54 protein-coding genes, 1 pseudogene and 1 riboswitch (2 of these 56 running past the window's edge) are annotated in these 55,550 nt (G+C 73.6%); of the genes and pseudogenes, 25 read left to right on the forward strand and 30 right to left on the reverse strand.

Annotation, left to right across the window (positions count from 1 at the left end; genetic code table 11):
- Both ACIRB7_RS09330 and ACIRB7_RS09335 read left to right on the forward strand, forming a co-directional pair.
- A protein-coding gene (locus ACIRB7_RS09330) for a DNA alkylation repair protein (RefSeq protein ID WP_403594699.1) crosses the window boundary here: on the forward strand, positions 1-72 show its final stretch. Its footprint begins 654 nt before the window's first position; the window shows 72 of its 726 coding nt (coding positions 655-726); its start codon lies beyond the left edge, outside the window; the stop codon is at positions 70-72.
- 101 nt (positions 73-173) lie between these two features.
- Entirely contained in the window at positions 174-1,019 is an 846-nt protein-coding gene (locus ACIRB7_RS09335; RefSeq protein WP_403594702.1) for a spermidine synthase, read from the forward strand.
- Here the strand turns inward: ACIRB7_RS09335 and ACIRB7_RS09340 are convergent.
- On the reverse strand, positions 981-2,351 hold the full coding sequence (locus tag ACIRB7_RS09340) for an MFS transporter (RefSeq protein ID WP_403594705.1): 1,371 nt from the start codon (positions 2,349-2,351) through the stop codon (positions 981-983). The genes ACIRB7_RS09335 and ACIRB7_RS09340 overlap by 39 nt on opposite strands.
- A gap of 185 nt (positions 2,352-2,536) precedes the next feature.
- Entirely contained in the window at positions 2,537-3,655 is a 1,119-nt protein-coding gene (locus tag ACIRB7_RS09345; protein ID WP_403594707.1) for a hypothetical protein, read from the reverse strand.
- A 106-nt stretch (positions 3,656-3,761) separates the two neighbouring features.
- On the opposite strand from ACIRB7_RS09345, the gene ACIRB7_RS09350 reads away from it, so the two are divergent.
- Both ACIRB7_RS09350 and ACIRB7_RS09355 read left to right on the forward strand, forming a co-directional pair.
- Positions 3,762-4,214, forward strand: coding sequence for a DUF4442 domain-containing protein (locus tag ACIRB7_RS09350; protein ID WP_351217925.1), 453 nt, complete (start codon positions 3,762-3,764; stop codon positions 4,212-4,214).
- 193 nt (positions 4,215-4,407) lie between these two features.
- Entirely contained in the window at positions 4,408-5,067 is a 660-nt protein-coding gene (locus tag ACIRB7_RS09355; protein WP_403594710.1) for a DedA family protein, read from the forward strand.
- An 84-nt stretch (positions 5,068-5,151) separates the two neighbouring features.
- Here the strand turns inward: ACIRB7_RS09355 and ACIRB7_RS09360 are convergent, their stop codons facing one another.
- The gene (locus ACIRB7_RS09360) at positions 5,152-5,679 is read right to left on the reverse strand and encodes a gamma carbonic anhydrase family protein (protein ID WP_403594712.1); all 528 of its coding nucleotides are present in this window, start codon (positions 5,677-5,679) and stop codon (positions 5,152-5,154) included.
- A gap of 135 nt (positions 5,680-5,814) precedes the next feature.
- Between ACIRB7_RS09360 and ACIRB7_RS09365 the strand changes: the two genes are divergently transcribed.
- The gene (locus ACIRB7_RS09365) at positions 5,815-6,582 is read left to right on the forward strand and encodes an acyltransferase (protein WP_403594715.1); all 768 of its coding nucleotides are present in this window, start codon (positions 5,815-5,817) and stop codon (positions 6,580-6,582) included.
- Between the two features lie 27 nt (positions 6,583-6,609).
- Here the strand turns inward: ACIRB7_RS09365 and ACIRB7_RS09370 are convergent, their stop codons facing one another.
- Positions 6,610-7,473 carry an EamA family transporter gene (locus ACIRB7_RS09370; RefSeq protein WP_403594718.1) on the reverse strand — a complete coding sequence of 288 codons (864 nt, stop codon included), beginning with the start codon at positions 7,471-7,473 and terminating at the stop codon, positions 6,610-6,612.
- Positions 7,474-7,577: 104 nt separating this feature from the next.
- Here ACIRB7_RS09370 and ACIRB7_RS09375 point away from each other — a divergent pair, with 104 nt between their 5' ends.
- Together ACIRB7_RS09375 and ACIRB7_RS09380 are read left to right on the forward strand one after the other, a co-directional pair.
- Entirely contained in the window at positions 7,578-8,150 is a 573-nt protein-coding gene (locus tag ACIRB7_RS09375; protein WP_351217915.1) for an XRE family transcriptional regulator, read from the forward strand.
- Positions 8,151-8,194: 44 nt separating this feature from the next.
- Positions 8,195-8,758 carry a YbaK/EbsC family protein gene (locus ACIRB7_RS09380; protein WP_403594720.1) on the forward strand — a complete coding sequence of 188 codons (564 nt, stop codon included), beginning with the start codon at positions 8,195-8,197 and terminating at the stop codon, positions 8,756-8,758.
- Between the two features lie 53 nt (positions 8,759-8,811).
- On the opposite strand, the gene ACIRB7_RS09385 is transcribed toward ACIRB7_RS09380, so the two are convergent.
- Both ACIRB7_RS09385 and ACIRB7_RS09390 read right to left on the reverse strand, forming a co-directional pair.
- Positions 8,812-9,252 (reverse strand): CoA-binding protein, encoded by a 441-nt coding sequence (locus tag ACIRB7_RS09385; protein WP_403594723.1) that lies wholly within the window; start codon positions 9,250-9,252, stop codon positions 8,812-8,814.
- A 122-nt stretch (positions 9,253-9,374) separates the two neighbouring features.
- The gene (locus ACIRB7_RS09390; RefSeq protein WP_403594726.1) at positions 9,375-10,904 is read right to left on the reverse strand and encodes a long-chain fatty acid--CoA ligase; all 1,530 of its coding nucleotides are present in this window, start codon (positions 10,902-10,904) and stop codon (positions 9,375-9,377) included.
- A 186-nt stretch (positions 10,905-11,090) separates the two neighbouring features.
- On the opposite strand from ACIRB7_RS09390, the gene ACIRB7_RS09395 reads away from it, so the two are divergent.
- The 4 genes from ACIRB7_RS09395 to ACIRB7_RS09410 all read left to right on the forward strand — a co-directional run bounded on the left by ACIRB7_RS09395 (position 11,091) and on the right by ACIRB7_RS09410 (position 17,639).
- Positions 11,091-12,548 (forward strand): PucR family transcriptional regulator, encoded by a 1,458-nt coding sequence (locus ACIRB7_RS09395; protein WP_403594730.1) that lies wholly within the window; start codon positions 11,091-11,093, stop codon positions 12,546-12,548.
- Positions 12,549-12,603: 55 nt separating this feature from the next.
- A complete protein-coding gene (locus tag ACIRB7_RS09400; RefSeq protein ID WP_403594733.1) occupies positions 12,604-13,230 on the forward strand; it encodes a YigZ family protein in 627 nt (208 codons plus the stop codon).
- Between the two features lie 192 nt (positions 13,231-13,422).
- Positions 13,423-14,601 (forward strand): exonuclease SbcCD subunit D, encoded by a 1,179-nt coding sequence (locus ACIRB7_RS09405; RefSeq protein WP_403594736.1) that lies wholly within the window; start codon positions 13,423-13,425, stop codon positions 14,599-14,601.
- Positions 14,598-17,639, forward strand: coding sequence for an AAA family ATPase (locus ACIRB7_RS09410; protein ID WP_403594739.1), 3,042 nt, complete (start codon positions 14,598-14,600; stop codon positions 17,637-17,639). Before ACIRB7_RS09405 ends, ACIRB7_RS09410 begins: the two co-directional genes overlap by 4 nt.
- On the opposite strand, the gene ACIRB7_RS09415 is transcribed toward ACIRB7_RS09410, so the two are convergent.
- The 3 genes from ACIRB7_RS09415 to ACIRB7_RS09425 all read right to left on the reverse strand — a co-directional run bounded on the left by ACIRB7_RS09415 (position 17,629) and on the right by ACIRB7_RS09425 (position 20,396).
- A complete protein-coding gene (locus ACIRB7_RS09415; RefSeq protein WP_403594742.1) occupies positions 17,629-18,078 on the reverse strand; it encodes an Lrp/AsnC family transcriptional regulator in 450 nt (149 codons plus the stop codon). The genes ACIRB7_RS09410 and ACIRB7_RS09415 overlap by 11 nt on opposite strands.
- 68 nt (positions 18,079-18,146) lie before the next feature.
- Complete coding sequence (locus ACIRB7_RS09420) at positions 18,147-19,850, reverse strand: DUF885 domain-containing protein (protein WP_403594745.1); 1,704 nt, start codon at positions 19,848-19,850, stop codon at positions 18,147-18,149.
- A 48-nt stretch (positions 19,851-19,898) separates the two neighbouring features.
- A complete protein-coding gene (locus ACIRB7_RS09425; RefSeq protein ID WP_030209403.1) occupies positions 19,899-20,396 on the reverse strand; it encodes an Lrp/AsnC family transcriptional regulator in 498 nt (165 codons plus the stop codon).
- 59 nt (positions 20,397-20,455) lie between these two features.
- Here ACIRB7_RS09425 and ACIRB7_RS09430 point away from each other — a divergent pair, with 59 nt between their 5' ends.
- Positions 20,456-21,697: a trans-sulfuration enzyme family protein gene (locus ACIRB7_RS09430; protein WP_403594748.1), complete on the forward strand. Its 1,242-nt coding sequence runs from the start codon at positions 20,456-20,458 to the stop codon at positions 21,695-21,697.
- On the opposite strand, the gene ACIRB7_RS09435 is transcribed toward ACIRB7_RS09430, so the two are convergent.
- From ACIRB7_RS09435 to ACIRB7_RS09455, 5 genes are all read right to left on the reverse strand, one after another.
- Complete coding sequence (locus tag ACIRB7_RS09435) at positions 21,594-23,078, reverse strand: GNAT family N-acetyltransferase (RefSeq protein WP_403594751.1); 1,485 nt, start codon at positions 23,076-23,078, stop codon at positions 21,594-21,596. The genes ACIRB7_RS09430 and ACIRB7_RS09435 overlap by 104 nt on opposite strands.
- Positions 23,079-23,166: 88 nt before the next feature.
- A complete protein-coding gene (locus ACIRB7_RS09440) occupies positions 23,167-25,908 on the reverse strand; it encodes a DUF6493 family protein (protein ID WP_403594754.1) in 2,742 nt (913 codons plus the stop codon).
- A gap of 50 nt (positions 25,909-25,958) precedes the next feature.
- Complete coding sequence (locus ACIRB7_RS09445) at positions 25,959-27,335, reverse strand: SWIM zinc finger family protein (protein WP_403594757.1); 1,377 nt, start codon at positions 27,333-27,335, stop codon at positions 25,959-25,961.
- A 70-nt stretch (positions 27,336-27,405) separates the two neighbouring features.
- Entirely contained in the window at positions 27,406-28,998 is a 1,593-nt protein-coding gene (locus ACIRB7_RS09450; protein WP_403594760.1) for an alkaline phosphatase D family protein, read from the reverse strand.
- Positions 28,999-29,093: 95 nt separating this feature from the next.
- Positions 29,094-30,614 carry a PLP-dependent aminotransferase family protein gene (locus ACIRB7_RS09455; protein WP_403594763.1) on the reverse strand — a complete coding sequence of 507 codons (1,521 nt, stop codon included), beginning with the start codon at positions 30,612-30,614 and terminating at the stop codon, positions 29,094-29,096.
- Positions 30,615-30,718: 104 nt separating this feature from the next.
- On the opposite strand from ACIRB7_RS09455, the pseudogene ACIRB7_RS09460 reads away from it, so the two are divergent.
- Positions 30,719-31,507: pseudogene (locus ACIRB7_RS09460) on the forward strand (EamA family transporter); the annotation flags it as partial.
- A gap of 87 nt (positions 31,508-31,594) precedes the next feature.
- Here the strand turns inward: ACIRB7_RS09460 and ACIRB7_RS09465 are convergent.
- The gene (locus tag ACIRB7_RS09465; RefSeq protein WP_403594766.1) at positions 31,595-32,425 is read right to left on the reverse strand and encodes an alpha/beta fold hydrolase; all 831 of its coding nucleotides are present in this window, start codon (positions 32,423-32,425) and stop codon (positions 31,595-31,597) included.
- A 222-nt stretch (positions 32,426-32,647) separates the two neighbouring features.
- Between ACIRB7_RS09465 and ACIRB7_RS09470 the strand changes: the two genes are divergently transcribed.
- Entirely contained in the window at positions 32,648-33,526 is an 879-nt protein-coding gene (locus ACIRB7_RS09470; RefSeq protein WP_403596137.1) for an RNA polymerase sigma-70 factor, read from the forward strand.
- 246 nt (positions 33,527-33,772) lie between these two features.
- The gene (locus ACIRB7_RS09475) at positions 33,773-34,513 is read left to right on the forward strand and encodes a GntR family transcriptional regulator (RefSeq protein WP_403594769.1); all 741 of its coding nucleotides are present in this window, start codon (positions 33,773-33,775) and stop codon (positions 34,511-34,513) included.
- Positions 34,514-34,582: 69 nt separating this feature from the next.
- Here ACIRB7_RS09475 and ACIRB7_RS09480 read toward each other — a convergent pair whose 3' ends face one another.
- Complete coding sequence (locus ACIRB7_RS09480) at positions 34,583-35,740, reverse strand: ROK family transcriptional regulator (RefSeq protein WP_403594772.1); 1,158 nt, start codon at positions 35,738-35,740, stop codon at positions 34,583-34,585.
- Positions 35,741-35,892: 152 nt separating this feature from the next.
- Between ACIRB7_RS09480 and ACIRB7_RS09485 the strand changes: the two genes are divergently transcribed.
- On the forward strand, positions 35,893-36,330 hold the full coding sequence (locus ACIRB7_RS09485; protein WP_403594775.1) for a hypothetical protein: 438 nt from the start codon (positions 35,893-35,895) through the stop codon (positions 36,328-36,330).
- A 34-nt stretch (positions 36,331-36,364) separates the two neighbouring features.
- Here the strand turns inward: ACIRB7_RS09485 and mug are convergent, their stop codons facing one another.
- From mug to bioB, 11 genes are all read right to left on the reverse strand, one after another.
- On the reverse strand, positions 36,365-36,856 hold the full coding sequence (mug, locus tag ACIRB7_RS09490) for a G/U mismatch-specific DNA glycosylase (RefSeq protein ID WP_351217873.1): 492 nt from the start codon (positions 36,854-36,856) through the stop codon (positions 36,365-36,367).
- 53 nt (positions 36,857-36,909) lie between these two features.
- On the reverse strand, positions 36,910-38,352 hold the full coding sequence (gene purB, locus ACIRB7_RS09495) for an adenylosuccinate lyase (RefSeq protein WP_403594779.1): 1,443 nt from the start codon (positions 38,350-38,352) through the stop codon (positions 36,910-36,912).
- A 97-nt stretch (positions 38,353-38,449) separates the two neighbouring features.
- Complete coding sequence (locus ACIRB7_RS09500) at positions 38,450-39,232, reverse strand: SGNH/GDSL hydrolase family protein (RefSeq protein WP_403594782.1); 783 nt, start codon at positions 39,230-39,232, stop codon at positions 38,450-38,452.
- A gap of 101 nt (positions 39,233-39,333) precedes the next feature.
- Positions 39,334-40,353: a hemolysin family protein gene (locus ACIRB7_RS09505; RefSeq protein WP_403594785.1), complete on the reverse strand. Its 1,020-nt coding sequence runs from the start codon at positions 40,351-40,353 to the stop codon at positions 39,334-39,336.
- The gene (locus ACIRB7_RS09510; RefSeq protein ID WP_403594788.1) at positions 40,350-41,693 is read right to left on the reverse strand and encodes a hemolysin family protein; all 1,344 of its coding nucleotides are present in this window, start codon (positions 41,691-41,693) and stop codon (positions 40,350-40,352) included. The genes ACIRB7_RS09505 and ACIRB7_RS09510 overlap by 4 nt, the downstream gene beginning before the upstream one ends.
- Before the next feature lie 248 nt (positions 41,694-41,941).
- Entirely contained in the window at positions 41,942-42,367 is a 426-nt protein-coding gene (locus ACIRB7_RS09515) for a GNAT family N-acetyltransferase (protein ID WP_403594791.1), read from the reverse strand.
- Positions 42,368-42,441: 74 nt separating this feature from the next.
- Positions 42,442-43,113, reverse strand: coding sequence for a class I SAM-dependent methyltransferase (locus ACIRB7_RS09520; protein WP_403594794.1), 672 nt, complete (start codon positions 43,111-43,113; stop codon positions 42,442-42,444).
- 62 nt (positions 43,114-43,175) lie between these two features.
- Complete coding sequence (locus ACIRB7_RS09525) at positions 43,176-43,520, reverse strand: VOC family protein (RefSeq protein WP_403594796.1); 345 nt, start codon at positions 43,518-43,520, stop codon at positions 43,176-43,178.
- 17 nt (positions 43,521-43,537) lie between these two features.
- Positions 43,538-44,299 (reverse strand): dethiobiotin synthase, encoded by a 762-nt coding sequence (gene bioD / locus ACIRB7_RS09530; RefSeq protein WP_403594799.1) that lies wholly within the window; start codon positions 44,297-44,299, stop codon positions 43,538-43,540.
- Positions 44,300-44,344: 45 nt separating this feature from the next.
- Positions 44,345-45,565 carry an adenosylmethionine--8-amino-7-oxononanoate transaminase gene (locus tag ACIRB7_RS09535; RefSeq protein ID WP_403596139.1) on the reverse strand — a complete coding sequence of 407 codons (1,221 nt, stop codon included), beginning with the start codon at positions 45,563-45,565 and terminating at the stop codon, positions 44,345-44,347.
- A 65-nt stretch (positions 45,566-45,630) separates the two neighbouring features.
- Positions 45,631-46,899 (reverse strand): biotin synthase BioB, encoded by a 1,269-nt coding sequence (gene bioB / locus ACIRB7_RS09540; RefSeq protein ID WP_403594802.1) that lies wholly within the window; start codon positions 46,897-46,899, stop codon positions 45,631-45,633.
- Positions 46,900-47,042: 143 nt separating this feature from the next.
- Here bioB and ACIRB7_RS09545 point away from each other — a divergent pair, with 143 nt between their 5' ends.
- Complete coding sequence (locus tag ACIRB7_RS09545) at positions 47,043-48,230, forward strand: 8-amino-7-oxononanoate synthase (RefSeq protein ID WP_403594804.1); 1,188 nt, start codon at positions 47,043-47,045, stop codon at positions 48,228-48,230.
- Between the two features lie 162 nt (positions 48,231-48,392).
- A complete protein-coding gene (locus tag ACIRB7_RS09550) occupies positions 48,393-48,830 on the forward strand; it encodes an ATP-binding protein (RefSeq protein ID WP_403594807.1) in 438 nt (145 codons plus the stop codon).
- 15 nt (positions 48,831-48,845) lie between these two features.
- On the opposite strand, the gene ACIRB7_RS09555 is transcribed toward ACIRB7_RS09550, so the two are convergent.
- The 3 genes from ACIRB7_RS09555 to ACIRB7_RS09565 form a co-directional block, all read right to left on the reverse strand.
- A complete protein-coding gene (locus ACIRB7_RS09555; RefSeq protein WP_403594810.1) occupies positions 48,846-49,322 on the reverse strand; it encodes a C40 family peptidase in 477 nt (158 codons plus the stop codon).
- 2 nt (positions 49,323-49,324) lie between these two features.
- A riboswitch (cyclic di-AMP (ydaO/yuaA leader) is annotated at positions 49,325-49,456 on the reverse strand.
- Positions 49,457-49,846: 390 nt separating this feature from the next.
- Positions 49,847-50,152, reverse strand: a complete 306-nt coding sequence (locus ACIRB7_RS09560; protein ID WP_403594813.1) for a hypothetical protein — start codon at positions 50,150-50,152, stop codon at positions 49,847-49,849.
- A gap of 7 nt (positions 50,153-50,159) precedes the next feature.
- Positions 50,160-50,783: an ATP-dependent Clp protease proteolytic subunit gene (locus ACIRB7_RS09565; protein WP_403594816.1), complete on the reverse strand. Its 624-nt coding sequence runs from the start codon at positions 50,781-50,783 to the stop codon at positions 50,160-50,162.
- Positions 50,784-50,841: 58 nt separating this feature from the next.
- Between ACIRB7_RS09565 and ACIRB7_RS09570 the strand changes: the two genes are divergently transcribed.
- From ACIRB7_RS09570 to ACIRB7_RS09600, 7 genes are all read left to right on the forward strand, one after another.
- Complete coding sequence (locus ACIRB7_RS09570; protein ID WP_403594818.1) at positions 50,842-51,120, forward strand: type II toxin-antitoxin system Phd/YefM family antitoxin; 279 nt, start codon at positions 50,842-50,844, stop codon at positions 51,118-51,120.
- 168 nt (positions 51,121-51,288) lie between these two features.
- Positions 51,289-51,591, forward strand: a complete 303-nt coding sequence (locus tag ACIRB7_RS09575; RefSeq protein ID WP_351217842.1) for an urease subunit gamma — start codon at positions 51,289-51,291, stop codon at positions 51,589-51,591.
- Positions 51,592-51,604: 13 nt separating this feature from the next.
- A complete protein-coding gene (locus ACIRB7_RS09580; RefSeq protein ID WP_403594821.1) occupies positions 51,605-51,958 on the forward strand; it encodes an urease subunit beta in 354 nt (117 codons plus the stop codon).
- Positions 51,951-53,672, forward strand: coding sequence for an urease subunit alpha (locus ACIRB7_RS09585; protein WP_403594824.1), 1,722 nt, complete (start codon positions 51,951-51,953; stop codon positions 53,670-53,672). The genes ACIRB7_RS09580 and ACIRB7_RS09585 overlap by 8 nt, the downstream gene beginning before the upstream one ends.
- Positions 53,672-54,337, forward strand: coding sequence for an urease accessory protein UreF (locus ACIRB7_RS09590; protein WP_403594827.1), 666 nt, complete (start codon positions 53,672-53,674; stop codon positions 54,335-54,337). Before ACIRB7_RS09585 ends, ACIRB7_RS09590 begins: the two co-directional genes overlap by 1 nt.
- Before the next feature lie 18 nt (positions 54,338-54,355).
- Positions 54,356-55,033: an urease accessory protein UreG gene (gene ureG / locus ACIRB7_RS09595; RefSeq protein ID WP_403594830.1), complete on the forward strand. Its 678-nt coding sequence runs from the start codon at positions 54,356-54,358 to the stop codon at positions 55,031-55,033.
- Positions 55,030-55,550, forward strand: partial view of an urease accessory protein UreD gene (locus ACIRB7_RS09600; protein WP_403594832.1) — the 5' portion only. 223 nt of this gene lie beyond the right edge of the window; 521 of the gene's 744 nt are visible here — the first part of the coding sequence; the start codon lies at positions 55,030-55,032; the stop codon falls past the right edge of the window. The genes ureG and ACIRB7_RS09600 overlap by 4 nt, the downstream gene beginning before the upstream one ends.

Here is a 55,550-nt window from a genome sequence, read left to right on the forward strand (position 1 = left end):
CGCGCCTTCGTCACCACGCACACCGGCCGTCTCTCCCCCCTCTCCGTCCGCGAGGCCCTCAAGCACCTCTGAGGCCGCGACCTGCCGTCCCCCGGCTCTGGGGCCGTCGCCCGCCGCCCGGACCGGCTGACCCGCCGCCCCCGCCCCACCGGCGCCCCCGGCACAATGAGCGCGTGAACGAGCACATCCCCGTCATCCGCGAGGTCGACCAGGGCACCGCGCGCCTCATGCCCGACGTGGACCGGGAGCGGGCCTGGCTCCTGACGGTCGACGGCGCGCCCCAGTCGTACGTCGACCTCGACGACCCGGCGTACCTGGAGTTCGAGTACGCGCGCCGGCTCGCGCACGTCGTCGACGGCGCCGACGACGACGGCGCACCGCTCGACGTCCTGCACCTGGGCGGCGGGGCGCTCTCCCTGCCCCGGTACGTCGCCGCGACCCGGCCCGGCTCGCGCCAGGACGTGGTGGAGGCGGACCGGGGTCTGCTCGCCCTCGTCGCGGAACACCTGCCGCTGCCCGCGGACTCCGGGATCAGCGTGCACGCCGCGGACGCCAGGCGGTGGCTGGCAGCCGCCCCCGCAGCCTCGGCCGATCTGATCGTGGGGGATGTGTTCGGCGGCTCGCGTGTCCCCGCCCACATCACCTCCGTCGAGTACGCGCGCGAGGTGCGGCGCGTCCTGCGAGCCGGCGGGATCTACGCCGCCAACCTCGCCGACGGGGCGCCCTTCGCCTTCCTCCGCTCCCAGCTCGCCACCTTCGCCGCCGTCTTTTCCGAGCTCGCCCTGGTCGCCGAACCGGCCGTACTGCGCGGCCGCCGCTTCGGGAACGCGGTCCTGGTCGCCTCCGGCCGGGAGATCGACATCGCCCACCTCGCGCGACGGGCGGCGGCGGACGCGTTCCCCGCGCGCGTCGAGCACGGTGAGACGCTCGCCCGGTTCACCGGAGGCGCGGAACCGGTCCTCGACGCCGGGGCCGTACCCTCACCCGTCCCGCCGGACGGCGCCTTCGGCATCGGCTGAGACGGGAGGGGCAGTCGAAGCCGACACGGGGGCCGGCCCAGGCAGCGGCGCGGGAGTCGGAGCCGGGCCCGGGATGGCCTTCGTGTGCGGACGCCGGGTCAGGTTCCGCACGTCCGGCACCACCAGGACCAGGGCCGTGACGAGCACCATGAGCGCCGCCGCGCCCCACAGCGCCTCGCTCCGGCCGAACGCGCTCTCCGCCGGGCCCGCGAGCGCCGTCGTCAGCGGCAGCAGGGCCGTCGAGCCGAACCAGTCGTAGGCCGAGACCCGGGACAGCTTCTCCTCCGGGATCTCCTGGTGCAGGGCCGTCATCCACGAGACGCCGAAGACCTCGATGGCCACACCGCTCACGAACATCGCGGCCGTCAGACCCACCGCGTCGAGGGGTACGGCGAGCGCCGCCGACGGCAGGGCGATCGGGAACACGCACAGCGTCCCGACGAACAGCATCCGCCGTGGCTTCCACCGGGACATCAGGACGGCGCCCGCGAGCGTCCCCACGCCGTACGCGGCGAGCGCGATGCCCCAGGGCCGCGCACCGCCCAGTTCGGCCCGCGCGACCAGCGGCCCGTACACGGACTCGACCGCCCCGAGCAGCCCCACCACCACGGAGAACTGGGCGACGATCGACCACAGCCAGGGTCGGCCGACGAACTCGTGCCAGCCCTCCCGCAGATCGGCGAAGAGGCCGCCGCTCGGAGCACGCTCGGGGATGCCGCTCACGTCCAGGAAGGCGCGCAGCCCGGCCGCGACGGCGAAGGCGACCGCGTCGATCAGCAGCACCCAGCCGGGTCCGACGAAGGCGACGAGGGCGCCACCGAGCGCGGCGCCGCCGATGGTCGCGCTGTGCATGGCCATCCGGTAGACGGCGAAGGCACGGCTCGCCTGCTCGCCGCTGACGCTCGACAGCAGCATGCCCTCGGCCGCGGGGTTGAAGAAGGCCTGGCCGGTGCCGCAGAGCGCGGTGAGCACCATCATCTGCCAGATGCGGGCGTCGCCGGTGAGGACGAGGGCGGCGAAGACGGCCTGCGAGACGCAGTTGAGGGCGTTGGCGGCGACCATCACCCGGTGCCGGGGCACCCGGTCGGCGACGGCGCCGCCGATCAGCAGGAAGAGGACGAGCGGCAGGAAGCGCGCCATCGCCACGAGCCCCACGTCGCCCGCGTCGCCTCCGGACTCGAAGACCGCCCAGGTCGTGGCGATCAGGGCGCCGTGCGTGCCGAGGTTGGTCACGATCGTGGCGGCGGTGAGGAGGACGTAGTTGCGGCCGGCCCACTCGGGGCGGCGGGAGCCGAGCGGGGTACGGCGGGGGGAGGCGGCGGGTCTGTTCACCCCGGGACTATCCCTGCCGACCCGCCCCGAAGCCAAGCCGTTATCCGGACGGCGGACCGCCCCGTCAGCCGTTGTCCGGACGGCGGATCCGCTCGCGAGCCGTTGTCCGGTCGGTGGATCGGCCCGCCAACCGTTGTCCGGACGGCGGACCGGTCCCGCGACCGGTCCGCCGACCTGGCGGCGGGTCAGGAATCCGGTGCCAGGCGGACCGTCGAGAGGATCTGACGGATGGTGGCGTCCGGCAGCTCGCCGGTGACGCCGTCGGCCGCGTAGAGCACCCAGGTCGTGAAGTCGCCCACGGCGTTCTTGAAGGTGAACGCGATCGACTTGCCGTCCGTCTCGCACTTGTTGCGCTTCTTGACGCCCGGCGCCGTGGCGGTCGACATGCTGCCGGTGAGCCCGGACGTCGTCTTGTAGGGCACGGCCTTGGTGATCTTGATGGTGCCCTTGGGCATGTGCTGCGCGTAGCCGCCCCACACCCACGAGCCGGCCTCGCCGTACGCGGCGTCCCCGGTGTTCTTGGCGCCCTGGCCGCCCTTGGTACCGGCGGTGCTCAGACCCCAGGTCTCGTTGGTGCCGTTCTTGTCGACGTCGTACGTGCACCACTCGGCCTTGAGGCGCCCCGGCGACGTCATCGTCATCAGGGGGCTGCCGTCGTTCTTCTTCTCGTCCTCGAAGGCGGTGATCATCCCGGGCTTCAGGACCTCCCACTCCGGCGGTACGTCGAAGAGGGTGTTGTACTTCGGGTTGTAGACGACCTTCCAGCCGGGGATCGTCGGCTGGTGGGCGGCGCCGTCGCGCGGGTTGGCGATCGACGGGGAAGTGCTCGGGTCCGTCGACGGGTCCGCCGACGGGGCCGCAGGCGCGGACGAGTTCTTGCCGCCGGCGGTGGGCTGCCCGCCCTCGTCCTTGCCGAGCACGAGGAAGCCGGTGACACCGGCCGCGGCGACCACGGCGATCGCGGCGACGATCGCCACCAGCGTCGTCTGCTTCTTCTTCCCGCCGTCGGGGCCGCCGGGCAGGCCCGGGCCCGGCACCGCGTACTGCTGCGGCACGGTCGGCTGCTGGTACGGGTTCGGCTGGCCGTAGCCGGGCTGCTGGCCGTACCCCTGCTGCGGGTAGCCGGGCTGCTGCGGATAGCCGGGCTGGGCCGGCGGCTGCTGCGGGTACCCGGGCTGGGTCGGCTGCTGCTGATACGGGTTCGGCTGCTGGTTCGGCTGCTGGTATCCCGGCTGCTGGTAAGGGTTCTGACTCTGGTCCTGCGGGTTCTGCTCGCCCCCGGGCGGCTGCTGTCCTGGCCACATGGCCAGTAACCATAGAGGTGCGCGGGCCCTTCGACCACGCCCGGCCCCGCACCGTGGCTCCGCGAGGGTATGGCCAAGGCTGCTACTGGTGGGTAACATCACGGCCATGAGCGCAGACCAGATGTCCGTCGGCGAGATGCTCGCCGCCACGGTCCCCATGGCCGGAACCCTGAACCTGGAGTTCCTGGAGACCACCGCCGAGCGCGCCGTCGTGCGCCTGCCGGACCAGCCCGCCTATCACAACCACCTCGGCGGCCCGCACGCCGGAGCGATGTTCACGCTCGCCGAGTCCGCCAGCGGCGCCATCGTGCTCGCCGCCTTCGGCGACCAGCTGGGCCGCGCGGTGCCGCTCGCCGTCAAGGCCGAGATCGGCTACAAGAAGCTCGCCAAGGGCGTCGTCACCGCCACCGCCACCCTGGGGCGCCCCGCCGCCGAGGTCGTCGCCGAGCTCGACGCGGGTGAGCGGCCCGAGTTTCCGGTGCGGATCGACATCACCCGCGAGGACGGCGCCGTGACCGGCGAGATGACCGTCGTCTGGACCCTGCGCCCGAACGCCTGACCCCGGACGCCACGCGCCGCCCCCGTACCCCCTGGGTACGGGGGCGGCCGTGTTCCGGACCGCCCGGCACCGGACCGGCCACCCCTCCGCGACCGGGTAGGCTGCCCCGGCGTGCCGCCGCGGCGCGCGCCGGCGCCAGGGCCCCCGACCACGGGCCGGCGCGGCACGGCAGTCGAAACGGGAGGAAGCCGCGTTGCACGTCCAGGAGTGGCTGGAGACGATCCCCGCGGTCGCCGTCTACGTCCTTGTGGGGGTGGTGATCGGGCTGGAGAGCCTGGGCATCCCGCTGCCGGGCGAGATCGTGCTCGTGAGCTCGGCACTGCTCGCCTCGCAGCACGGCGACATCAACCCGTGGGTGCTCGGCGGCTGCGCCATCGCCGGCGCGATCATCGGCGACTCGATCGGCTACGCCATCGGCCGCAAGGGCGGGCGGCCCCTGCTCGCCTGGCTCGGCGTGAAGTTCCCCAAGCACTTCAGCGAGGCGAACATCGCTCTCGCGGAGCGCTCCTTCCAGAAGTGGGGCATGTGGGCGGTCTTCTTCGGCCGCTTCGTCGCCCTGCTCCGCATCTTCGCCGGGCCGCTCGCGGGCGTGCTCCAGATGCCGTACTGGAAGTTCCTCATCGCCAACGTCTTCGGCGGCATCCTCTGGGCCGGCGGCACTACGGCCGTCATCTACTCGGTCGGGATCGTCGCGGAGGCGTGGCTGAAGCGCTTCTCGTGGCTCGGCCTCGTCCTCGCGGTCCTGATCGGTGTCGCGTCGATGCTGATCATCAAGAACCGCGCCAAGAAGGCCGCGGCGGAGCACGCGGAGGCCGCCGAGCCCGCGCCGGAGCCGGTCGGCGTCGCGGACTGACGTCCCCTGGTCGTACGGGGAGGAGGGCGGCACCCGCCGGCGGGTGCCGCCCTCCTCCGTGTCCCCGGCCGTACGGCTGAGGGCTCAGTCCTCGAAGACCTCGGCGTGAGCCTTGGCGAGGTGCAGGTACATCTCGGCGTTGAGCCTGATGCCCGCCTGCTCCTCCTCGGTCAGCGGACGGCGCACCTTCGCCGGCACGCCGGCGACCAGCGAACCCGGCGGGACCACCATCCCCTGCGGGACGAGCGCCTGCGCGGCGACGAGCGAGCCGGCGCCGATCCGCGCCCCGTTGAGGACGGTCGCGCCCATGCCGACGAGGACGTCGTCCTCGATGACGCAGCCGTGCACGGTCGCGTTGTGGCCGACGGTCACGCGGGCCCCGATCGAGACGGGAAAGCCCGGGTCGACGTGGACCGTGCAGTTGTCCTGGATGTTGGCGTCCTCGCCGATCTCGATGGGACCGCAGTCCGCCCGCAGCACCGCGTGGTACCAGATGCTGGCGCGGGGGCCGAGTGTCACCTCGCCGAGGATCACGGAGGTCGGGGCGGTGAAGGCGGTCGGGTCGAGCTGCGGCTCCTTGCCGCCCACACCCTTGATCAACGCCTCTGTCATGGTTCGCTCCTGATCGTCAGCCGTCGTGTCACGCCCGGGGGTTCCCACCCCCGGCCGCACCCTATGCCGTGCTCATGACGGACATCACAGGGCACCGCACCGATCAGGTACGAAGGCGCCGACTACGGTGTCCGGGTGCCCAGGAACAGAAACACGTTCTCCTCCCTCGCCGCCTGGCGGCGCCGGGTCCTCGCGCGCGCCGTGCAGCGCGGCTGGCGCTGGGTGCAGGAGGCCGGCTCCGTCACCGCCGAGCACCCCGGGAAGCTGCGCTTCCGCCGTCTCGGCGCGGGCACCCGGCTCGCCTTCCCGCAGGGCACGGTCTTCGGCGAGCGGTGGATCGAGATAGGCGAGTGCTGCATCGTCGCCGAACAGGTCACGCTGACGGCCGGGATGCTGCCGGGCCTCGACCTCGGGACGGACACCGTACTGACGCTCGGTGACGGGGTCGTCCTCGGCCGGGGCAGCCATGTCATCGCCGACGCGAAGGTGACCATCGGCTCCGACACGTACTGCGGCCCGTACGTCTACATCACCTCGACCAACCACAGCTACGACGACCCGGACGAGCCCGTCGGCCGCCAGTGGCCCCGGTCCGAGCCGGTCACCATCGGCCCCGGCTGCTGGCTCGGCACGGGCGCGGTGATCCTGCCCGGCGCCCGGCTCGGCCGGAACGTGGTCGTCGCCGCGGGCGCGGTGGTACGGGGCGAGGTGCCGGACCACTCGGTCGTGGCGGGCGCCCCGGCCAGGGTCGTCCGGGGCTGGGACCCGGAGAAGGGCTGGCAGCCCCCGCTGCGCACCCCTGCCCCCGTCCCGATCCCGGAGCACGTCACCGCCGCACAGCTGGAGGCCCTCGCCGCCTGGGAGGCCGGGCGCACCGGCAGCTCCGAGACCGTCCCCTCGTGAGGCGCGGGCCGATCGGGAGCTGAGGCGCTAGCCGGTCGCGAGCAGGACCGTGCCCACGAGGGCGAGGCCAGCGCCGGCCGCCTGGATCGCGCGGAGGCGTTCCTTGAGGACGCCACGGGCCGCGAGGGCCGTCACCACCGGGTAGAGGCTGGCGAGGACGGCGGCGACGGTGACCGGCCCCTGCTGGGCGGCGATCGCGTACGTACCGTTGGCGGCGACATCGGCGAGACCGACGAAGGCGAGCGCCGGCAGGGCCGCGCGGATCACCTGGGGGCCGCCCTCGGGGAGGGCCCGGCCGCCGCGCCGCACCGAGGCGTACAGGGCTGCGCCGCCCACCAGGACGTTGGTGACCCGCTGGACGAACAGGGCGAGGAAGAGGCCGGTGATCGTCGTGGAGGCCTCGGCGATGAGTGCCATCACCGACCCGAAGCCGAAGGCCGCGACGAGGGTCAGCAGGACCGCCTGGCGCTGGACGGGCGCCCCGCGCAGCTCGGGTCCGCCGGCGAGGAGCACGCCGACGATCGCCACCGCGATCCCGGCGAACTGGAGCAGCCCCGGCCGGTCGCCGACGAGGAGGCCGACCGAGACGGGGACGACGACGCCGAGCGAGCCGAGCGGGGAGACCACGCCCATGGGGCCGAGCGCGAGTGCCTTGTAGAAGGCGAGCATGGCCGCGGGGCCGACCACGCCCGCCCCGACGGCGTACCAGAGCTGCGGGCTCGCCTCCGTCCAGGCGCCGGTGGCGAGGACGACGGTACCGAGGACGAGGACCGCGAGGACCTGGGAGACCACGACGACCGTGAGCGCGGGGATCCGGCGGGTGAGCAGCCCGCCGCCGAAGTCGGCGAGGCCCCACAGGAGGCTGGTGGCCAGGGCGAACAGGGCGGTCATGGGTCCTCGCAGTCACGGACGGCAGTACAGTGCAGTGAACAATCGGGTGCACCCCACCGTAGTTCAGTTCATTGAACTCTGTCATCCAAAATATTGGACGGAATGTGTCGGACCTCGATCAGCTCACGCAGTCGCTCGCCCGGAACCTGAAGCGCTGGCGCAAGGAGCGGAGCCTCACCCTGGACGCCCTCGCCGCACGGGCGGGCGTCAGTCGCGGCATGATCATCCAGATCGAGCAGGCGCGGACCAACCCCAGCGTCGGCACCACCGTGAAGCTCGCCGACGCCCTCGGCGTCTCCATCACGACCCTCCTCGACTACGAGCAGGGCCCCCAGGTCCGGCTCGTCCCGCCCGACCAGGCCGTCCGCATGTGGTCCACCTCCACCGGCAGCCACACCACGCTCCTCGTCGGTACCGAGGCCCGCGGTCCCCTGGAGCTCTGGTCCTGGACCCTCATGCCGGGCGACGGCAGCGCCTCCGACCCGCACCCCGACGGCACGGTCGAGCTGCTGAACGTCACCTCCGGCGTCCTCACCCTCGTCGTCGACGGGGAGGAACACACCCTGCCGGCCGGCACCTCCGCCGTCTTCGAGGCCAACACGGCGCACGCCTACCGCAACGACGGCACCGAGCCCGCCGAGATGACCATGGCCGTCTCCATCCCGCCCGTACGCTGAGACGGGCGGCCGCCCGCCCGGCTCCGGTTGCTAGCGTGCGAGGCATGCGCGCACCCATCGGAGACTTCGACGACGCCACGCCCGCCCAGGACCGCCTCGACCTGCTGACCGGCCCCGTCGCCGCCGCGGTCCGCGCATGGACCGGGCCCGTACCGGCCGATCAACTGCTGTACGTGGACACCGACCCGGCCATCGCCGACACCGCCGTCTTCGTGGAACACCACGGACCCGAGCTGCTCGACCGGTCCGCCAACTGCGTGATCGTCGCGGGCAGGCGCGGCGACACGACGACCCTGGCCGCGTGCGTCGTGAAGTCGGCGGACCGGGTCGACGTCAACGGGGTCGTACGCAAGCATCTCGGCGCCCGCAAGGCCTCGTTCGCGCCGATGGACACCGCGACGGGCGAGACCGGCATGGAGTACGGCGGCATCACCCCCGTCGGCCTTCCCGACGCCTGGCCCCTCCTCGTGGACGCCGCCGTGGTGGACACCGAGTGGGTCCTGATCGGCAGCGGCCGCCGCCGCGGCAAGCTCATCCTGCCGGGCAAGGCCTTCGCCCAACTGCCGGGCGCCGTCGTCCTGGAGGGGCTGGGCGTCCCGGTCGGCTAGGGCGTGTCCGGCGGATCATGGCCGGGGTCGCGACGCCTGGCCCGCGGCCCCCGTCAGGTCAGGCGGGGGATCTCGATCGCGGGGCAGCGGTCCATGACCATGTCGAGGCCCGCCGCGCGGGTGCGGGCGAAGGCGGACTCGTCGATGACGTCCAGCTGGAACCAGACCGCCTTGGCGCCGATCGCGACGGCCTCGTCGGCGATCCCGCCGGCCTGCTCGCTGTTGACGAACACGTCGACGACGTCGACCGGGAAGGGGATGTCGGCGAGCGAGGCGTAGCCCTGCTCGCCGTGGACCGTCTCCGCCTTCGGGTGGACCGGGACGATCCGCTTCCCGAAGCGCTGGAGGACCGCCGCCACGCCGTACGCCGCCCGCCCCTGGTTCGAGGAGAGTCCCACCACCGCCCACGTGTCGCCGGTGGACGTGAGGATCCGCCGAACGGTCTCCGACGCGGAGTACTCGGTGGGTTCCGTGGTCGTGGTGTCGACGCTCATCGTTTCTGCTGCCCTTCCTCGGCGCGGCCTGTCTCCCCGGTCAACGAGCCGCCCCGGGCCGTGATTCCCCGGGGCAATGAATTGCCCCCCGTGCCGTGCTTCCCCCGTACCGGGTACGGACCTCAGGTCCCCGCTCCGTCATCGACCCGCACCTCCCGCTCACCGTCGGAGTGCCGGACCAGCGCCCGCTTCAGGACCTTGCCCGTCGGGCCCAGCGGCAGTTCGTCGACGAAACGCACGATCCGCGGGTACTTGTGGCGGCCGAGACGCTCCCGCGACCAGTCCACGAGTTCCTCGTCGGAGAGCGGCGCGGCGCCCTCCCGGCGTACCACCACCGCGCACACCTCCTCGCCCTTCGCCTCGTCGGGGACGCCGATCACCGCGACCTCCGAGACCGAGGGGTGGCGCACGAGCACCTCCTCGACCTCGCGCGGGTAGATGTTGAACCCGCCCCGGATGACCAGGTCCTTCTTCCGGTCGACGATCCGCAGGAAGCCGTCCTCGTCCCGTACGCCGAGGTCACCCGTCCGGAACCAGCCGTCCACGACCGCCGCGGCCGTCGCCTCCGGGTCGTCGAGGTACCCGGCGAAGACGTTGTGCCCGCGCACCACGACCTCCCCGGTCGCGCCGTCCGCGAGCAGCACGATCTCCCGGTCGACGGCCGCGTCCGCGACGCCGACCTCGACGCCCCAGACCGGGTGCCCGACCGTACCGGGCCTCCGGCCGATGTGCGGCTGGTTGAACGTCGCGACCGGCGAGGTCTCCGTCAGGCCGTAGCCCTCCAGGACCTGGGTGTCGAACGTCTCCTCGAAGCGCTCCAGGACGGCGACCGGAAGCGCCGCCCCGCCCGACACCGCGGCGCGCAGGGCCGCCGGACGTACCTCGGAACCGGCCGCCGCCTCCACCAGGGCGTGGTACATCGTCGGTACGCCCATGAAGACCGTGACGCCCTCGTCCGCGAGCACCCGCAGGGCCGCCGGGCCGCTGAACCGGGGCATCAGGACGAGCGTCGCGCCCTGCCGGAGGGTCCCGTTCATCGCGCAGGTCTGGCCGTAGCTGTGGAACAGCGGCAGACAGCCGAGGACCACGTCACCGGCGCCGAGCCCGAGCAGGTCCTGCGAGGTCACCGAGGCGTTCATGATGATGTTGAGGTGGGTGAGCAGCGCGCCCTTGGGACGGCCCGTCGTCCCGCTCGTGTACAGGATCACGGCGATGTCCGACGGCTCGGCCGGCTCCGGCGCGGCCAGCGGCTCCGCCGCGCTGGGCGCCCCCGGGAACGCGCGCGCCCCGGCCGCCCGCGCCGCCTCGTCGGCGACCGCCCACAGCGGCCCGCCGCTCACGATGCCGACCGCGCCGCTGTGCTCCAGGACGTACCGCACCTCGTCGGCGACGAGCAGCGCGTGCACCGGGACGACCGTCGCACCGGCGGCGAGCGCGCCGTAGTACACGCGGAGGAACTCGATCGTGTTCGGCAGCAGGACGGCCAGCCGGTCTCCCGGCTTCACCCCGGCCTCGCGGAGCCCGGCGGCGCACCGCAGGGCCTCCGTCCACAGCTCCCCGTAGGTGAGCCGGGTCGCGCCCTCGACGACGGCGATCCGGTCGGGGAAATGGCGGGCGGACTCGCCAAGCACGCCGGCGACGCTCAGTGACATGACACGCTCCAGGGACGCGGAGTCAACAGCTCTGTTGACGATCGGTGACACGGCCCAGAATCCGTCGGCGCACCGCCCGCAGGCCATGTGCAATCGCCCATCATGCGGCGCGCCCGACTGGGCAGCGGCCCCGCCGGCCCGCGCGAGCCGTGGCATTCGCCAAATCCGGGCGCTACGGTGCCAGCCATGACGCACAGCTCGGCCGCACCCCGCGAGCCCACGGGGGCGCGCCCCGGCGCGAACCGCACCACCACGAGTGGCACCGGCACACACCGCACCCCCCTGAGCGGCTCCGGCGGCTCCGGCGGAAACCGCACCCCCCTGAGCGGCTCCGGCGGTTCCGGCGGAGCCCACACCCCCCTGAGCGGCTCCGGCGCGCTCCGCCGTTCCCTCGCCACGGCGATGCTCGCCGACGTCGACCGGCTCACCGACCGCGCCGTCGACGACATCCGCGCCCACTCCGGTACGTACGCCTCCGACGCCCCCGTCACCCGCGAGGACCTCTGGGAGATCTGCCGCGACAACCTGCTGCGGGCCCTGGAGGACTTCGGCGGGCTCACCGCGACCGGCGGGGACTTCGAGTGGGCGGCCCGCGAGACCGGCCGCCGCCGTGCCGAACAGGGCGTGCCGCTCGACACCGTGCTCCAGGCCTACCGGCGCGGCGGCCGCGTGCTCTGGCAGGTCATGGCCGAACACCTCAGGGTCAGGGCCGGGCGGGACTCCGACAGCCGGGACGTCGAGCTCGACATGGCGAGCGGTGTCTGGGAGACCATCGACCGCTACTCGGTCGCGATGGCCGACGCGTACCGGATCGCCCAGCTGGAACTCCAGAGCCGCCAGGACACCCGGCGCGTCGCCCTCTTCGAGGCGCTGCTCGACGGCCGCGCCGACGACCCGGCCGTCGCCTCGGCCGCCGCGGCCGCGCTCGGAGTCCCCGCGGTCGACCGGTACGTCGTCGTGGTCGCCGCCCAGGACCCGGCCGCGCCGCCGCACCCCTCGCCCGTCCTGGAGGCCCAGGGCATGTGGTCCTTCTGGCGGCCCCGCTCCGGCCGGTACGCGGGCATCGTCCGCCTGCCCCGCCGCGACGCCCCCGCCGGCAGAACCGCGGCGGCAGGCCCGGGGGCCGACCCCGCCACGCGCGCGCTCCTCGCCGCCCTGCGGGAACGGACCGGGGCCACCGCGGGGGTCTCCCCGGAGTTCGAGCGCCTCTCCCAGGCGGGCCGCGCCCTGCGACTCGCCGAGCAGACCCTCCGTACCCTCCCGGCGGGCAGCGGCGAGATCGCCGTCTTCGACGACCGGCTCGCCCAGGTGCTGCTCAGCGGGCGCGCCGACATCGCCGAGCGGATCGTCACCGTCCACCTCGGGCCCGTGCTCGCCACCGGCGGCGAGAGGACCGCGCTCCTCTCCACGCTCCGGGCCTGGCTCGACCACGGCTGCTCCGCCTCCCGGGCCGCGGACCAGCTCTACTGCCACCGCAATACCGTCCTCAACCGCATCGGCCGCGTCGCCGAGCTCACCGGCCGCTCCAGCGAGTCCGGCGAGGCCCGCCTCGGCTGGGCCCTGGCCCTGCGCGCCCTCCCGTACGCCGGCCTCGCGACCGCCCCCGAACCGGCCGCGGGGGAGCGCGTGCCCGACGGGCCGTAGCTCGCCCCGACCGGCCGCCCGAGAGCGCGACGCCGCCGGAACGTAGGCTGGCCGGATGCAGGAGCAGTACCGCACGGTGGCCCACGAGGGTGTGCACGAGACCGAGATCAACCGCTCGCGCTTCCTCTGCGCGCTCGCGCCCGTCGCCGACGAGCGGGAGGCGCAGGAGTTCGTCGCACGCATCCGCAAGGAGCACCCGACCGCCAGCCACAACTGCTTCGCGTACGTCATCGGCGCCGACGCCTCCGTCCAGAAGGCGAGCGACGACGGCGAGCCCGGCGGCACGGCGGGCGTCCCCATGCTCCAGATGCTCCTGCGCCGCGAGATGCGGTACGTCGTCGCCGTCGTCACCCGCTACTACGGCGGCGTGAAGCTCGGCGCGGGCGGTCTGATCCGCGCGTACGGCGGCGTGGTCGGGGAGGCGCTGGACGCGCTCGGCACGGTGACCCGGCAGCGTTTCCGGCTCGCGACCGTCACCGTCGACCACCAGCGGGCGGGCAAGCTGGAGAACGACCTGCGGGCGACCGGGCGGGCCGTCCGCGACGTGCAGTACGCCGACGCCGTCACCATCGAGATCGGCCTCCCGGACAGTGACGTCCCCGCCTTCCGCGCCTGGCTCGCCGACGCCACGGCGGGCACGGCCTCGTTCGAACCGGGCGGCGAGGCGTACGGCACCCTGTGAGGCGTACGGCACCGTGTGAGGAGGCGTACGGCACCGTGTGAGGCGTGAGGGTGTCAGGCCCGAGGCGCGCGCGGGCCCCCCGCCGGGTTGCGCGAGCGGCCCCGACCACACCCCCCGGCGGGATAGCGTGGAGGCCGCACACGACGGGAACCAGCGGCGAGGAGCGGCGCACATGCGGGGTGGGACGGCATCGTGAGGCTCCTGCACACCTCGGACTGGCACCTCGGCCGGTCCTTCCACCGCGTCGGCCTCCTCGGCGCCCAGGCCGCCTTCCTCGACCACCTCGTCGCGACCGTCCACGAGCACCGGGTCGACGCCGTCCTCGTCGCCGGTGACGTCTACGACCGTGCCGTGCCCCCGCTGCCCGCCGTCGAGCTGTTCGACACCGCGCTGCACCGCCTCGCCGAGGCCGGCGTGCCCACCGTCATGATCTCCGGCAACCACGACTCGGCCCGCCGCCTCGGCGTCGGCGCCGGACTCATCCAGCGGGCCGGCATCCATCTCCGTACCGACCCCGCCGGCATCGGCACCCCCGTCGTCCTCACCGACGCCCACGGCGAGATCGCCCTCTACGGCCTGCCGTACCTCGAACCCGCCCTCGTCAGGGACCAGCTCGGCGCCGAGAAGGCCGGTCACGAGGCCGTGCTCGCCGCCGCCATGGACCGGGTCCGCGCCGACCTCGCCGGCCGGCCCGCCGGAACCCGCTCCGTCGTCCTCGCCCACGCCTTCGTCGCCGGCGGCGCGCCCAGCGACAGCGAGCGGGACATCACCGTCGGCGGCGTCGCCGCCGTCCCCACCGGGGTCTTCGACGGCGTCGACTACGTCGCCCTCGGCCACCTCCACGGCAGCCAGACCCTCACCCCGCGCGTGCGCTACTCCGGCTCCCCCCTCGCGTACTCCTTCTCCGAGGCCGACCACCGCAAGACGATGTGGCTGATCGACCTGGGCCCCGGCGGCCCCGACGGCGCCGTCATCGCCGCCGAACGGCTCGACTGCCCCGTGCCCCGCCCCCTCGCCCGGATCAGGGGCCGGCTCGACGACCTCCTCGACGACCCCGCGCTCGCGCGCCACGAGCAGTCCTGGGTCGAGGCCACGCTCACCGACCCTGTACGCCCCGCCGAACCGATGGCCCGGCTCACCGCGCGCTTCCCGCACACCCTGAACCTGGTCTTCGACCCCGACCGGACCGGCGACGACCCCGCCGCCTCCTACGCCCAGCGGCTCCGGGACCGCACGGACCAGCAGATCGCGGAGGACTTCGTGGCCCACGTACGCGGCGGCGCGGCCCTCGACGGGGCCGAGCGGACGGTCCTGTACGGCGCCTTCGACGACGTACGGGTCGACACGGCCGAGCGTGAGGTGGGCCGATGAGGCTGCACCGCCTGGAGATCACCGCGTTCGGCCCCTTCGGCGGCACGCAGACCGTCGACTTCGACACCCTGTCCTCCGCCGGGCTCTTCCTCCTCCACGGACCGACCGGCGCCGGGAAGACGTCCGTCCTCGACGCCGTCTGCTTCGCCCTGTACGGGAGCCTGCCCGGCGTCCGCCAGAACCCCGGCACCTCCCTGCGCAGCGACCACGCCGCCGTCGGCACGTCCACGGAGGTCGTCCTCGAACTGACCGTGGGGGAGCGGCGCCTGGAGATCACCCGGCGCCCCGCCCAGCAGCGCCCCAAGAAGCGCGGCGAGGGCTTCACCACCGAGAAGGCCCAGACCTGGCTGCGGGAGTACGACCCCGCCGCCGGCACCTGGGCCGGTCTCAGCCGCTCCCACCAGGAGATAGGGGAGGAGGTCACCCAGCTCGTCGGCATGAGCCGCGAGCAGTTCTGCCAGGTCGTCCTCCTCCCGCAGGGCGACTTCGCCCGCTTCTTGCGCGCCGACGCCGAGGCCCGCGGCAGGCTCCTCGGCCGCCTCTTCGACACCCGCCGCTTCGCCGCCGTCGAGGAGCGCCTCGCCGACCTCCGGCGCGCCGCGCAGCAGCAGGTCGAGGAGGGGGACGAGCGGCTCCTCGCCCTCGCCCACCGCATGGGCCAGGCGGCAGGCGGCCTCGCCGTCGCCCGTACCTCCGTCGAAGGCCGCCCCGGCGACCCCGGGCTCGCCGAGGCGGTCCTCACCTGGGCCGCCGTCGCCCGCACCGAGGCCCGCGAGGCCCTCGACATCGCGGGCGTACGGCTCGCCGCCGCCGAGGCCGGGCAGGGCGCCGCGCGCGCCGCCCTCGACGCCGAGAACGACCTGGCCGCCCGCCAGGCCCGGCACGCCGACGCGCTCCTCCGGCAGGAGCGGCTCACCGCCCGCGCCCCCGAGCGCGACCGGCTCCAGGCTGCCCTCGGCCGCAGCCTCAAGGCGGACCGGGTGGCGCCCGCCCTCGGACTGCGCCAGGACGCCGAGCGCGAGCACGCCACCGCGCACATTGCCCGGGAACGCTCCCGTGCCCAGCTGCCCCCCGACCTCGCCGACGCCGGGGCCGACCACCTCTCCGCGCTCGAACACCGGCTCCGTGAGGAACTCGGCGGCCTGGAGGCCGCCCGCCGCGCCGAGCGCCGCGCCGCCATGATCGCCGAGGAGCACACCGCCCTCGCCCGCGAGGCGCGCGCCGACGACGATGTCCTGCGGGATGCGGCCGACTGGCTCGCCGACTGGGAACCCCGGCGGGCCGCGCTCACCGAACGCGTCGAGGCCGCACGGGACGCCGCCGCCCGTGCCGAACACCTCGCGGGCCGCTTGGAACCCGCCCGCCGCCGACTCGCGGCGGCCCGCCGCCGCGACGCCCTCGCCGAGGACACCCGGACCGCCGAGACCCGCCTCGCGGACGCCCGCGAGCGCCGGAACACCGCCCACGAGAGCTGGCTCGACGTCAAGTCCCGCCGCCTGGAGGGCATCGCGGCGGAACTCGCCGTCACCCTCGCCGACGGCGACCCCTGCCAGGTCTGCGGCTCCACCGCCCACCCGGCTCCCGCCCGCACCACCGCCGACCACGTCGACCGCGCCACCGAGGACGCCGCCTACGCGGCCTACACCGGCGCCGAGGAGACCCGTACGGCCGCCGAACGCGATCTGGCCGTCACCCGCGAGTCCTGGTCCACGGCCCGCACGGAGGCCCTCGCGGGCGCCGCACCTTCCGACGCGACCGACCCCACCGTCCGTGAACTCGCCCACGAGGTGGAGGAGTTGACGCTTCTGCACGCCGAGGCCCACGCGCTCGCCGGACAGAGCCACAGCGCGCGGGAGGCGCTCGCGCGGGCCGAGCGGGAGTACGAGGAGCGGGTCGGCGCGCAGCGGGAGGCCGAGCGGCGGGTCGCCGCCAGGACCTCGCGGCGCGAGGCCCTGGAACGGGAACAGGCCGCGCTCGACGAGGAACTCGCCCTGGGGCGTGGGGCGTTCGCCACCGTGGCCGAGCACGCCACCCGCCTGGAGCGGCGGATCGCCCTCCTGGTCGACGCCACCGGAGCCGTACGCACCGCCGAACTCGCCGCCCAGCGCCTCAAGGAGGCCGACGACCGGCTCGCCGACGCCGCCTACCGCGCGGGCTTCGCCACCCCGGCCGAGGCCGCCGCCGCGCTCCTCCGCGAGAGCGAGCGCCGGGACCACCAGCACCGCGTGGACGCCTGGCAGGCCGAGGCAGCCGCCGTCGCGGACCGGCTCGCCGAGCCCGGCACCGCGGCCGCCGCGGCCCTCCCGCCCGCCGACCCCGCTGCCGCCGGGGCCGCCCACACGGCGGCCGAACGCGCACTCCGCGAGGCGTCCTCCGTCCTGGCCGCCGCCCGCGAGCGGGTGACGGACCTCGCCGGCCTGTCCCGCCAGGCGGCGACCGAGGTGCGCCGCCTCGGGCCGCTCCGCGAGGAGTACGACCGCGTCGCCCGTCTCGCGGGCCTCACCGCCGGCACCTCGGCCGAGAACGAGCGCCGGATGCGCCTGGAGTCGTACGTCCTCGCGGCCCGCCTCGAACAGGTCGCCGCCGCCGCGACCGCCCGCCTCCAGAGGATGTCCTCCGGCCGCTACACCCTCGTCCACTCCGACGCCCGCTCCGGCGGCAAGCGGGCCGGACTCGGGCTGCACGTCGTCGACGCCTGGACCGGCAACGAGCGCGACACCGCCACGCTCTCCGGTGGCGAGACCTTCTTCGCCTCGCTCGCCCTGGCGCTCGGCCTCGCCGACGTCGTCACGGACGAGGCGGGCGGCGTACGGCTCGACACCCTCTTCATCGACGAGGGCTTCGGCAGCCTCGACGAACAGACCCTCGACGAGGTCCTCGACGTCCTCGACTCGCTGCGCGAGCGGGACCGCAGCGTCGGCATCGTCAGCCACGTCGGCGATCTGCGCCGTCGGATCCCGGCCCAGCTGGAGGTCGTCAAGGCACGGCAGGGCTCCGCGGTCCGGCTGCGCACCGGGGGCGACGCGCTCAGCGGCTGAGTGAACGCCGGGGCAGCGGCGAGGAGTAGACGATGCTGGTGGTCACCGCGCCGAGCGTGGAGATCTTCCCGGTGGTCTCCTCCAGGTGCTTCATCGAGCGGGCGGCGACCTTGAGGACGAAGCAGTCGTCGCCGGTGGCGTGGTGCGCCTCCAGGACCTCCGGCGTGGTGCCGAGCAGGTCGTGGAACGGCTTGTAGTTGCCGTGCGGGTAGCGCAGCCGTACGAAGGCGAGGATGGGAAGGCCGAGCCGGTCCTGGTCGACGATCGCCGTGTACCCGGTGATCACCCCCGCCTCCTCCAGGCGCCGTACCCGCTCGGTCACCGCGGACGGTGACATCGACACCGTACGGGCGAGCTCGGCGAAGCTGGCGCGGCCCTCGGACTGGAGGGCTTCGAGGATGCGCCAGTCGGTGGCGTCGGGGGTGTAGTCGGTGGTCATGGACGAGGAATAGCAGGGGAATCCCCGGCCGATCAAGTGATCGGCCGGGGAAACCAGGTGGTCACCGTCTACAGGCGCGAGAGTTCCTCGACCAGGTCGTCGAGGCCCAGCGGCCCCTGCGAGAGGGCCGCCATGTGCCAGGCCTTCGCGTCGAACGCGTCACCGCGCGCCGCCCGCGCGTTGGCGCGGCCGAGCAGCCAGGCACGCTCGCCCAGCTTGTACCCGATGGCCTGCCCCGGCATCGACAGGTAGCGGGTCATCTCGCTCTCCACGAACGACGGCGGCCGGCTGCTGTGCCGCTGGAAGAACTCCTGGGCGAGCTCCGGGGTCCACCGCTCGCCCGGGTGGAACGGTGAGTCCGCCGGGATCTCCAGGCCCAGGTGCATGCCGATGTCCACGATGACCCGACACGCGCGCATCATCTGGCCGTCCAGGTAGCCGAGCCGCCGCTCCGCGTCGGGCAGGAAGCCGAGCTCGTCCATCAGGCGCTCCGCGTACAGGGCCCAGCCCTCCATGTTGGCGCTGACCTTGCCGATGGTCGCCTGGTAGCGGGAGAGCCGGTCGGCGACGTGCACCCACTGCGCGATCTGGAGGTGATGGCCGGGGACGCCCTCGTGGTACCAGGTCGACACCAGGTCGTACACCGGGAAGCGGGCCGTGCCGTCCACCGGCAGCCAGGTGCGGCCGGGGCGCGAGAAGTCCTCGGACGGGCCGGTGTAGTACGGCGCGGCGGCGCCGCCCGGCGGGGCGATGCGGGACTCCACGCGGCGGACCGGGTCGGCCAGTTCGAAGTGGGTGCCGTCGAGGGCCTCGATGGCCTCGTCCATGAGCTGCTGCAGCCAGCCCCTGACCTCCTCGACCCCCTCGATGTGCGTGCCGTGCTCGTCGAGGTGGGCGAGCGCCTCCCAGGGGTCGGCGCCCGGCAGGATCCGTTCGGCCTCGGTCCGCATCTCGCCGAGCAGCCGGTGGTACTCGGTCCAGCCGTACGCGTACGCCTGGTCGAGGTCCAGGTCGGTGCCGTTGAAGTAGCGGGTCCAGCGCTGGTACCGCTCGCGGCCCACCGTGTCGGGGGCGTCCGCGACGGCCGGGGCGTACACGTCCCGCATCCAGTCCCGCAGTGCCGTGACGGATTCGGTCGCGCTCCGCCCGGCCCGCGCGAGTTCGGCGCGCAGTTCCCCGGGCAGGGTGTCGGGCCGCGCGGCGGCGAACTCCTCGAACCAGCCCGGCCTTCCGCTCTCCGTGCCGGACCACTCGGTGAGCTGGTCGACGAAGGTGGCGGTGGGCCGTGGCCCGCCGAACAGCTTGCGTTCCAGACCGAGCGCGAGCGAGGAACGGTACCCCTCGAGGGCCGCCGGGACCGCGCGCAGCCGGGACGCGACCGCCGTCCAGTCCTCCTCGGTCTCCGTCGCCATCACGGTGAAGGCGATCCGGACGCTGTGCGCGGGCGAGCGCATGTTGCTGACCGCGCACAGGCCCTCCTCGGCCTCGTGCATGGCGAGTTCCGCCGTCAGACGCTCCCGCAGCAGCCGGGCGCACCGCCGCTCCGCCTCGCTGTCCGCGCCCGGCGCGCGCTCGGCCTCGTCGAGCCGGGCGAGCGTCCGGCGGGCGAGGTCGGCCACCGCCCGCTGACCGGCGGGCGAGAAGTCGGGCAGCAGTCCGGCGCTCTCCTTGACTCCCAGGTACGTACCGGTGATCGGGTCGAGGGCGATGAGTGCGTCGACGTGGTCGTCGGCGACCTGGCGGGGCAGCGTGCTGCTGGAAGTCTCTGGCATGGGGGCCATCCTGGCCTCTCCCGCACGCCCCGTCACCCACGTCCGGCCCTAGTCGGCTGACAAGGAAGGGCCCGCCGAGGGCGGCAGGAGCGGACCGCACTCCCACTCCTGGAAGATCAACCGGGTCTCGACGCGGGCCACCTCGCGGCGTGAGGTGAACTCGTCGAGCACGAGTCGTTGCAGGTCGGAGGGGTCCGCGACGGCCACGTGCACCAGGTAGTCGTCGGGGCCCGTCAGATGGAACAGCGCACGGGACTCCGGCAGGGCCCGGATCCGGTCGACGAACGGACCGATCAGTTCCCGCCGGTGCGGGCGGACCTGCACGAGAAGGAGCGCTTCGAGCCCACGGCCGAGTTTGGCCGGATCTAGTCGTAGCTGATGTCCGAGGATCACGCCTGTGCGACGGAGCCGCGCCACCCGGTCCAGGCAGGTGGAGGGCGCCACCCCGACCTCGGCGGCGAGTTCACGGTAGGTGGTCCGGGCGTCGTTCTGCAGAAGGCGAAGAATGTGCAGATCGACCGCGTCCAGTACGACAGAATCGGCCATCGGTCGAACGTAGCACGGCGTTTTCCCCCTACTTCCCGGTATCCGTTCACAGTGCCGCCATGGACGCCATGGACTACGGCCTCTCGGCCACCCCGAGGGCCCTCGCCACCGAAGCCGTGCACGCCGGCCGCGACGACCTCGCCTCGCTCGGTCTGCACGCCCCGCCGATCGACCTGTCCACCACCTACCCCTCGTACGACGCGCGGGCCGAGGCCGCGCGGATCGACGAGTTCGCCACCACCGGCGCCCGGCTCGACGGGCCGCCCGTCTACGCCCGGCTCGACAACCCCACCGTGGCCCGCTTCGAGGAGGCCCTCGCCCGCCTTGAGGGGACCGAGTCGGCCGTCGCCTTCGCCAGCGGCATGGCGGCCCTCACCGCCGTGCTCCTCGCCCGGGCGAGCCAGGGCCTGCGGCACGTCGTGGCGGTCCGTCCGCTGTACGGCTGCAGCGACCACCTCCTCGACGCGGGACTGCTCGGCACCGAAGTGACATGGACCGATCCCGCGAGCGTAGCGGCGGCGATCCGGCCCGACACCGGCCTGGTCATGGTGGAGTCACCCGCCAACCCGACCCTCGCCGAGGCGGACATCCGCGCCCTCGCGCACTCCTGCGGCTCCGTGCCGCTCCTGGTCGACAACACCTTCGCCACGCCGGTGCTCCAGCGGCCCGTCGAGCAGGGCGCGCGCCTCGTCCTGCACAGCGCCACCAAGTACCTGGGCGGGCACGGCGACGTCATGGGCGGAATCGTCGCCTGCGACGAGGAGTTCGCCCGTACCCTCCGCCAGGTGCGCTTCGCCACCGGCGGCGTGCTGCACCCGCTCGCCGGCTATCTGCTGCTGCGCGGTCTCTCCACCCTGCCGGTACGGGTACGGGCGGCGTCCGCGACGGCCGCGGAGCTCGTACGGAGGCTGGCCACCGATCCCCGGATCGCCCGGGTCCACTACCCGCGGATCGGCGGCGCGATGATCGCCTTCGAGGTGTACGGCGACCCGCACGACGTGATCGCGGGCGTCCGGCTCATCACCCCCGCCGTCAGCCTCGGCAGCGTCGACACCCTCATCCAGCACCCGGCCTCCATCAGCCACCGGATCGTGGCCGAGGGAGACCGGCGCTCGGCGGGCGTCAGCGACCGGCTGCTGAGGATGTCGGTCGGCCTCGAGGACGTCGAGGACCTGTGGCGGGACCTGACCGAGGCGCTCAGCGCTCCGCGCGCCGAGGCCCCTCCGACCGCTGCTCCTGCTGCGGTTCCTGCTTCTGCGGGCGGCCGGCCGGTCGCGGTGCCGCGGCCAGTCGGGCCGTGATCACCAGGGTGCCCTCCTCGATCTGGTAGTCGAGGGGCAGGTTCAGCGCCCGCATCGCGGCCACCATCCCCGTGTTGGACGACTGGGTCACCGCGTAGACGCTGGCGCAGCCGGCCTCCTCGGCCAACGCCACCAGTCGGCCGAGGAGCTCGGAGCCGATGCCGCGCCGCTGCCAGTCGTCCTCGACCATCAGCGCGACCTCGGTCTCGTCGCCGTCCCAGAGCAGATGCCCGAGGGCGACGAGCCGGCCGGAGGTCGTCTGCACGGCGAGGGTGCGCCCGAAGCGGGGGCTGAGCAGATGGTCGAGGTAGCGGTCGGCGTCGCCGACCGGGCCGTGGTAGCGCAGACCGAGGGTGCGGGCCGAGCAGCGGTCGTGCATGGCTCGCGCGGCGGACAGGTCGCGCTGGTCGGCGCGGCGGACGGTGATCTCGTTGCCCTCGGGCAGGGTCAGTACGTCCTGGCTGCGCGGGACGCGCGGGCCGAGCCGGGCGTCGAGCTCGACCAGGGCGCGGGCCCGGGCGAACTCGGTCGGGGTGAAGGGGAGATAGGGCCTCTCCACGATGAGCGTGCCGCCGTGCGGGTCGCGCAGCCGCATCACCGTCTCCTCCAGGACGCCTTCGACCGGGGCGTGTTCGCCGGTGGGGCGGCCGGTGAGCGAGACGGCGGGCACGGAGTGGAGGGTGCAGCGGCCGAGGAGCTGGCGCAGCGCGAGCGGCAGTTCCGCCGCGTCGAGCGCGGTGCGGGTGGCGAGGCCGAGGACCCGGGTGGGGGTGTCCACCAGGTCATGGGCGTCGGCCCGCTCGGTCCAGGTGTCCCGGCCGCCCGCCGCGGCGGTCTCGCGGCTGAGGGCATGGGCGGAGAGGTCGGCGGGGGCGCGCAGCAGGAACTCGTCGACCGTGCCGTCGGCGAGCGGATGCGTCTGGAGGGTGAGGATGTCCACGCCCAACCGGGCGAGGACCGTGCACAGGGCGGCGAGGCTGCCCGGGGTGTCCGCGACGGTGGTACGCATCCGCCACAGCGCGGTCTCGACGGGCACCTCCTCCGCGTGCTCCTCCGCCCGGTGCGCCCCCGTCTCCGCCGTCCTCGCCGCGTGGGCCGTCGCGGCCGGGCGGGCCGCGGGGGAGTGCCCGCCGGTGGGACCGGCGGGCGGGGCATGGCTCGCATGGCTGTGCCTCCGTGCCCACCAGGTGTGGAAGCCGGCGGTGGCGACCAGCGCGATCGCCGAGAACACCAGCAGGTAGTGGCCGTCGGGGCCCTTGGCGATGGTCTTGGCGATCGTGTCGGCCACCACCACGGCGGTGAACAGGGCGGCGAGTTCGATCAGGTCGTGCCGCCAGTGGTGGGGGCGGCGGGCGCTCTTCGAAGACGTCACATCGGTCATGACCTCACTGTGACCCAGTGGTGTTGCGTGATCACGAACGCTTTGTGACTGACGGGTTAAGCGCCCATCTGGCGGCTTAAAGTCTGATTCAGGCCGTTTCTGTCAGGCTCTGATCGGCCCCTTGGCGGAGTGCGTTCAGCAGACGCTTGGCCTGCACCACCAGCTGCGAGGAACCCCGCCCCGAGGCCACCGCCTCGAGCCCGGCCACCTCACCGCGGCCCCCACACCGCTCCGCACAGTCCGCCGCGACGGCGAGGACCTCACCGAGCCCCCGCACCGGCTTCCCCGCGCCGAGCAGGCCCGGCAGCATCGCGGCCAGGACCGCCCACACCGTCCCGTACGCCCCGGTGGCCGCCGCCGTCCGGACCGCGTCCGCCAGCCGGTTCGGCTTGACCGAGCCCTCCGCGACCAGCCACACCAGCTCCCCGCCGAGCTGCCGGGCGTCCAGCTCGCCCCGCGAGGCCAGGACGAGCACCGCGTCCACCGCGCGCAGCCGGTCGTCCGCGTCCATACAACCGAGACCGAACGCCAGGGCCAGATGGACCGCCCGGCCGACCGGGCCCTCGGCCTCGGCCAGCGCCGTCAGGGGTTCGGTCAACCCGCGCGAGTCCCCGTCGACACAGCCCGCCAGGGTCGGCAGGAGACAGGCCGCGAGCACCTCACGGTCCCCCGGCAGCACCGGGGACCACTGTGCCCGGTTGTTGTCCCAGTGGTAGCAGCGGCGCGGCGTCGCCCCCAGGGCGCTGCCCAGCCATTGGAAGGCGGGCGGCATCTCCTCGCGCACCACGGGACGTACACAAGTCCCGACCACGATCCGGTCGATCAGCCACCACTTCAGCGAGGACCGCCCCTCGCCCCGGGGAAGGAGCTCCACGGTCGCCCCCACGGCCGCCTCCTCCCGCAGCCATACGGCGAGCCGCCGGCCGGCCGAGGTACCGAGCGCCGCCGCCTCCTCGGCCGCCCGCCCCGCCGACGGGTCGGTCCGCGGGACCCGGAGCAGGGCCTGGGTGAAGTCGGCCGGAGCGGGCTCGACGCCCGCGTCCCGGTAGGCCCGCAGCCGCTCCACCAGGACCAGCGGGTCGACGGCGCCGGTGTGCCAGGTCGGCGTGGCGAGGAGGAACGGCAGCGCGTCCGTGCCGACCAGATCGGCGGCCTCCCACAGGCGCGCGTCGAGGACCCCGGCCAACGACTGCTGGAGACAGCAGGTCGGGCCGCGCCCGTTTCGCCGACCGAGTTCGACCCGCGTCGGGTTCAGCAGACCGAGCAGTCCCGCGAGCACCACCTCGACCCCATAGGTGTGGTGCGTGAAGTAGTAGCCCTCCTGCCACTCCGTCCGGGGAAACGCCTCCCGAACCGCGTCCACCACGGCCGCCCGGTCCCGGTGCGCGAGCCGCACCAGTCCGTCGAGCGCCCGCTCGAACGCCACGGGCTCTTCGACGAGCCCCTTCACCACCAGCTCCTCCATCAGCGCCTCGACCGTCGTCGCCGGGGGCGCGACCAGCTGCCGCTCGGCCACCGGCGGCAGGATCTCCTCGTACGGAGCCCCGGACTCCTCCTCCAGGTCCGCCCCGAAGAGCGCGGAGGCGGCCGGCCGGTGTGCCGGGCTCAAAAGACCCGCCTGCTCCGCCAGCTCACGGCGTACGGAGGCGTCCACCGCGGCCGCGTGACGACCCACCAGCTTCAGGGCCCGCTCCTGGATCGACGTGTCCTCGTGCCCGAAGGCCTCGGCCACGGCGGGCAGCAGCTCGTCCGCCGCGCCCGGCTCCCGCGCCAGCACCTTCCCGACCAGCGTCAACTGGGCCCGCACCAGCTTCTTCTCGGTGCGGAACAGCACCCCGCCCGTCATCTCGGCGAGCGCACCCGTCGACAGCGCCCCCTCGGCGGCGAGACCCGCGAGGATCTCCTGCGCGTACCCCGCGACCGGGGACGGCGCGTCCGCCGTCATCCCGACCCAGTCCGGGACCCGCTCCCGCAGCTCGCCCGCCTCCGGTTCGAGGAGCCGCACCATCTCCAGCGGGAAGCGCAGGTTCCGCAAGGGGCCGCCGCGGAGCAGACGGGAGACGCACAGGTCCAGGACCTGGGCCCGGTCCAGGATTCCCTCCGCGACGAGCGTCCTGAGCGCCGTGGGCCAGTGCCTCGGTGAGTCGGGGCGGACAGCCCGCGTGAACCGTTCGGGGGTCTCGGCCATCGCGAGCGCGTGTGCCACCAGAGCGGGCGTCTGGGGGTCCTCCCGGAGCCGCTCCACGAGACGGTCGTCGGTGATGTGCCAGATCCATCCGGTGACGTAACCGTCCGTCGGGGCGACCTGGTACCCGGAGCGGACCACGAGTCCGTGGAGCAGGGGGTAGCTGTTCTCCGCGACTGCCTGTCGCCTGGCCAGGCGCCCGGCCAGGTCCGCCGCCCACTCCGGGTCCCGCTCGCCCAGCGCCGCGAGAGCCAGGGGGCCGTTCGTGTCCCACATCAGCAGATCGCGCGCGCCGAGCCAGCTCGCGGCCGCCGCGGCCCCCGACAGGCAGCCGGCGCCCGCCACGTACAGCGCGCTGCGGATGCGGTTCGCCAGGTACGGGGGCGTCGCCCACTCCCCGGCGCGCACCTCGGCGCGCAGCACCTTCAGCTGCCCGAGGGCGGCCTTGCGCGCAGTGGCGTCCAGCGGTTCCAGGAGCTCCGGCACCTCGGCGGCCAGGCCCGCGCGCACCGCCGCGAGCAGCTTCTCGATCCCGGAGCCGTCCGGCCCCCCGCTGCCCGGGCCCGCCGCCGCGCCCACCTCTTCGTCGACCCCCACGCCGTCACCCATACCGATCCCCACGCCCTTCCCCGTTCCGTTGTCCACGCCGTCCCCCATGATCCCCTTCGCGTCCCGCCCCTCCGGCCGGGGCGCCGTCAAAGCCCGGCTCCGACGGCGACCGTCGCGCCCCGCCGGACCATCCGTACCGCGAGCGCGTGCTTGCACGGGCCCCGCCGGCCCCGGTAGTCCGCCCACCACTGGCAGGTGCAGCTCAGCACCCCGTCCGACGACCGCACCCGGTAGCGCCGTTCTCCCGAGGCCACCGTCGCCAGATCGCCCTCGAGGGTCACCGCGCCCTCCGCCACCAGCCGACGCGCGCTCACCAGACGCGGGTTGTGCCGCTCGGCCCGGTCCGCGTCGTACGGCAGCTCCCGGTGGAAGTACGCTGCGTCCGCCACGTCGTACCCCACTCGGCCGGCCGTGCCGAGCCGGGTCAGCGCCGCACGCACCCGGTCGACCGTCAGCCCGGCCTGCGCCGCCAGGTCGGCCAGGTCGATCCGCGGCTCCCAGGCAAGGAGGACCGCGACCAGCTCGGCGTCCTGCGCCGCCTCCTCCGTCGCAAGCGCCTCCAGGACCCCGCCCTCACCGGAGAAGCCCCGCGCGGAGTCGGGCGACAGCGTCAGCGTCAGCCGCATGCCGGGAAGGGTCACCTCCCAGGCGCTCGCCGTGGGCAGGGTGCCGTCCGGCACCGGCCCGTACACCCGCAGGCCCGTCGCGTGCCGCAGCACCCGCTCCAGGGCGATCAGCCGGTCAGGACCCGGCAGGCACACCGCGCCGGCGCCCGGCCGGGTCGTCGGGCGCAGGGTCCGGCCGGACTGCGTGATCCACAGCGGACCGCGCCCGCGCCCCTGGTTCCGGGGCAGGGACCGGAGGAAGCGGACGGCCTCCGCCCCGCTCAGCTCGGCCCGCAGGTCGAACCGGGCCGAGGCGACCTGTGCCTCGGCGAAGCCCCGCAGCCAGCGGTCCGGCAGCGGGACCTTCTTCTCCACGACCGCCCCCGCGAGCGTGGTCACCGCCATCTCCTCGGGGCCCACCCGCAGATGCAGCGGATCGTCCCCCGACATCCGCGACAGCGCCTCCCGCAGCGGATCGTTCACGTCGACGTTGGTGGTGCCGTGCCCCGTCTCCGTACCCCCGAGCCCCTCGTCGAGGACGTCCAGACGCGCGTACACCCCGCCGCAGCCGGAGAAGGACTCGAACCGCAGCCGGTCCCCGTTCCCCGTCACCACCGGATCCAGCGACCCGGGCCGTATCCGCTGGTGGTAGCGGGCCGCGGCCACGTCGGCGACCGCGAGCAGCCCACGGGCGGCGACCTGCGGGGAGGCCAGGAAGCCGGAGAAGAAGCGGGGATGGGCCTCGGCCCCACGGGGCGTGAGACCCCCCGCCGTCTCCAGACCGAGCAGCCGGCCGGAGCCCGTGGACTCCAGCGCGGACGGGCGGACGTAGGCGAGTGCCTGTACGGATCGCGTCATGGATACGACGTTAGGACCCGGCACTGACAATCATCAGGACAACAGCCCCCGCACCACGTCTGACCAGGTGTTACTGTCCGACACGACCCGGCCGCAGCACCTTGCTGAACAGTACGGACCCGCCCTCGGCCCGCAGACGCACCGTCAGTTCCCCGCTGTGGCCGTCGATGTCGACCTCGCCGAAGTACTGCGGGCTCTCCATCGGCGACAGGTTGGCCCGCTCCGGCGCCCGGACGAACACCCGCTCCGGGCCGAAGGTCCCGTCGAGGGCGTTCGCCGGGAACCCGCCCGCCGCCAGCGGCCCGGACACGAACTCCCAGAACGGCGCGAAGTCCTGGAACGCGGCCCGCTCCGGCGCGTAGTGCTGCGCCGAGGTGTAGTGCACGTCCGCAGTCAGCCACAGCGTGCCGGTGATCCGCCGGTGCTTCACGAACCGCAGCAGCTCCGCGATCTGGAGCTCACGGCCCAGCGGCGCGCCCGGGTCGCCCTGCGCGATCGCCTCGAAGTTCGCCGCGCCGTCCGGTACGACCAGGCCGAGCGGCATGTCGGCCGCGAGCACCTTCCACACCGCGGTGGAGGCGGCCAGCTCTCGCTTGAGCCAGGCCAGCTGCTCGGCGCCGAGGATGCCGGTGGTGTCGTCGGCCTGCCGGCCGGGGGAGTTGGCGTTCCGGTGGGAGCGCATGTCGAGGACGAACACGTCGAGCAGCGGCCCGTACCGCACGACGCGGTGCATCCGGCGTTCGCGGCCGTCCCCGCGCGCGTGGAGGGTGGAAACCGGCGTGTACTCGCCGAAGGCGCGCAGGGCACGCGCGGCGAGGACGTCCACGTCCTTCTCCGTGTAGCGCGGGTCGTCCAGGATCTGGCCCGGGTACCAGTTGTTGCGCACCTCGTGGTCGTCCCACTGCATCACCGTCGGCACCTGCGCGTTGAACGCCCGGACGTTGTGGTCGAGGAGGTTGTAGCGGAAGTTGCCCCGGTACTCGTCGAGCGTCTCCGCGACCTTCGACTTCTCGGGCGTGGTGACGTTCCGCCAGATCCGCCCGTCGGGGAGCGTCACGCTGGGCTGGAGCGGCCCGTCGGCGTAGACCGAGTCGCCGCTGCACAGGAAGAAGTCCGGGTCGAGGCGGCGCATCTCCTCGTACGCGCGGAAGCCGCCGATGTCCGGGTTGATGCCCCAGCCCTGCCCGGCGATGTCGCCCGACCACAGGAAGCGGACGCCGTCCCGGCGCCGGTCGGGGGCCGTACGGAAGGTACCGGTCAGGGGTTCGCCCGTCCGGCGCGGATCGTCCGGGTCGGCGAGGGTGACCCGGTAGTGGATCTGCTCGCCCGCGGGCAGACCGCGCAGGGCGGTGGTGCCGGTGAAGTCCGTGCCCGAGCCGATCAGCGGCCCCCGGTGCCGGCGTACCCGCCGGAACGACTCGCTCGCCGAGGTCTCCACGAGCATCCGCGCCGGCCGGTCCGACCGCACCCACACCAGACCGGAGGAGGTCGTGACGTCGCCGGTCTGGACCCCCCACTCGGCGCGGGGGCGCCCCGAAAGCGCGAACGCCGGGGCGGCCAGACCGGTGCCGCCGAGGGTGAGCGCCGCCGAGGCGGCCAGCGAACCGCGCAGCACGCTGCGGCGGGCGGGGGAGGGGGAAGTTCCGGGTACGGACTGGGACATGGAAGGGCCTCCGAGGCGGTGTCCGGGCGGGGGCGGTGCGTCGCCCCATGCCTAACGGCCGGGAACGGCGCCCACACGAACCCCGCGTGAACAGATCATCGGGCCTCGCCCCACCGACTCCGCCGAACGCCCCGGCCCGGATACGCCGACGCCCCGGCCCCCGAACGCCACCCCCGCCCCCCGCCCCCCTCACCCCCCGCCCCCCTCACCCCCCGCCCGACCGCCTCCGCCGCCATCCGTATCCCGGCCGTCACGGCCGACGGCGCCAGATGCGCGTACCCGATGACGAGCCGTACGTCCCCGTCGGTGGGCCGTGCGGTGCCGTACTCCTCCAGGGGCCGCAGCGCCACCCCGGCCTCCGCCGCCCGCGCCAGGAACCGTTCCGGCGGCCCGAAAACAGCCGGTACGCGCGCGATGACGTGCAGTCCGGCCGCGATGCCGCTCACCCGGGTGCCCGGCAGGTGCTCCGCGAGCGCGGCGAGCAGGGCGTCCCGCCGCTCCCGGTAGGCGCGTTGGCAGCGGCGCAGCTGACGGTCGTAGCCGCCCCGCGCCACGAACTCCGCGAGCACCGCCTGGTCGAGTACGGGGTTGCCGAGGTCCATCGTCCGCTTGCGTTCGACGACCTCGCCGAGCAGCGCCTCGGGGACGAGCATCCAGCCGAGCCGCAGGCCGGGCGCGAGCGACTTGCTGACCGAGCCCGCGTAGACGACCCGCTCCGGATCGAGCCCCTGGAGCGCGCCGACGGGCGCCCTGTCGTACCGGAAGTCACCGTCGTAGTCGTCCTCCAGGACGTACCCGTCGACCGCCCGCGCCCAGCCGAGCAGCTCCGCACGGCGCTCGGCCGACCAGCTGATCCCGGACGGGAACTGGTGCGAGGGCGTCACGACCACGGCCCGGACACCCGAGGCGGCGAGCGGCTCGGTCCGCAGCCCCTCCTCGTCCAGGGGCAGCCACAGCGTGTCCAGACCGGTCGAGGCGAACAGCCGCCCGTGCTCCGGGCTGCCGGGATCCTCGATGCCGACCGCGTCGAACCCCCGCGCCCGCAGGACGAAACCGAGCAGCGACGACGCCTGCGCCACGCCGGAGCAGACCACGAGCCGCTCCGGATCGGCCACCACACCCCGGCGCCTGGTCAGCATCCCGGCCAGCGTCTCCCGCAGTTCGGGCAGCCCGCGCGGGTCCGGATACCCGAGCGCCGGATGGGGGAGCCGCGCCAGGACGGCGCGCTGGGCCGCCGCCCACCCGGCCCTCGGGAACAGCGACAGGTCAGGGGTCCCGGGACGGAAGTCCACCCGGACCCGGGACGCCCCGGGGGCCAGGTCGTGAGCACCGCGCACGGCCGCCCTGGCCGCCTCGCCCACCCAGGTGCCCGCGCCCCGGTCGCTGCGCAGATATCCCTCGGCGGTGAGCTGCTCGTACGCCTCGGTGACGAGGCCCCGGGAGACGCCCAGGTCGGCGGCGAGCTCCCGTGTCGACGGCAGCCGCGTCCCGGCCACGAGCCGCCCGGACCGCACCGCCTCGCGCAGCGCCTCCTGAAGGGCCCGGCCGCGCCGCCGCGCCGGGGCCCCGACGGCCGGAAGCAGCAGCTCCCAGGCCGCCTGTCCGTGGTTGCTCATGCCGTGTGTCGTCCCTTCTCCCCACCGCCCGGCCGAAGTGGTCCCCGATGACGTGTCGGAAGTGGACCTTAACGGGGGCCGCGCGGCTTCCTAGCGTCGGAGTCATGAACGCGAACGCCCTGCGCGGGGTCCTCCTGGTGACCCTCGCCTACGCCCTCGTCGGCGCCTCCTTCACCGCGAACAGCCTCCTCGGCGCCTACCCGTACGCGGGCGGTCAGGCGCTGCGCTACGGAGCCGCCTGTCTGCTCCTCCTCCCGCTGCTCGGCCGAGGCGGGCTCGCCCCGCTCCGCACCCTGACCCCTCGTCACTGGCTGCGGCTCGCCGCCCTCGCGGGGGTCGGCATGGTCGGCTTCAACCTGGCGGTCCTCGCCGCCGAGCGGACGGCCGAGCCGGCCGTCCCCGGTGTCCTGGTCGGCTGCGCCCCCGTCGTCGTCGCCGTCCTCGTCCCGCTGACCGAGGGCCGCAGGCCCGCCCCCGCCGTGCTGTACGGGGCGCTGCTCGTCGCCGCCGGAGCCTTCACCGTGCAGGGCTGGGGGCGGACGGACCTCGCCGGGATCGGCTGGTCGGTGGCGGCGCTCGCGGGCGAAGTGGGGTTCACGGTCCTCGCCGTCCCGGTACTCCGGCTACTCGGCCCGAAGCTGCTCACGGCCGCCGTCTGCGGGATCGGCGCGGCCGAGGCGGCGCTCGTGGGTCTCGTGGTGGACGGGGCCGGGTTCGTCCGCGTGCCGACGGGGGTGGAGACGGGCGCCCTGATCTGGCAGGCGGTCCTGGCCACGGTCGTCGGCTTCGTCCTCTTCTACATGGGTGTCCAGCGCGTCGGCATGGAGCGCGCCACCCTCTTCACCGGCGCGATCCCGGTCGCCGCCGCGCTGAGCGCCGTGCTGGTCGCCGGCGCCTCCTTCGGACTGCCGCAGGCGGTCGGAAGCCTGCTCGTGGGGGCCGGCGCCGCCGTGGGCACCGGCCTTTTCATCCGCCGGACGTCACCGGCTGCCGTCCAGGACGACGCGGGCGACGAGAGCCGGGTCGTCGCTCATGGGCACATGGCCGCAGCCGGGCAGCCGGACGAGCCGCGCGCCGGGCAGGGTCCGCTTGGCGCGCACGCCCTGGCGGGGAAGGAGCAGCCGGTCACGGGTGCCCCAGGCGACGGTGACGGGCACCTCGGGGACGTCGTCGCGGAAGCGCACGGCCCCGCCGGCCGCCAGGGTCTGCCGGAAGCCGGTGGCCTCGCGCAGGGCGAGCGTCTCGGCGTAGACCGCCTCGGGTGAACGGCGGCCGGGGCGCGCGTAGATGCTGCTGGTGAGCACGGTGCGCCCGGAGGGCGTACGGGAGAGGCGCTCGATCAGCGGCACGGGCATCGACCGGGCCGCGCCCCGCATCGCCCGGAGCGTCACGAAGGCGTACCGCCGCTCGCCCTCCGACCAGAAACCGGCGGGGGAGAGCGCGGTGACCGAGCGCACCCGCTTCTCCCGGCCGAGTTCCAGGGCGAGCAGTCCGCCGAGCGAGTTCCCCGCCACGTGCGGGCGTTCGACGCCGAGGGCCGCGCAGAAGGCGTCGAGCACGCGGCCGACGGTGACCAGGTCGTACGGGCAGCCTTCGGGGAGTTCGTCGGAGGCGCCGAAGCCCGGCAGGTCGACGGCGATCACGTCCCGCTCGGCGGCGAGGATGTCCAGGACGGGTTCCCAGGCCTGCCAGTGGTGCCCGATGCCGTGCAGGAGCAGCAGGGGTTCACCCGTACCCCGGCGTTCGTACGTGAGGGACGCCGTGCGCGGACCTGCCGGGGTCTCGATCGTGTACGTGATCCGTGCGGGCATGCGGACTCCCCGTCCCGAAAGCTTGTCAGACGTTCTGTCAGTGAGAATTACCGATCAGTAGCCCGGAGTTCAAGACCCTGTCCGAAACTGGACAGAGGGGGAAAGGTGGGCTGGGATGGGCCAGTGCCCATCGACATCCCGACCGACATCCCGACTGACGTTCCGACCGACCCGGCGATCGGCCTTCCGACCGATGTACGGACCGACGTACGGACCGCCACCCTGACCGAACTCTTCGAGGAGCACCGCCCGATGCTCCTCGGCGTCGCCTACCGGATGCTCGGCCGTGCCGCCGACGCCGAGGACGTCGTCCAGGAGGCCTGGCTGCGCTGGACCGCCGAGGACCGGGACGACGTCCGTGAGCCCCGTGCCTTCCTCGTACGCATCACGACGCGGCTCGCCCTCGACCGGCTCCGGCAGGCCCAGGCGCGCCGTGAGGCCTACGTCGGCCCGTGGCTGCCCGAGCCCGTGGTCACCGACTTCGGCCCGGCCGTCCCCGACACCGCTGAGCGAGCCCTGCTCGCCGACTCCGTCTCGCTCGCCGTCCTCGTCGTCCTCGAGTCCCTCTCCCCGCTGGAGCGGGCCGTGTTCGTGCTGCGGGAGGCCTTCGGCTTCCCGTACGGGGAGATCGCCACCGCCCTCGACCGCTCCGAGGCGGCCGTGCGCCAGCTCGCCGGGCGCGCGCGGCGCCATGTCGACGAGGGCAAGCCGCGCTACGACGTCGACCCGGCCGAGCGCCGTGACCTCACCGAACGTTTCCTCTCCGCGGCGTCGGGCGGCGATCTCGGCGGGCTCCTCGCCCTGCTCGCCCCGGATGTGCGTCTCGTCGGCGACAGCGGCGGCAAGGCCAGGACGCCGCGGCGGATCATCGAGGGCTCCGACAAGGTCGGCCGCTTCCTCGCCGCCACGTCCATCGGCGCGGCCGAGCTGTACGAGCTGCGCTTCGTCGAGATCAACGGCGCTCCCGCCGTCCTCGTCCTCGCCGACGGTCGGCCCGACACCCTGGTCCAGATCGAGGTGCGCGACGGGCGCGTCCAGTGCGTCTACATCATCCGCAACCCCGACAAGCTCCAGGGCTTCGCCGCTCCCGACGGACCCTGAGCCCCGCCCGCACGAGAGGCCCCGCCATCCACCCCGGAGGCGGGGCCTTGTGCTGCGCGGGGCTCACGGGGGCGCGAACGTCCTGTGAACGATCTAGGTCAGAGGGTCACATTCGGGGGCGTTCGGCAGAGGATTGGTCTTGACCAAGGGGGTGGCTCGCCTTATGGTCGCAGAGTTAGTGCAGGAACCTTTAATAAACAAGGGCGCGGAAACGCCGCGGGACACGGCGAATTGCGGAGGATCAGGGTGGGGACCACGCAGCTGGCATCGGTACCGGAGCCGAAGTACCAGCACCTCAAGACAGTGATCGGCGAAGCGCTCGACTCGGACTTCGCGGTCGGGGAGATCCTTCCCAACGAGCGCGATCTCGCGGCACGCTTCGGCGTCGCCCGGGCCACGCTCCGCCAGGCCCTGGAGCAGTTGGAGCTGGAAGGCCGGCTGCAGCGCCGCCGCGGCGTCGGCACCACGGTCGCCCCGCCGCGCGTCGGCGTCGACGTCTCCACCACCCAGCACTCCTGGCCGGGTGTCGGCGACGAGGCCTGGCAGTCCCTGGACTCCGCCTCCGCCGTGGCACCCGCCGCCGTCGCGCGCGTCCTGGAGACCGGCGCCGAGGACCGGGTGCACGTCGTCCGCCGCCTCCGCGTCAGCCAGGGGCAGCCCGTCGCCGCCGAGCTGCTGTACGTGCCCGCGGGTTCCGTCCCGGGCCTCAGCGCCGTCGACGCCCCCACCGGCCCGGCCCACGCCCGCGTGGTGCTGCGGGAACTCCAGCACCTCGCCCTCGACGGCCAGGACCGCTCCGTGGAGCTCGGCTCCGCCCGCGCCGACGACGCCAAGGAGCTCGACCGGCTGCCGGGCGCGCCCGTGCTCGTCGTGACGACCCGCTACCTGTCCGGAGGGCGTACCGCCGCCGTCTCCGTGGCGACCTACCGGGCCGACACCTGCCGCCTGACCTTCGGCGACTCCGGCGACCTGGTCATGGCCTCGTAAGGCCGCCTACCGGAAACGCCCCGCGCTCCAGCGGTCACCGGCCCGTCGCAGAACCGCCCCACGGCGGGTTCAGCGGCGGGCCGTCACCGTGCCCTCGACCGCGAACAGCTGCTCCTCGACGTGGTCGAGGGCGAGCCGCAGCGCGCCCGTGCCCACCGCGGCCTCGCCGAGCAGCGAGAGCACGACCCGCGGCGGCCGCAGGCAGAACCGCGCCAGCTCGTCCCGGAGCGGCTGGAGCACACCGTCGAGGCCGGCCGCCCAGCCGCCGACGACCACCAGCTCGGGGTCGATCGCGAGCACCAGCGCCGCCACGTCGTGCACGAGCCGCTGGATGAACCGCTCCACCGCCGCCTCCGCGCGCGCGTCGCCCTCGCGCGCCAGCGCGAAGACCTTGGCGACCGCCTGCTCGTCCAGCGGGTGCAGCGGCTCGTCCGTGGTCGAGAGCAGATGCTCGGGGGTGACACCACGGCCCAGGAGGTGCAGGGCGCCGATCTCCCCGGCCGCGCCGCCGAAGCCCCGGTGCAGCCGGCCGCCGATCAGCGAACCGGCCCCGGGGCTCAGCCCGGCCAGGACGAAGACGATGTCGTCGGAGTCGGTCGCGGCGCCCTTCCAGTGCTCGGCGACGGCCGCCGCGTTCGCGTCGTTCTCCACGATCACCGGGCACCGGAAGGAGCGCCGCAGCCGCTCGCCGAGCGCGAGGCCCGTCCAGCCGGGCAGGGCCGTGCCGAGCCGGACGGTCCCGTCGGCCTCCACGATGCCGGGGGTGCCGACGCCGACGGCCCGCAGGTTGGACCGGGCGACCCCGGCCCTGCGCAGCACGTCGGCGACGACCGTACGCACCCGGTCCAGACGCTCGTCCTCGGGCGCCGTCTCCGACACCTCGCGCGAGCCGGCGCCGATGATCCGCCCGTCCAGACCGGAGAGCAGCGCGGCCACGCGGTGCGGGCCGATCTCGATGCCGAGCAGATGACCGGCCTCCGCGCGGAAGCGGAACCTCCGCGCCGGACGCCCCTGCCGACGGGCCTCGCCCTCCTCGGGGGCCGCCTCGACGACCAGACCGCCCTCCATGAGCCCTTCGACGACGCCCTCGACCGTGGGCCGTGAGAGGCCCGTGATCCGGGTCAGATCGGTGAGCGTGGGCGCGTCGGCGCCTCGCAGCGCATGGAGTACCACCGCGGAGTTGATCCGCCGCAGCAGAGACGGATCCCCGCCGGTCAGCCGCCCCACAGTGTGTCCTCCCAGCTCGTGCACCTCTTCCGGCGGATGGTACTCAATGGGCCAGGTCGCGGCGAGCGCCGCCCCCGCGCCGGACCCCCGCCGCTCGCGCCGGGCCTCCTGACGGAACGCCAACTGTCAGTGGTGGCCGCTTTACTGGTCCCATGACCACGGCACGGCACCTGGCGACGATCGACTTACTCCGCTCCCGCGCCTTCCCGGCACGACCGGAGCGATCCGGCTCCGTCGACAGCGGTCCGGGCTTCCACGTCGGAGAGCTCGCGACGAGCGAGGACTTCTGGGAGGACGACGGTACCCGCCGCGTGCTCGCCGAGGAGCAGTACGAGGCGGAGCGGGACGGACTCACCGCCCTGCTCACCGCCCGCTGGGGCCCGCCGGACGAGCTGAGCCTGTGGTCCCTCCTCGAGCGGAACATGGAGGGCGAGGAGCTGCCGGAGCCGTGGTCCACCCTCAGCTCCCACACCCCGCGCCTGACGCTGTGGCGGGCCGACGAGCGGTGGATAGGAGTCGGCGTCTCCCAGTGGGACAAGGAGCTGCCGTTCCAGCTCCTCGCCGTGATCACCGAGGTCGATCCCCCCTGAAAAGCCGGCTGGGGACAGCTCGCCGGACAGCCCGCTACGGGATCTCGGCCGCCTCCCGGAGACGGGCGTACTCCTCCGCCATCGTCGCCGCCGTCCAGTGCGCGTTCAGTCCGCTCGGGTTGGGCAGCGCCCAGACCCGGGTGGAGCCGATCACGCGCTCCTGCGGACCGATCGCGGCCTTCGGCTCACCGAAAGCCGTGCGGTACGCGGTGACGCCGACGACCGCGAGCCAGCGCGGCGCCAGCCGCTCCACCTTCTCGACGAGCAGTCGCCCGCCCTCGCGGTACTCCTCGCGGCTCAGCTCGTCGGCCCGCGCGCTCGCCCGCGCCACCACGTTCGTGATGCCGAGACCGTACGAGAGGAGCTCCCCCTGCTCCTCCGGCCGCAGCTGCCTCGGCGTGAACCCGGACAGATGGAGCACCGGCCAGAACCGGTTGCCCGGCCGGGCGAAGTGGTGGCCCGTCGCCGCCGACACAAGCCCCGGATTGATCCCGCAGAACAGCACGGAGAGGCCGCCCGCCACCACGTCGGGAACGACACGGTCGCGAGCGGCCTCCAGCTGCTCCGGGGTGAACCGGGTCAGAGGATCGCCCCGGGCGCGTAGGCGGCGGCCTCCGGGTGCTGCTTGAGGATCTCCTCGATACGGGAGACCACGGAGGCGACCTGGTCGGCAGCGGCGCCCGTGAACGACAGCTTGTCCGCCATCAGCTCGTCGAGCTGCGCCCGGTCCAGCGGGATGCGCTCGTCGGCGGCCAGCTTGTCGAGCAGCTCGTTGCGCTCGGCGCCCTGCTCGCGCATGGCGAGGGCGGAGGCGACGGCGTTCTCCTTGATCGCCTCGTGGGCGACCTCACGGCCCACCCCGGCGCGCACGGCGCCCATGAGGACCTTCGTGGTCGCCAGGAAGGGCAGGTAGCGGTCGAGCTCACGGGCGACGACGGCCGGGAAGGCGCCGAACTCGTCGAGCACGGTGAGGAAGGTCTCCAGGAGACCGTCGAGCGCGAAGAAGGCGTCGGGCAGCGCGACCCGGCGGACCACGGAGCAGGACACGTCGCCCTCGTTCCACTGGTCGCCCGCCAGCTCGCCGGTCATCGACGCGTAGCCGCGCAGGATGACCATGAGGCCGTTGACGCGCTCGCAGGAGCGGGTGTTCATCTTGTGCGGCATCGCCGAGGAGCCGACCTGGCCGGGCTTGAAGCCCTCGGTGACCAGCTCGTGGCCCGCCATCAGGCGGATCGTCTTGGCGATCGACGAGGGGGCCGCCGCCAGCTGCACAAGGGAGGTGACCACGTCGTAGTCGAGCGAGCGCGGGTAGACCTGGCCGACCGAGGTGAAGGCGTGCGCGAAGCCGAGGTGACCGGCGATCCGCTGCTCCAGGTCGGCGAGCTTGCCGGCGTCGCCGCCGAGCAGGTCCAGCATGTCCTGCGCGGTGCCGACCGGGCCCTTGATGCCGCGCAGCGGGTAGCGCGTGATCAGCTCCTCCAGGCGGCCGTACGCGACGAGCAGCTCGTCGGCGGCCGTGGCGAAACGCTTGCCGAGGGTCGTGGCCTGCGCGGCCACGTTGTGCGAGCGGCCCGCCATGACCAGCTCCGCGTACTCGGCGGAGAGCTTGCCGAGACGGCCGAGGACGGCGACCGTACGGTCCCGCATCAGCTCCAGGGAGAGCCGGATCTGCAGCTGCTCGACGTTCTCGGTGAGGTCGCGCGAGGTCATGCCCTTGTGGACGTGCTCGTGGCCGGCGAGGGCGTTGAACTCCTCGATACGGGCCTTGACGTCGTGCCGGGTGACCTTCTCGCGCTCGGCGATGGAACCGAGGTCGACCTGGTCGAGCACGCGCTCGTAGTCGGTGAGCGCCGCCTCGGGAACGTCGATCCCGAGGTCCTTCTGCGCACGCAGCACGGCGAGCCACAGCTGACGCTCCAGCTTCACCTTCTGCTCGGGGGACCAGAGGACGGCGAGCTCCGCGGAGGCGTAGCGGCCGGCCAGAACGTTGGGGATGCGGGGCTTCGCAGTCACAGCAGTCACGTGGACAGATTCTACTGGCGGTTTCTGCAGGCCAGCGCCACGGTCCGATGTGGAGCTTGCTACGAGACGCAGCTCACGCGCAGGAGCCCCCCGACGGCTACGGACCCGTCGGCGGCTCGTACGGCAGCAGCTCCGGGCGCTTCGGGGCGCGGCCGTCGCCCGACGAGCGGCCGGTGAGGCGCCGGCCGATCCACGGGCCCAGGTGCTCCCTTGCGAAGCGGGCGTCGGCGGCCCGGCGGCTCGCCCAGCCGGGCGGGGCGGTCGGGCCCAGCGGGGTCCGCCAGTCCTCCTCGGGCGCGAGCCCGAGCGCCTGCCACACGGCCTCGGCGACCCGCCGGTGGCCGTCGGCGGTGAGATGGAGCCGGTCCACGTCCCACAGCCGGGGGTCGCCGAGCGAGGGGGCGCTGTACAGGTCGACGACGAGGGCCCCGTGCCGGGCGGCCAGCTCGTCGATGTGGGTGAAGAGCTCCTCCATGCGGGGGCGGAAGCGCTGCATGACCGGGCCGTTCCGGCCGGGGCTGCGCATCAGGACCAACTGGCCGCAGGAGGGCGCGAGCTGTTCGACCGCCTCGGTGAGCAGCCCCCGCACCCGGCCCATGTCGACCTTGGGCCGCAGGGTGTCGTTGAGCCCGCCGACGAGTGTCACGACGTCCGCCTTCATGGCGGCGGCCGTCTCGACCTGCTCCTCGACGATCTGGCCGATGAGCTTGCCGCGTACGGCGAGATTGGCGTACCGGAAGCCGGGGGCGCGGGCGGCGAGGCGGTCCGCGAGGACGTCGGCCCAGCCCCGGTAGGTCCCGTCGGACCTCAGGTCCGACATACCTTCGGTGAAACTGTCGCCCAGGGCGACGAAACTGTTGTACGTGGCATTGATCTCCATGGCGGAGCGATCATACCGAACGGTATGCGATGCGGGTGCAGGATGGGGGAGGGCCCCGGGATATCCCGGGGCCCTCCGTGCCGTATGAATCGTCAGACCCGCTACGGCGCCGCCGGGCGCCCCACCAGCTCCCGCAGCACGTCCTCCATCGCCACGAGCCCGGCCGGCTTGCCGTCCTCGTCGAGCACCGCTGCCAGGTGTGTCCGGCTGCGGCGCATCGCGGTCAGGACGTCGTCCAGCGGCGTGGCCGCCCGGACCCGGGCGATCGGCCGCAGCGCCGCCACGGGGAACGGCAGATCACGCGGTACGGCGTCCAGGGCGTCCTTGACGTGCAGGTAGCCGAGGATCCGGCGCTCGGTGTCGACCACGGGGAAACGCGAGAATCCCGTCAGCGCCGACAGCGCCTCCAGCTCCTCGGGAGTGGTGCCCACCTGCGCGTACACCACCTTCTCCGCCGGCATCACGACATCCCGCACGGGACGTCGGCCCAGTTCCAGGGCGTCGTGCAGTCGCTCGGCGGCCCGGTCGTCCAGGAGCCCGGCGTCGCCCGCGTCGGTGACCATGCGGGCCAGCTCGTCGTCCGAGAACGTCGCCGCGACCTCGTCCTTGACCTCCACCCGCAACAGCTTGAGCAGCGCGTTGGCGAAGGCGTTGATCGCGAAGATCACCGGCCGCAGCGCCCGCGCGAGCGCGACGAGCGGCGGGCCGAGGAGCAGCGCGGTGCGCGTCGGCTCGGCGAGCGCGATGTTCTTCGGCACCATCTCGCCGAGGAGCATGTGCAGGTACGTGGCCACGCTCAGCGCGATCACGAACGAGATCGGGTGCACCAGACCGTGCGGCACACCGACCGCGTCGAAGACCGGTTCGAGCAGGTGGGCGATGGCGGGCTCGGCGACGATACCGAGCACCAGGGTGCAGAGCGTGATGCCGAGCTGCGCCGCGGCGAGCAGCGCGGAGACGTGCTCCAGGCCCCAGATGACGCTGCGCGCCCGCCGGTCCCCGGCTTCCGCGAGGGGTTCGATCTGGCTGCGGCGGACCGAGATCAGGGCGAACTCGGCGCCGACGAAGAAGGCGTTGACGACCAGGGTCAGCAGACCGATCAACAGCTGGATCGCGATCATCGGCCGGCCTCCCCGGTCTCGTCCTCGGTGCTGCCCGTCACGGGCGCGTGCAGCATCACGCGCGCGGCGCGGCGGCCGGAGGCGTCGACGACGTCGAGCCGCCAGCCGCCCAGCTCCACGCTGTCGCCGACGGCCGGGATACGACCCAGCTCGGTCGCGACGACGCCCGCGAGCGTCTCGTACGGGCCGTCCGGCACCCGGAGGCCGATGGCCCCCACCTGGTCCGTACGGGCCGCGCCGTCTGCGGACCACAGCTCGCGCCCGTCCGCGTCCTCACCGGCCCGCGCCAGGTCGGCCGTCTCGTGCGGGTCGTGCTCGTCGCGGACCTCGCCGACGACCTCCTCGACGATGTCCTCCAGGGTGGCGACCCCGGCCGTACCGCCGTACTCGTCGATGACGACCGCCATCGTCTGCTTCCCGGACAGCCGGTCGAGCAGCCGGTCCACCGTGAGCGTCTCGGGGACGAGCAGCGGTTCGCGGAGCATCTCGCCGATGCGGCGGCGCGGGCGCTCCTCGGCCGGTATGGCGAGCACGTCCTTGATGTGGGCGATGCCGACGACCGAGTCGAGGCTGCCCCGGTAGACGGGGAAGCGGGACAGACCGGTCGCGCGGGTGGCGTTGGCGACGTCCTCGGCGGTGGCCTGCACGTCGAGGGCGGTGACCTGGACGCGGGGCGTCATCACGTTCTCGGCGGTCAGCTCACCCAGGTTGAGGGTGCGGACGAACAGCTCGGCCGTGTCCGCCTCGAGGGCACCCTCCTTCGCGGAGTGGCGGGCGAGCGCCACCAGTTCCTGCGGGGAGCGCGCGGACGCCAGTTCCTCGGTGGGCTCCATGCCGAGGCGGCGCAGGATCCGGTTCGCGGTGTTGTTGAGGTGACTGATCAGCGGCTTGAACGCGGCGGTGAAGACGCGCTGGGGGGTGGCCACCACCTTGGCGACGGCGAGCGGCGAGGAGATCGCCCAGTTCTTGGGGACCAGCTCGCCGACCACCATCAGGACGACGGTCGACAGGGCGGTGCCCAGGACGAGGGCCACGGACGAGGCGACCGTGGGGGAGAGGCCGATTGCCTCGGCCGGGCCCTTGATCAGCTTGGCGACCGAGGGCTCGGCGAGCATGCCGACCACCAGGTTGGTGACCGTGATGCCCAGCTGGGCGCCGGAGAGCTGGAACGTCAGCGACCTGACGGCCTTGAGCGCGCCGGGCGCCCCACGCTCGCCGCGGGCCGCGGCGGCTTCGAGTTCGCCGCGCTCGACCGTGGTGAGGGAGAACTCGGCCGCGACGAAGGCACCACACGTGACGGAGAGGAGGAGCGCCAGGAGGAGCAGAAGCACTTCGGTCATCGGTTCACCTCCGTCCCATGATCGGCCAGGGCGGGGAGGATCGCTCGATGTCGGTCGTCGAAGCGGGTGCTGTCGGAACCAGTGCTACTGGGAGGCTCGCCCATGGGCGGACGCTCACACCTTTCGGTCGTGGGGATGAGCAACCATGGTAAAGGACCGGCAAAGGGTGCGGATGATCAGCCCTGGTGCCGGGCCCCGCCGCCGGTCCCGTGTCGTTCATCCCCCGAGCGTTCCCCACGCGCGCGGTCTCATTCGGTGAGCGGCTTCACCCACCGGCGCCAGTGGTCCTGGCGGTCGTACCCGGCAGCCGTCCACAGACTCCGCCCGGTCTCGTTCGCCTCCAGGACCATGGCGTCCACCCGCCGCCCGCCGAGGGCGACGAAACGTTCCTCGGCCGCCCGCAGGAGCGCGGTGGAGATGCCGCGCCGACGGTACGAGGGGAGCACCGCGAGCCGGTACAGAGAGGCGCGCCAGCCGTCCCATCCCGCGATCACGGACCCCACGATCACCCCGTCGGCCACGGCGAGGATGAGCGCCTCGGGGTCCCGCTCGACGAGCCGGGTCACGCCGTGCACGTCGTCCGAGACGGACGTCCCCTCGGCGGACTCGCTCCAGAAGGCCAGGACGGCCTCGACGTCGGCACGGGTGGCGGCACGTATCCGGAGATCGATCATGGCCCGATCCCACCACGGTCGGCCGGGCCGGTGCCACGCAGTTCCGGGTGGTGGAACGCCCCGGCGGGAGGAGGCTACCGCCGGGCCGTTCCCAGCACGCACGGGGACGTGGGCAGCCGCGGTCCCTTGCCCGGAAGGTCGAAGGAGCGGTACCGCCCGAGGACGAACCCGGCCGCCTCGACGGCCGCGAGCGGGGCGCGGGAGGTGTGGCAGCCGCCGAAGAGCATCGGCCAGACCGTCCGGTCGAGACCCCGCTGCACGCGCGCGAGGCCGGCCGTCTCCGCCAGGCCGTGCTCGAAGAAGCGGAGCTCACCGCCGGGACGCAGGACCCGGTGCAGCTCGGCGAGGACCTGCGGCACGCTCCGTACCGTGCACAGGACGAGCGAGGCCACCGCCGCGTCGAAGGAGGCGTCCTCCAGCGGCAGCGCCTCGGCCGTGTCCGGCAGCAAGGTCACCGGTACGGCTGCCCGCCGCGCGCTCTCCTGGGCGAGCCTGCGCAGCCGTGCCTCCGGTTCGAGGGCGACCACCTCGGAGACCTCGGCCGGATAGTGCGCGAAGTTCAGTCCGTTCCCGGCCCCGATCTCCAGGACCCGGCCGGAGAGCCCCGCGAGCAGCTCCGCGCGCAGGTCGCCGACACCGCCCCTGGTGTCGGCGGACACGCTGAAGCGGGCGTAGAAGCGGGCGAACAGCGGATGATGGACGCGGGGCGACGAGGATCCCGGCCGTACCGGGCGCGGCGGTGTCATGCGAACCACCTCAGCAGCATCACGCTCATCCGAACCACCTCAGCAGCGTCATCCGAACCACCTCAGCCCGACACGAAGCAGAACTCGTTGCCCTCCGGATCCCGCATCACCTGGAAGGCGCCGTACTCGTCCTTCACCAGGCCGCCGACCCGGGCCGCGCCCAGCGGCAGAGCCTCATCGGCGGCCCGCTCGACGTCCTCCGCCCGAAGGTCGAGATGGACCCGGTTCTTCACCGTCTTGCCCTCCGGCACCCGCTGGAAAGCGAGCCGGACGAATCCCGGCGGGTCCACATACGACCAGTCGTCGCCCCGGTCCACCGGATCACCACCGAGGAGCTCCGTCCAGAAGCGGACGAGGGCAGCCGGGTCGGCACAGTCGAACACGATCTCCTGCACGGAAGCACGCATGCCTCCAGCCTACGGAGTCACCGCCCCGAGGGCTGCTCATCGAACAAGGAGGCGTCCCCGAAGGCGGCGGCGAACCGCCCCCCGAACTCCTCCACGTCCCAGGTGCCCCCGAGCGCGGGGCCCAGCCAGCCGCCCGCCGCCGCCCGGAACTCCGCCGGGTCGAGCGACCCCGACCCCTCCGGTACGGCTCCGAGGAGCGGCGCGCCCGCCGCCTCCGGCAGGTCCGCCAGATTGCACCGCGCGGCCAGGTCCGGCGCGGCAGGCCAGCTGCCGACCACGACGCCCAGCTGTTCGATCCCGCGCGCCCGCAGCGCCTCCGCCGTCAGGGCCGTCGAGTTGAGCGTCCCCAGACCGGCCGGGGCCACCACCAGGACCGGCGCGCCGAGCAGCGCGGCCGCGTCCGCGAGCGTGCCGCCCTCCTCGTCGAAGCGCACGAGCAGTCCGCCCGCGCCCTCCACGAGGACCAGGTCGTGCTCGGCCGCCAGCTTCCGGGCGGCGTCGGCGACCTGACGGGGCCCCACGGGGGCGAGTCCGGCCCGCCGGGCCGCCGTGCCCGGAGCGAGCGGCTCCGGGAAGCGGCCCAGCTCGGCGGAGCCCACGGCGCCCGAGAGCCGGACGACCTCGTCCGCGTCGCCGCGCTCCTCCGGCCCGACACCCGTCTGCGCGGGCTTCAGGACGGCGACCGACCGGCCGGCGGCCGTGGCCACGGCGGCCACCGCCGCGGTCACGACCGTCTTGCCGATCTCCGTACCCGTGCCGCTGACGACGACGATTCCCACTGCTGCTCCCGTTCTGCCCTGCTGCCGTACTGTCGTTCTCGCCGTTCAGCCCGCTGCCGCCGCCGCGCGCACGGCGGCACAGATCCGGGCCAGGTCCTCGTCGCCCGTCACATACGGCGGCATCGTGTAGATCAGGTCCCGGAACGGGCGCAGCCACACGCCCTCCCGGACCGCCGCGCGCGTCGCCGCCGCCATGTCGACCGGGTGGTCGAGCTGGACGACGCCGATCGCACCGAGCACCCGTACCTCCCGCACCCCGGGGAGGTCGGCCGCGGGCGCGAGCCCCTCCCGCAGTCCGGCCTCGATCCGCTTGACCTCGACCTCCCAGTCCTGGGAGAGGAGCAGGTCGATCGAGGCCAGGGCCACCGCGGACGCCAGCGGGTTCCCCATGAACGTCGGGCCGTGCGCGAGCACCGGCACCTCGCCCCGCGAGATCCCGTCGGCGACCCGGCTCGTGCAGAGCGTCGCCGCCATCGACAGGTAGCCGCCGGTCAGCGCCTTGCCCAGACACATCACATCGGGGGAGATGCCCGCCTGGTCCGCGGCGAACAGCGTGCCAGTCCGCCCGAACCCGGTGGCGATCTCGTCGAGGACGAGCAGCACGTCGTGTTCGTCGCAGGCCTCACGGAGCACCCGCAGATACGCCGGGTCGTGGAAGCGCATACCGCCCGCGCCCTGCACCACCGGCTCCACGATCACCGCGGCCAGTTCGTGCGCGTGCGTCGCGATCTCGGTACGCAGCAGCTCGGCGTACGACTCCTCGTAGGCGGCCGGAGGGGCGTCCACGAACACCTGCCGCTGGAGCACCCCCGTCCACAGCTCGTGCATCCCGCCCTCGGGGTCGCACACGGACATCGGCTGCCAGGTGTCCCCGTGGTAGCCGCCGCGCCAGGTGAGCAGCCGCTGCTTCTCCGGGCGGCCGAGGGAGCGCCAGTACTGGAGGCACATCTTGACCGCGACCTCGACGGACACGGACCCCGAGTCGCTGAGGAAGACGTGCCGCAGCGGTCCGGGCGTGATCTCGACGAGCCGGGCGGCGAGCCGCACGGCCGGCTCGTGGGTGAGCCCGCCGAACATGACGTGGCTCATCCGCTCCAGCTGGCCGCGCACTGCCTCGTTGAGCACGGGGTGGTTGTAGCCGTGGATCGCCGACCACCAGGACGACATGCCGTCGACCAACTCGGCCTGGCCCTCGGCGGGTTCGGCGAGCCGGAGGCGTACACCGGAGGCGGACTCCACGACCAGCGGGTCCGTGCGTCCCGGCATGGGGCCGTACGGATGCCAGACGTGCGCCCGGTCCAGGGTGAGGAGTTCGTCGTTGCGCACGGGCGTCACGCGTTCGGCGCGAGGTCCGTGCCGGCGCCCCGGCGCCGTACCGCCACCAGGTCGGTGCGGGCGTTGCCCGTGACCGTCTCCGCCTCCGCCGGAGCGGGCACCGCGTGACCGCCGCAGGGACCGCAGCCACCGCCGGCCTCCGCGTGCGAACCGCAGCCCGCGCCCTCGGCCGACGCGGACGAACCGCAACCCGCCGACGCGGCGGAGCCACAGCCGCCGCCCGCCGCACCGGCAGCCGCACCGGCCGCCGCGAGCGCGTCCGCACGGTGCTGGGGCAGCGTGGTCGTGCCCGCGCCCTCCACCTCGAAGCCCGCGTCCGCGATCATGTCCAGGTCGGCCTGGCCGGCCTGGCCCTCGCTCGTCAGGTAGTCGCCGAGGAAGATCGAGTTCGCGATGTTCAGGGCCAGCGGCTGCATCGAACGCAGGTGCACCTCACGGCCGCCCGCGATCCGGACCTCGACGTCGGGGCAGACGAACCGCACCATCGCGAGGATCCGCAGGCAGCGCTGCGGGGTGAGGTTCCACTCCTTGGCGAGCGGGGTGCCCTCGAAGGGGATGAGGAAGTTGACCGGCACCGAGTCCGAGTCCAGCTCGCGCAGCGCGTACACGACGTCGACGAGGTCCTCGTCCGTCTCGCCCATGCCCGCGATCAGACCCGAGCAGGCCGAGAGACCGGCGGCGTGCGCCTTCTGCACGGTGTCCACGCGGTCCGCGTAGGTGTGCGTCTTGGTGATTCCCCCGTACGTCGCCTCGGACGTGTTCAGGTTGTGGTTGTACGCGTCGGCGCCGGCGTCCTTCAGCCGTTCCGCCTGCCCGTCCGAGAGCAGACCGAGGCAGGCGCACACCTCGACGCCCTCGTTCTGCTCCTTGATGGCCTCGATCGTCCTGCCGACGCGCTCCACGTCACGGTCCGTCGGACCGCGGCCGCTCGCCACCAGACACACCCGCTTGGCTCCGCCCGCGACACCCGCCGCGGCGGCCTGGGAGGCCTCGTCCGGCTTCAGCCAGGTGTACTTCAGGATCTCGGCCTTGGAGCCGAGCCGCTGGGAGCAGTACGAGCAGTCCTCGGGGCACAGCCCCGACTTCAGGTTCACCAGGTAGTTGAGCTTCACCCGGCGCCCGAACCACTGACGGCGCACCTTGCCGGCCGCCGCCACCACATCGAGCAGTTCGTCGTCGGAGGTCGCCAGGACGGCGAGCGCTTCTTCACGGGTCGGCAGCTCGCGCCGCAGCCCCTTCTCCACCAGCGTGTTCAGCAGGTCCATAACCGCTGATCCTTACCTACCGCCCACCCCGGGGCCAAGGAGGAACCGAACAAACGCCCCCGATAGAGGTGTGTGGATGACCACATCCCGACCTCGGCACCCTCCGGTTAGGGTCTGTGCGCTGCCTACAAAAGGATCGCCGCATGTCACAGGCCGACGACGCACGGGCCGCGGGCCCGCGCCGTACCGCGTTCGACTGGACCGACGGCGAGGCGCGCCGCCGGGCGGAGGCCGGTCTCGTCCGGGTGCTGCGGCCCCGGCCGGCCGAGTCGGAGCTGCTGGACCTGGCGAGCAACGACTACCTCGGGCTCACCCGCCGCGCGGAGGTCACCGAGGTGGCGGCCGAGGCAGCGAGGCGCTGGGGCGCGGGCTCCACCGGCTCCCGGCTCGTCACCGGCACCACCCGACTGCACACCCGCCTGGAGCGCGAACTCGCCGAGTTCTGCGGTTTCGAGGCGGCTCTCGTCTTCTCCTCCGGCTACACCGCCAACCTCGCCGCCCTGACGGCGCTCGGCGGCCGGGACTCGCTGATCGTCTCCGACGCGTCCAACCACGCCTCGATCGTCGACGGCTGCCGTCTCGCGCGCGCGGAGACGGCCGTCGTCCCGCACACCGACCCCGAGGCCGTCGCCAAGACCCTGGACGCGCACCCGGGGCGGCGGGCCCTGGTCGTCAGCGACTCCGTCTTCTCCGTCGACGGAGACAAGGCTCCGCTGCCGCAGCTCGCCTCGGCCTGCCGCGCGCACGGCGCCGGGCTCGTGGTGGACGACGCCCACGGCTTCGGCGTCCTCGGCGAAGGGGGCCGGGGCGCCCTCCACGAAGCCGGGCTCGCGGGCGACGAGGACGTCGTGGCCACGCTCACCCTCTCCAAGTCCCTCGGCAGCCAGGGCGGCGCCGTCCTCGGCCCGGCCCGGGTGATCGAGCACCTGGTGAACGCGGCCCGCACCTTCATCTTCGACACCGGCCTCGCCCCGGCCGCCGCGGGCGGTGCGCTGGCGAGCCTCCGGCTGCTGGCGGCCGAGCCGGGCCTCGCCGGGCGGGCCCGTACCGTCGCCACCACGCTGTACGGGCTGCTCACCGAGGCGGGCCTCACGGCGGCCCGGCCCGACGCGGCCGTCGTGTCGGTGCGCGCCCCCTCCCCGGAGGCGGCGCTGCGCTGGGCGGCGGACTGCCGCGAGCAGGGCCTCGCGGTCGGCTGCTTCCGGCCCCCGTCCGTGCCCGACGGCATCTCGCGGCTGCGTCTCACGGCGCGCGCCGATCTGACGGACGCGCAGATCGAGCGCGCCGTGGAGACGATCCTGAGGACCGCGCCCGCCGCCCGGCAGGGGTGAACGTCGGCCCAAGGGGGTTCCCGAGGACCATAGTTCACCGCTTCGGGCGACAGATGGGGACATATCTTGGTGGAACGCCGCCCGGCGCGGCACGATCGGTGGCACTCTGACGCGAAGCGCGATCCGGGGCAGCGGCCCCGGCGGGAAAGGGACAGCGTCGCCATGGCAGATCACCAGGAAGCATCTCTCACGCTGCCGAGCGACCCCGCCTCGGTCCCCACGGCCCGGCGGTACGTCGCGGACGTCCTCACCGACTGGGGTCTCGACGGCGCCGCGGACATCGCGGACTCGATCCGTCTGATCGTCTCCGAACTGGCCTCCAACGCCGTCCTGCACACCCTCGGCCAGTCACCCACCTTCACGGTGGAGGTCCGCCTGGAGCGCGAGGAGCGGCTCCACATCGGCGTCACCGACAGCCACCCCCGCCGGCCCCGCCGCCTCCCGGCGGCGGTTCAGCAGGACAACGGCCGGGGCATGGTCATCATCCGTGTCCTGGCGGCGGAGGCGGGCGGCCGTCTCTCGGTCACTCCGACCGAGGACGGCGGCAAGACGGTCTGGATCACGATCCCGTGGACCGTGGCCCCCCTGGCGAGCTGCTAACGCCTGTCCGCCGGGTCACCGGACGCGGCCGTAGTAGACCTTCGACGACCAGATCTTGTCGAGCTTCACCCAGGACCCCGACTTGGGCGAGTGCCAGATCTTGCCGCTGCCGGCGTAGATGCCCACGTGGTACACCCTCCCGCCGGAGTGGAAGAAGACCAGGTCCCCCTTCTGCCGGGTGGAGGCGGAGATGTGCTGGGTCTTGTTGTACTGCTGCTGCGCGGTACGGGGCAGCGGCTTGCCCGCCTTCTTGTACGCGTAGAGCGTCAGACCGGAGCAGTCGAACCGGGAGGGCCCGGCGCTCCCGTACCCGTACGGGGCTCCCTTCTTGGACGCGGCGACGCTCAGTGCCTTGTTCGCGTGCGTGGTGGCTGCCTGGGCCTCCGATGCCGCACCTGGTGCGAGCAGCGTGCCGCCGACGGCGGCGAGGGTGAGAGCCGAGACGGCTCCGGCCCGGGACAGCAGGGACGGGACGTGCATCTGCGCAGTCATGCGCAACCCTTCGTCAGCCGCCTGCGAAGGATGACCTGTCGGGTTCGGGCTGGCGAAGATGCCCGGCCGCGGTCGCGGCTTCACCCCAAGGGACGGCCCCGCTGCCGAAACAGCGCGTACGCCCCGTAAAAATCGGGTCCTCCACTCCTGCCGATCCACTCCTGTCGACCAGACGTCCGGGACAGCGGCAGGACTCGGCGTCCGCCCGGACCGCCCCGCCGCGGCGGCGGGGGCTTGTCGTCGACAGGGATCTTGACCCACACCCAGGGTGAAATCCGAGCTGAAACAGCGATATGTGAGGCTCCTCACGACTGATCCGTTCGGGTGGACAGGACGCTTTCGTGATCTTCGGAGGTTTGGCCAACGAGCCCCGCACCAGGGGTGGAACGCCCCATTCCGCCAGATGTGTACACGTGGTGCGCAAGTCACCCGAGCCATTAATCGACTCGTCGACTACGCCGAACGAGGGAGTGTTTCTGCGGCAGATGTCGGCCGTACGGACCTCGACACGACACGACGAAATGTCAACTCGCGCGTGGTCCCGGGACGGTGACCCGACCGGTCCTGCGCTCCCCGTCCAACACGCGCAGAGCACGCGCCAATGTGTCCGCGTGCACCTCGCTCTCACCCCGTACATGCATCAGCGTCAGAGCTTCGCGCAGCGCCTCGGCCCGCCCCACCAGGGCCTGTGCCGCCCGTAGAGCTCCATAGGTATGCGTACCCCTGGATGGATTGATCTTCCCCAGGAGGTCGACGACTTCGAGGTACACGTCGACGAGTTCGCCCTCGGCCCGGGTCAGGGCGGGCAGCGGCGGCAGCTCGGGGACCACGGCCGGCTCACCGCGCCGCGCCGCCGGCGGCCGCGCGCCGGCTGGTGATCACATGATCCACCAGGCCGTACGCGACCGCCGCGGGCGCGTCCAGGACGGTCAGACGGTCCAGGTCGGCGTCGATCCGCTCCCGGGGCTGCCCCGTGTGCTCGGCGAACGCCCCGGCCACCAGGGCGCGCAGCCGGAGCAGTTCGCGCGCGTGGAGGTCGAGGTCGCTCGGCTGCCCCTGCATCGGCTCGTCCAGGGCGGGCTGACGGAGCGTGACCCGGGCGCCGGGGAGCATCAGCCGCTTGCCCGCCGTGCCGGCGGCGAGCAGGAGCGCGGCGGTGGAGGCGGCCTGGCCCAGGCAGGTGGTCTCCACGTCGCAGTGGAGCGAGCGCATCGTGTCGTAGACCGCGGTCGTCGCGGTGGTGGAGCCGCCGGGGGAGTTGATGTAGAGCGAGATGTCCTGGCCCGGCGCCGCGTGGTCCAGATAGAGGAGCTGGGCGATGACGTCGTTGGCCGAGGTCTCGTCGATCGGTGTCCCGAGGAAGACGATCCGGGAGGCGAGGAGCCGGGAGTAGGGGTCGAGGGTCCGGGTTCCGTAGCTGGTCCGCTCCGTGAACTCGGGCAGTACGTGGCGAGCGTGCATGACGGGCACCTCCATCTGTAAAAAATGTACAGGACGTACAGGCCGTAAGATGGGGAGCATGACCTACGAGATCCCGGTGACGCAAGCGCGAGCCGAGCTCGCCGACCTCATCAACCGCGTCGTATACGGCGGCGAGCGCGTCGTCGTCACCCGCCACGGGAAGCCGCTGGTCGCCCTGGTCTCCGCCGCTGACCTGGAGGAACTCGAAGCGGCCGAGAAGCCCGCCGACGAGCAGGTGGTCAGCTCGGTCTCCCGCTTCCACCCGCTGGACTCCGCTTCCGGCGAACAGGGCCGCTTCGGTATCGCCGCACACCACCGCGAGCCCGGCGCCTCGTAGCCCGACGATCATGGAAATGCAAAGCCGCAGTTAACGAGCCGGAAAAACTTCCGCCCTAACGTGCAATGTCTGACCGGCTGCCGCGTCTCGGCAGCTCAACAGCGTGTTGACGGTCGGTAGGGTCCGCAGCTGTCCGGGTGTCCCGGTCGACGACTGTGAGGTGGAAGAGTGCAACTGAGCCCGCACGAGCAGGAACGCCTGCTCATCCATGTGGCGGCGGACGTGGCCGAGAAGCGCCGGGCCAGGGGAGTGCGGCTCAACCACCCCGAGGCCGTCGCGCTCCTCACCTCGCACATCCTGGAAGGCGCCCGCGACGGCCGGACCGTCGCCGAGCTGATGGCCTCCGGGCGCAAGGTGCTCTCCCGCGCGGAGGTCATGGACGGCATCCCCGAGATGATCCACGACGTCCAGGTCGAGGCCACCTTCCCCGACGGCACCAAGCTCGTCACCGTCCACGACCCCATCGTCTGAACGGGCGCCGCCGATGATCCCCGGAGAGATCCTGTACGCGGACGGCCCCGTCGCCCTCAACGAGGGGCGCCCCGTCACCCGCCTGACCGTGCTCAACGCCGCCGACCGGCCCGTCCAGATCGGCTCCCACTACCACTTCGCCGAGGTCAACCCCGGCCTGGAGTTCGACCGGGCCGCCGCGCACGGGCAGCGGCTGCACATCGCCGCCGGCACCGCCGTCCGCTTCGAACCCGGCATCCCCGTCGAGGTCGAACTCGTCCCCCTGGCGGGCCGCCGGATCGTGCCCGGCCTGCGCGGCGAGACGGCGGGCCCCCTCGACCCGCCCACGACCCCCGACCGGTACCAGGACGGCGGCGACCATGCCTGACCTCCACCGCGCCGTGTACGCCGACCTGTTCGGCCCCACCACCGGCGACCGTGTCCGGCTCGCCGACACCGACCTCCTCGTCGAGATCGAGGAGGACCGCAGCGGCGGCCCCGGCCGCGCCGGCGACGAGGCCGTCTTCGGCGGCGGCAAGGTCATCCGCGAGTCCATGGGCCAGGCCCGCACCACCCGCGCCGAAGGCGCCCCCGACACCGTGATCACCGGCGCCCTGATCATCGACCACTGGGGCATCGTCAAGGCCGACATCGGCATCAGGGACGGCCGGATCACCGCTCTCGGCAAGGCGGGCAACCCCGACACCATGGACGGCGTCCACCCCGACCTCGTCATCGGCCCCGAGACCGAGATCATCGTCGGCAACGGCAGGATCGTCACCGCCGGCGCCGTCGACGCCCACGTCCACTTCATCTCGCCCACCGTCGTCGAGCAGGCCCTCGCCACCGGCGTCACCACCCTCGTCGGCGGCGGCACAGGACCGGCCGAGGGCACCAAGGCGACCACGGTCACCCCCGGCCCCTGGCACACGGCCCGGATGTTCGAGGCCCTCGACACCTTCCCGGTCAACATCGGCCTGCTCGGCAAGGGCAACACCATGTCCCGGGAGGCCATGCACTCCCAACTGCGCGGCGGAGCCCTCGGGTTCAAGATCCACGAGGACTGGGGTGCCACCCCGGCCGTCATCGACGCCTGCCTGTCCGTGTGCGAGGAGACCGGCGCCCAGCTCGCCATCCACACCGACACCCTGAACGAAGCGGGCTTCGTCGGCGACACCCTCGCCGCCATCGCCGGACGCACCGTCCACGCGTACCACACCGAGGGCGCCGGCGGCGGGCACGCCCCCGACATCATCACGGTCGTCTCCGAGCCGTACATCCTGCCCAGCTCCACCAACCCGACCCGGCCGCACACCGTCAACACCATCGAGGAACACCTCGACATGCTGATGGTCTGCCACCACCTCAACCCGGCCGTCCCCGAGGACCTCGCCTTCGCGGAGTCCCGGATCCGGCCCTCCACCATCGCCGCCGAGGACGTCCTCCACGACCTGGGCGCGATCTCGATCATCTCCTCCGACTCCCAGGCCATGGGCCGGATCGGCGAGGTGATCATGCGGACCTGGCAGACGGCCCACGTCATGAAGAAGCGGCGCGGATCCCTGCCGGGAGACGGCCGCGCCGACAACCACCGGGTGCGCCGTTACGTCGCCAAGTACACGATCAACCCGGCCGTCGCCCAGGGTATGGACCACCTCATCGGCTCGGTCGAGCCCGGCAAGCTCGCCGATCTCGTCCTCTGGGAGCCCGCCTTCTTCGGCGTCAAGCCGCTCGTCGTCGTCAAGGGCGGCCAGATCGCGTACGCGCAGATGGGCGACGCCAACGCCTCCATCCCCACCCCCCAGCCGGTCCTGCCCCGCCCGATGTTCGGCGCGCTCGGCAAAGCCGCGGCGGCCGGTTCGGTCAACTTCGTCGCCCAGGCGGCGATCGAGGACGACCTGCCGCGCAGACTCGGGCTCCACAAGGAGTTCGCCGCCATCGGCTCCACCCGGCGGGTCACGAAGGCCGACATGCGCGAGAACGACGCCCTGCCCCGGGTCGAGGTCGACGCCGACACCTTCACGGTGACCATCGACGGCGAAGCGGTCGAACCCGCGCCCGCCGCCGAACTGCCCATGGCCCAGCGCTACTTCCTCTTCTGATGGGATCTCGATCAGCGCTCCTCGTGCTCGCCGACGGACGGTTCCCCGCCGGCGGGCACGCCCACTCCGGCGGCGCCGAGGCCGCCGTCAAGGCCGGCCGCATCAAGGACGCGGCCGACCTGGAGTCCTTCTGCCGGGGCCGGCTCCACACCACCGGCCTCACCACGGCCGCGCTCGCCGCCGGAGCCGCGTACGGACTCGACCCGCTCGCACTCGACGCGGCGGCCGACGCCCGCACCCCCTCACCCGCCCTGCGCGCCACCGCCCGCAGACTCGGCCGCCAGCTCATGCGGGCCGCCCGCGCCACCTGGCCGAGCCCCGGACTCGACGCCCTGGCGGCGGCGTTCCCCCGCGGCGCCCACCAGCCCGTCGTCCTCGGCGCCACCGCCCTGGCCGCCGGGCTCGGACCCGAGGACGCCGCGTACTGCGTCGTGTACGAGTCGGTCGGCGGCCCCACCACCGCCGCCGTACGCCTCCTCAGCCTCGACCCCTACCAGGCCACCGCCGTCCTGGCCCGCCTCGCCCCCGAGATGGACGAGGTCGCCGAGCGCGCCACCGCCGCCGCCCGCGAGGGCGTCGACGCGCTGCCCGCCGCCTCCGCACCCCTCCTCGACCTCACCGCCGAACAGCACGCGGCCTGGCCCGTCCGCCTGTTCGCCTCGTAGCGCTCCGACAGGAGAACCATGCACCTCGACCACGGACACACCCACCACGGCGCCGTCTCCGCCGACGCCCACCGCCCCGACGGCACCCGCCGCGCCCTGCGCATCGGACTCGGCGGCCCCGTCGGCTCCGGCAAGACCGCCACCGTCGCCGCCCTCTGCCGGGTCCTGCGCGACACCCTCTCCCTCGCCGTCCTCACCAACGACATCTACACCCGCGAGGACGCCGACTTCCTCCTCCGCAACGCCGTCCTGCCGCCCGAGCGGATCCAGGCCGTGGAGACCGGCGCCTGCCCGCACACCGCCATCCGCGACGACATCTCCGCCAACCTCGAAGCCGTCGAGGAACTGGAGGAGGCCGTGGGCCCGCTCGACCTCATCCTCGTCGAGTCCGGCGGCGACAACCTCACCGCCACCTTCTCCAAGGGCCTCGTCGACGCCCAGATCTTCGTCATCGACGTGGCCGGCGGCGACGACATCCCGCGCAAGGGCGGCCCCGGCGTCACCACCGCCGACCTCCTCGTCGTCAACAAGACCGACCTCGCCCCCCACGTCGGCTCCGACCTGGAGCGGATGGCCCGCGACGCCAAGGAACAGCGCGGCGAACTGCCCGTCGCCTTCACCTCGCTGCGCGCCGAGAACGGCGTCGCCCCCGTCGCCGACTGGGTCCGCGCCCAGCTCGGGGCCTGGACCGCGTGAGCCTGCGCGCCACGGCCCGGATCGCCGCCGACGCCGACGGCGGGCTGCCGCTCCTCGTGAGCGACGGGCCGCTCGCCCTGCGCCGTACCAGGGCAGCCGGACCGTACACCCGGGTCACCGTCGTCGGGGCGATGAGCGCCCCGCTCGGCGGTGACCGGCTGGCCGTCGAGACCGAGGTACGGGCCGGGGCCCGGCTCCTCGTCGACGCGGCCGCCGCGACCCTCGCCCTGCCGGGCCGGAGCGCCGAGCCCGCCGCGTACGACGTCCGGCTCACCGTCGGCGAGGAGGGCGTCCTGCGCTGGCTGCCCGAACAGCTGATCTCCGTCGGCGGCTCGGACCTGCGGATGCGTACCGACGTCGAACTCGCCGCCACGGCACGCCTTGTCCTCCGCGAGGAACAGATCCTCGGCCGCCACGGCGAACCACCCGGCACCCTCCGCACCCGCCTCACCGTCCGCCGCGCCGGACGCCCCTTGCTCGACCAGGAGCTGGCGTACGGCCCCGGTGCCCCCGGCGG

The sequence above is a fragment of the Streptomyces sp. NPDC093795 genome (assembly GCF_044764665.1).
Classification (GTDB): domain Bacteria; phylum Actinomycetota; class Actinomycetes; order Streptomycetales; family Streptomycetaceae; genus Streptomyces.

Coding starts and splice junctions, on each gene's coding strand:
- ACIRB7_RS09345 (WP_403594707.1), bottom strand. CDS start 3,655: ATGTGGCCAGGACAGCAGCCGCCCGGGGGCGAGCAGAACCCGCAGGAC.
- ACIRB7_RS09350 (WP_351217925.1), top strand. CDS start 3,762: ATGAGCGCAGACCAGATGTCCGTCGGCGAGATGCTCGCCGCCACGGTC.
- ACIRB7_RS09360 (WP_403594712.1), bottom strand. CDS start 5,679: ATGACAGAGGCGTTGATCAAGGGTGTGGGCGGCAAGGAGCCGCAGCTC.
- ACIRB7_RS09370 (WP_403594718.1), bottom strand. CDS start 7,473: ATGACCGCCCTGTTCGCCCTGGCCACCAGCCTCCTGTGGGGCCTCGCC.
- ACIRB7_RS09380 (WP_403594720.1), top strand. CDS start 8,195: ATGCGCGCACCCATCGGAGACTTCGACGACGCCACGCCCGCCCAGGAC.
- ACIRB7_RS09385 (WP_403594723.1), bottom strand. CDS start 9,252: ATGAGCGTCGACACCACGACCACGGAACCCACCGAGTACTCCGCGTCG.
- ACIRB7_RS09390 (WP_403594726.1), bottom strand. CDS start 10,904: ATGTCACTGAGCGTCGCCGGCGTGCTTGGCGAGTCCGCCCGCCATTTC.
- ACIRB7_RS09395 (WP_403594730.1), top strand. CDS start 11,091: ATGACGCACAGCTCGGCCGCACCCCGCGAGCCCACGGGGGCGCGCCCC.
- ACIRB7_RS09400 (WP_403594733.1), top strand. CDS start 12,604: ATGCAGGAGCAGTACCGCACGGTGGCCCACGAGGGTGTGCACGAGACC.
- ACIRB7_RS09410 (WP_403594739.1), top strand. CDS start 14,598: ATGAGGCTGCACCGCCTGGAGATCACCGCGTTCGGCCCCTTCGGCGGC.
- ACIRB7_RS09415 (WP_403594742.1), bottom strand. CDS start 18,078: ATGACCACCGACTACACCCCCGACGCCACCGACTGGCGCATCCTCGAA.
- ACIRB7_RS09420 (WP_403594745.1), bottom strand. CDS start 19,850: ATGCCAGAGACTTCCAGCAGCACGCTGCCCCGCCAGGTCGCCGACGAC.
- ACIRB7_RS09425 (WP_030209403.1), bottom strand. CDS start 20,396: ATGGCCGATTCTGTCGTACTGGACGCGGTCGATCTGCACATTCTTCGC.
- ACIRB7_RS09430 (WP_403594748.1), top strand. CDS start 20,456: ATGGACGCCATGGACTACGGCCTCTCGGCCACCCCGAGGGCCCTCGCC.
- ACIRB7_RS09435 (WP_403594751.1), bottom strand. CDS start 23,078: ATGACCGATGTGACGTCTTCGAAGAGCGCCCGCCGCCCCCACCACTGG.
- ACIRB7_RS09445 (WP_403594757.1), bottom strand. CDS start 27,335: ATGACGCGATCCGTACAGGCACTCGCCTACGTCCGCCCGTCCGCGCTG.
- ACIRB7_RS09450 (WP_403594760.1), bottom strand. CDS start 28,998: ATGTCCCAGTCCGTACCCGGAACTTCCCCCTCCCCCGCCCGCCGCAGC.
- ACIRB7_RS09455 (WP_403594763.1), bottom strand. CDS start 30,614: ATGAGCAACCACGGACAGGCGGCCTGGGAGCTGCTGCTTCCGGCCGTC.
- ACIRB7_RS09465 (WP_403594766.1), bottom strand. CDS start 32,425: ATGCCCGCACGGATCACGTACACGATCGAGACCCCGGCAGGTCCGCGC.
- ACIRB7_RS09485 (WP_403594775.1), top strand. CDS start 35,893: ATGACCACGGCACGGCACCTGGCGACGATCGACTTACTCCGCTCCCGC.
- ACIRB7_RS09500 (WP_403594782.1), bottom strand. CDS start 39,232: ATGGAGATCAATGCCACGTACAACAGTTTCGTCGCCCTGGGCGACAGT.
- ACIRB7_RS09505 (WP_403594785.1), bottom strand. CDS start 40,353: ATGATCGCGATCCAGCTGTTGATCGGTCTGCTGACCCTGGTCGTCAAC.
- ACIRB7_RS09510 (WP_403594788.1), bottom strand. CDS start 41,693: ATGACCGAAGTGCTTCTGCTCCTCCTGGCGCTCCTCCTCTCCGTCACG.
- ACIRB7_RS09515 (WP_403594791.1), bottom strand. CDS start 42,367: ATGATCGATCTCCGGATACGTGCCGCCACCCGTGCCGACGTCGAGGCC.
- ACIRB7_RS09520 (WP_403594794.1), bottom strand. CDS start 43,113: ATGACACCGCCGCGCCCGGTACGGCCGGGATCCTCGTCGCCCCGCGTC.
- ACIRB7_RS09525 (WP_403594796.1), bottom strand. CDS start 43,520: ATGCGTGCTTCCGTGCAGGAGATCGTGTTCGACTGTGCCGACCCGGCT.
- ACIRB7_RS09535 (WP_403596139.1), bottom strand. CDS start 45,565: ATGCCGGGACGCACGGACCCGCTGGTCGTGGAGTCCGCCTCCGGTGTA.
- bioB (WP_403594802.1), bottom strand. CDS start 46,899: ATGGACCTGCTGAACACGCTGGTGGAGAAGGGGCTGCGGCGCGAGCTG.
- ACIRB7_RS09545 (WP_403594804.1), top strand. CDS start 47,043: ATGTCACAGGCCGACGACGCACGGGCCGCGGGCCCGCGCCGTACCGCG.
- ACIRB7_RS09550 (WP_403594807.1), top strand. CDS start 48,393: ATGGCAGATCACCAGGAAGCATCTCTCACGCTGCCGAGCGACCCCGCC.
- ACIRB7_RS09555 (WP_403594810.1), bottom strand. CDS start 49,322: ATGACTGCGCAGATGCACGTCCCGTCCCTGCTGTCCCGGGCCGGAGCC.
- ACIRB7_RS09565 (WP_403594816.1), bottom strand. CDS start 50,783: ATGCACGCTCGCCACGTACTGCCCGAGTTCACGGAGCGGACCAGCTAC.
- ACIRB7_RS09570 (WP_403594818.1), top strand. CDS start 50,842: ATGACCTACGAGATCCCGGTGACGCAAGCGCGAGCCGAGCTCGCCGAC.
- ACIRB7_RS09580 (WP_403594821.1), top strand. CDS start 51,605: ATGATCCCCGGAGAGATCCTGTACGCGGACGGCCCCGTCGCCCTCAAC.
- ACIRB7_RS09585 (WP_403594824.1), top strand. CDS start 51,951: ATGCCTGACCTCCACCGCGCCGTGTACGCCGACCTGTTCGGCCCCACC.
- ACIRB7_RS09590 (WP_403594827.1), top strand. CDS start 53,672: ATGGGATCTCGATCAGCGCTCCTCGTGCTCGCCGACGGACGGTTCCCC.
- ureG (WP_403594830.1), top strand. CDS start 54,356: ATGCACCTCGACCACGGACACACCCACCACGGCGCCGTCTCCGCCGAC.